General features: G+C 66.9%; 52 protein-coding genes. 23 read left to right on the top strand and 29 right to left on the bottom strand.

All coding sequences use genetic code 11. The features are described 5' to 3' along the window. Positions 1–161: 161 nt before the first annotated feature. On the bottom strand, positions 162–686 hold the full coding sequence (locus tag RUU78_RS10380) for a hemerythrin domain-containing protein (RefSeq protein ID WP_313916294.1): 525 nt from the start codon (positions 684–686) through the stop codon (positions 162–164). A 311-nt stretch (positions 687–997) separates the two neighbouring features. Here RUU78_RS10380 and RUU78_RS10375 point away from each other — a divergent pair, with 311 nt between their 5' ends. Genes RUU78_RS10375 through RUU78_RS10355 form a run of 5 tightly spaced genes read left to right on the top strand, consistent with a single transcriptional unit; the run spans position 998 to position 4,797 of the window. After that, on the top strand, positions 998–1,363 hold the full coding sequence (locus RUU78_RS10375; RefSeq protein ID WP_313916292.1) for a hypothetical protein: 366 nt from the start codon (positions 998–1,000) through the stop codon (positions 1,361–1,363). Beyond that, complete coding sequence (locus RUU78_RS10370) at positions 1,363–1,932, top strand: helix-turn-helix domain-containing protein (protein WP_313916290.1); 570 nt, start codon at positions 1,363–1,365, stop codon at positions 1,930–1,932. Before RUU78_RS10375 ends, RUU78_RS10370 begins: the two co-directional genes overlap by 1 nt. Further along, the gene (locus RUU78_RS10365; protein ID WP_313916288.1) at positions 1,929–3,083 is read left to right on the top strand and encodes an ABC transporter permease; all 1,155 of its coding nucleotides are present in this window, start codon (positions 1,929–1,931) and stop codon (positions 3,081–3,083) included. Before RUU78_RS10370 ends, RUU78_RS10365 begins: the two co-directional genes overlap by 4 nt. Further along, entirely contained in the window at positions 3,080–3,784 is a 705-nt protein-coding gene (locus RUU78_RS10360; protein ID WP_313916286.1) for an ABC transporter ATP-binding protein, read from the top strand. Before RUU78_RS10365 ends, RUU78_RS10360 begins: the two co-directional genes overlap by 4 nt. After that, complete coding sequence (locus RUU78_RS10355; protein WP_313916284.1) at positions 3,781–4,797, top strand: efflux RND transporter periplasmic adaptor subunit; 1,017 nt, start codon at positions 3,781–3,783, stop codon at positions 4,795–4,797. The genes RUU78_RS10360 and RUU78_RS10355 overlap by 4 nt, the downstream gene beginning before the upstream one ends. A gap of 9 nt (positions 4,798–4,806) precedes the next feature. On the opposite strand, the gene RUU78_RS10350 is transcribed toward RUU78_RS10355, so the two are convergent. Next, positions 4,807–6,006, bottom strand: a complete 1,200-nt coding sequence (locus RUU78_RS10350) for a putative peptide maturation dehydrogenase (RefSeq protein ID WP_313916282.1) — start codon at positions 6,004–6,006, stop codon at positions 4,807–4,809. Positions 6,007–6,250: 244 nt separating this feature from the next. On the opposite strand from RUU78_RS10350, the gene RUU78_RS10345 reads away from it, so the two are divergent. Next, complete coding sequence (locus RUU78_RS10345; protein WP_313916280.1) at positions 6,251–6,505, top strand: NHLP-related RiPP peptide; 255 nt, start codon at positions 6,251–6,253, stop codon at positions 6,503–6,505. Here RUU78_RS10345 and RUU78_RS10340 read toward each other — a convergent pair. The 4 genes from RUU78_RS10340 to RUU78_RS10325 form a co-directional block, all read right to left on the bottom strand. Continuing rightward, positions 6,484–9,168 carry a putative peptide modification system cyclase gene (locus RUU78_RS10340; protein WP_313916278.1) on the bottom strand — a complete coding sequence of 895 codons (2,685 nt, stop codon included), beginning with the start codon at positions 9,166–9,168 and terminating at the stop codon, positions 6,484–6,486. The genes RUU78_RS10345 and RUU78_RS10340 overlap by 22 nt on opposite strands. A 225-nt stretch (positions 9,169–9,393) precedes the next feature. After that, positions 9,394–10,425, bottom strand: coding sequence for a GGDEF domain-containing protein (locus RUU78_RS10335; protein WP_313916276.1), 1,032 nt, complete (start codon positions 10,423–10,425; stop codon positions 9,394–9,396). Between the two features lie 93 nt (positions 10,426–10,518). Then, complete coding sequence (locus RUU78_RS10330) at positions 10,519–11,295, bottom strand: ABC transporter permease (protein WP_313916274.1); 777 nt, start codon at positions 11,293–11,295, stop codon at positions 10,519–10,521. Positions 11,296–11,384: 89 nt separating this feature from the next. Continuing rightward, entirely contained in the window at positions 11,385–12,320 is a 936-nt protein-coding gene (locus RUU78_RS10325; RefSeq protein ID WP_313916273.1) for an ABC transporter ATP-binding protein, read from the bottom strand. A 65-nt stretch (positions 12,321–12,385) separates the two neighbouring features. Between RUU78_RS10325 and RUU78_RS10320 the strand changes: the two genes are divergently transcribed. Beyond that, positions 12,386–13,135, top strand: coding sequence for an FAD-binding oxidoreductase (locus RUU78_RS10320; protein WP_313916271.1), 750 nt, complete (start codon positions 12,386–12,388; stop codon positions 13,133–13,135). 55 nt (positions 13,136–13,190) lie between these two features. Here the strand turns inward: RUU78_RS10320 and RUU78_RS10315 are convergent, their stop codons facing one another. Genes RUU78_RS10315 through RUU78_RS10305 form a run of 3 tightly spaced genes read right to left on the bottom strand, consistent with a single transcriptional unit; the run spans position 13,191 to position 14,730 of the window. Next, complete coding sequence (locus RUU78_RS10315) at positions 13,191–13,730, bottom strand: cytochrome b (RefSeq protein WP_313916269.1); 540 nt, start codon at positions 13,728–13,730, stop codon at positions 13,191–13,193. Then, complete coding sequence (locus RUU78_RS10310; RefSeq protein ID WP_313916267.1) at positions 13,727–14,305, bottom strand: DNA-3-methyladenine glycosylase I; 579 nt, start codon at positions 14,303–14,305, stop codon at positions 13,727–13,729. Before RUU78_RS10310 ends, RUU78_RS10315 begins: the two co-directional genes overlap by 4 nt. Then, positions 14,302–14,730 carry a ketosteroid isomerase-related protein gene (locus RUU78_RS10305; RefSeq protein WP_313916265.1) on the bottom strand — a complete coding sequence of 143 codons (429 nt, stop codon included), beginning with the start codon at positions 14,728–14,730 and terminating at the stop codon, positions 14,302–14,304. The genes RUU78_RS10310 and RUU78_RS10305 overlap by 4 nt, the downstream gene beginning before the upstream one ends. A gap of 113 nt (positions 14,731–14,843) precedes the next feature. Between RUU78_RS10305 and RUU78_RS10300 the strand changes: the two genes are divergently transcribed. Then, on the top strand, positions 14,844–15,725 hold the full coding sequence (locus tag RUU78_RS10300; protein ID WP_313916263.1) for an EamA family transporter: 882 nt from the start codon (positions 14,844–14,846) through the stop codon (positions 15,723–15,725). On the opposite strand, the gene RUU78_RS10295 is transcribed toward RUU78_RS10300, so the two are convergent. After that, positions 15,722–16,684, bottom strand: coding sequence for a pyridoxal-phosphate dependent enzyme (locus RUU78_RS10295; protein ID WP_313916261.1), 963 nt, complete (start codon positions 16,682–16,684; stop codon positions 15,722–15,724). The genes RUU78_RS10300 and RUU78_RS10295 overlap by 4 nt on opposite strands. A gap of 71 nt (positions 16,685–16,755) precedes the next feature. On the opposite strand from RUU78_RS10295, the gene pepN reads away from it, so the two are divergent. Together pepN and RUU78_RS10285 are read left to right on the top strand one after the other, a co-directional pair. Beyond that, entirely contained in the window at positions 16,756–19,386 is a 2,631-nt protein-coding gene (pepN, locus tag RUU78_RS10290; RefSeq protein ID WP_313916259.1) for an aminopeptidase N, read from the top strand. Positions 19,387–19,655: 269 nt separating this feature from the next. Beyond that, positions 19,656–20,555, top strand: coding sequence for a hypothetical protein (locus tag RUU78_RS10285; RefSeq protein WP_313916256.1), 900 nt, complete (start codon positions 19,656–19,658; stop codon positions 20,553–20,555). Positions 20,556–20,620: 65 nt separating this feature from the next. Here RUU78_RS10285 and RUU78_RS10280 read toward each other — a convergent pair whose 3' ends face one another. After that, positions 20,621–20,821, bottom strand: coding sequence for a hypothetical protein (locus tag RUU78_RS10280; protein WP_313916254.1), 201 nt, complete (start codon positions 20,819–20,821; stop codon positions 20,621–20,623). Positions 20,822–21,406: 585 nt separating this feature from the next. Between RUU78_RS10280 and mnmG the strand changes: the two genes are divergently transcribed. Then, a complete protein-coding gene (mnmG, locus tag RUU78_RS10275) occupies positions 21,407–23,281 on the top strand; it encodes a tRNA uridine-5-carboxymethylaminomethyl(34) synthesis enzyme MnmG (RefSeq protein WP_313916252.1) in 1,875 nt (624 codons plus the stop codon). A gap of 71 nt (positions 23,282–23,352) precedes the next feature. On the opposite strand, the gene RUU78_RS10270 is transcribed toward mnmG, so the two are convergent. Then, positions 23,353–23,967, bottom strand: a complete 615-nt coding sequence (locus RUU78_RS10270; RefSeq protein ID WP_313916250.1) for an OmpW family outer membrane protein — start codon at positions 23,965–23,967, stop codon at positions 23,353–23,355. Positions 23,968–24,146: 179 nt separating this feature from the next. Here RUU78_RS10270 and RUU78_RS10265 point away from each other — a divergent pair, with 179 nt between their 5' ends. Both RUU78_RS10265 and RUU78_RS10260 read left to right on the top strand, forming a co-directional pair. Beyond that, positions 24,147–26,486, top strand: a complete 2,340-nt coding sequence (locus RUU78_RS10265; protein ID WP_313916248.1) for a Tex family protein — start codon at positions 24,147–24,149, stop codon at positions 26,484–26,486. A 157-nt stretch (positions 26,487–26,643) separates the two neighbouring features. Then, positions 26,644–27,486 carry a MoxR family ATPase gene (locus RUU78_RS10260; RefSeq protein ID WP_313916246.1) on the top strand — a complete coding sequence of 281 codons (843 nt, stop codon included), beginning with the start codon at positions 26,644–26,646 and terminating at the stop codon, positions 27,484–27,486. Between the two features lie 208 nt (positions 27,487–27,694). Here RUU78_RS10260 and RUU78_RS10255 read toward each other — a convergent pair whose 3' ends face one another. Beyond that, positions 27,695–28,537: a YbaY family lipoprotein gene (locus tag RUU78_RS10255; protein ID WP_313916245.1), complete on the bottom strand. Its 843-nt coding sequence runs from the start codon at positions 28,535–28,537 to the stop codon at positions 27,695–27,697. 233 nt (positions 28,538–28,770) lie between these two features. On the opposite strand from RUU78_RS10255, the gene RUU78_RS10250 reads away from it, so the two are divergent. Next, a complete protein-coding gene (locus RUU78_RS10250) occupies positions 28,771–29,949 on the top strand; it encodes a VWA domain-containing protein (RefSeq protein WP_313916242.1) in 1,179 nt (392 codons plus the stop codon). A gap of 112 nt (positions 29,950–30,061) precedes the next feature. Here the strand turns inward: RUU78_RS10250 and bioC are convergent, their stop codons facing one another. The 5 genes from bioC to bioB are packed head-to-tail and all read right to left on the bottom strand — an operon-like array spanning position 30,062 to position 34,379. Continuing rightward, positions 30,062–30,943 (bottom strand): malonyl-ACP O-methyltransferase BioC, encoded by an 882-nt coding sequence (gene bioC / locus RUU78_RS10245; protein WP_313916240.1) that lies wholly within the window; start codon positions 30,941–30,943, stop codon positions 30,062–30,064. Beyond that, positions 30,940–31,704 carry a pimeloyl-ACP methyl ester esterase BioH gene (gene bioH / locus RUU78_RS10240; protein WP_313916238.1) on the bottom strand — a complete coding sequence of 255 codons (765 nt, stop codon included), beginning with the start codon at positions 31,702–31,704 and terminating at the stop codon, positions 30,940–30,942. The genes bioC and bioH overlap by 4 nt, the downstream gene beginning before the upstream one ends. 3 nt (positions 31,705–31,707) lie before the next feature. Beyond that, entirely contained in the window at positions 31,708–32,109 is a 402-nt protein-coding gene (locus tag RUU78_RS10235; RefSeq protein ID WP_313916236.1) for a hypothetical protein, read from the bottom strand. Beyond that, entirely contained in the window at positions 32,106–33,275 is a 1,170-nt protein-coding gene (bioF, locus tag RUU78_RS10230; RefSeq protein WP_313916233.1) for an 8-amino-7-oxononanoate synthase, read from the bottom strand. Before bioF ends, RUU78_RS10235 begins: the two co-directional genes overlap by 4 nt. Positions 33,276–33,305: 30 nt before the next feature. Beyond that, entirely contained in the window at positions 33,306–34,379 is a 1,074-nt protein-coding gene (gene bioB / locus RUU78_RS10225) for a biotin synthase BioB (RefSeq protein ID WP_313916231.1), read from the bottom strand. A gap of 61 nt (positions 34,380–34,440) precedes the next feature. Between bioB and RUU78_RS10220 the strand changes: the two genes are divergently transcribed. Next, on the top strand, positions 34,441–35,166 hold the full coding sequence (locus RUU78_RS10220) for a ComF family protein (protein ID WP_313916229.1): 726 nt from the start codon (positions 34,441–34,443) through the stop codon (positions 35,164–35,166). An 82-nt stretch (positions 35,167–35,248) separates the two neighbouring features. On the opposite strand, the gene RUU78_RS10215 is transcribed toward RUU78_RS10220, so the two are convergent. Then, positions 35,249–36,847: a hypothetical protein gene (locus RUU78_RS10215; RefSeq protein WP_313916228.1), complete on the bottom strand. Its 1,599-nt coding sequence runs from the start codon at positions 36,845–36,847 to the stop codon at positions 35,249–35,251. Between the two features lie 245 nt (positions 36,848–37,092). Next, on the bottom strand, positions 37,093–38,106 hold the full coding sequence (gene ubiA / locus RUU78_RS10210; RefSeq protein WP_313916226.1) for a 4-hydroxybenzoate octaprenyltransferase: 1,014 nt from the start codon (positions 38,104–38,106) through the stop codon (positions 37,093–37,095). Between ubiA and RUU78_RS10205 the strand changes: the two genes are divergently transcribed. Further along, positions 38,084–38,389, top strand: a complete 306-nt coding sequence (locus RUU78_RS10205; protein WP_313916224.1) for a hypothetical protein — start codon at positions 38,084–38,086, stop codon at positions 38,387–38,389. The genes ubiA and RUU78_RS10205 overlap by 23 nt on opposite strands. Before the next feature lie 450 nt (positions 38,390–38,839). Next, entirely contained in the window at positions 38,840–39,400 is a 561-nt protein-coding gene (locus tag RUU78_RS10200; RefSeq protein WP_313916222.1) for a hypothetical protein, read from the top strand. A 610-nt stretch (positions 39,401–40,010) separates the two neighbouring features. On the opposite strand, the gene RUU78_RS10195 is transcribed toward RUU78_RS10200, so the two are convergent. Then, positions 40,011–42,002: a bifunctional 2',3'-cyclic-nucleotide 2'-phosphodiesterase/3'-nucleotidase gene (locus RUU78_RS10195; protein ID WP_313916220.1), complete on the bottom strand. Its 1,992-nt coding sequence runs from the start codon at positions 42,000–42,002 to the stop codon at positions 40,011–40,013. Between the two features lie 149 nt (positions 42,003–42,151). On the opposite strand from RUU78_RS10195, the gene RUU78_RS10190 reads away from it, so the two are divergent. Next, positions 42,152–43,873, top strand: a complete 1,722-nt coding sequence (locus RUU78_RS10190; RefSeq protein ID WP_313916218.1) for an alkaline phosphatase — start codon at positions 42,152–42,154, stop codon at positions 43,871–43,873. Between the two features lie 46 nt (positions 43,874–43,919). On the opposite strand, the gene RUU78_RS10185 is transcribed toward RUU78_RS10190, so the two are convergent. From RUU78_RS10185 to RUU78_RS10175, 3 genes are all read right to left on the bottom strand, one after another. Continuing rightward, complete coding sequence (locus RUU78_RS10185) at positions 43,920–44,063, bottom strand: hypothetical protein (protein ID WP_313916215.1); 144 nt, start codon at positions 44,061–44,063, stop codon at positions 43,920–43,922. A gap of 98 nt (positions 44,064–44,161) precedes the next feature. Next, positions 44,162–44,770, bottom strand: coding sequence for a DUF1287 domain-containing protein (locus tag RUU78_RS10180; protein ID WP_313916213.1), 609 nt, complete (start codon positions 44,768–44,770; stop codon positions 44,162–44,164). Beyond that, a complete protein-coding gene (locus RUU78_RS10175; RefSeq protein WP_313916211.1) occupies positions 44,767–45,642 on the bottom strand; it encodes an alpha/beta fold hydrolase in 876 nt (291 codons plus the stop codon). Before RUU78_RS10175 ends, RUU78_RS10180 begins: the two co-directional genes overlap by 4 nt. A gap of 21 nt (positions 45,643–45,663) precedes the next feature. Between RUU78_RS10175 and RUU78_RS10170 the strand changes: the two genes are divergently transcribed. Continuing rightward, the gene (locus RUU78_RS10170) at positions 45,664–46,311 is read left to right on the top strand and encodes a YiiX family permuted papain-like enzyme (RefSeq protein ID WP_313916210.1); all 648 of its coding nucleotides are present in this window, start codon (positions 45,664–45,666) and stop codon (positions 46,309–46,311) included. 198 nt (positions 46,312–46,509) lie between these two features. On the opposite strand, the gene RUU78_RS10165 is transcribed toward RUU78_RS10170, so the two are convergent. Beyond that, complete coding sequence (locus RUU78_RS10165) at positions 46,510–48,396, bottom strand: VWA domain-containing protein (RefSeq protein WP_313916208.1); 1,887 nt, start codon at positions 48,394–48,396, stop codon at positions 46,510–46,512. A 141-nt stretch (positions 48,397–48,537) separates the two neighbouring features. Between RUU78_RS10165 and RUU78_RS10160 the strand changes: the two genes are divergently transcribed. Beyond that, positions 48,538–49,143: a DUF1579 domain-containing protein gene (locus RUU78_RS10160; RefSeq protein WP_313916206.1), complete on the top strand. Its 606-nt coding sequence runs from the start codon at positions 48,538–48,540 to the stop codon at positions 49,141–49,143. A 173-nt stretch (positions 49,144–49,316) separates the two neighbouring features. Here RUU78_RS10160 and RUU78_RS10155 read toward each other — a convergent pair whose 3' ends face one another. Further along, positions 49,317–50,006 (bottom strand): outer membrane beta-barrel protein, encoded by a 690-nt coding sequence (locus tag RUU78_RS10155; protein WP_313916203.1) that lies wholly within the window; start codon positions 50,004–50,006, stop codon positions 49,317–49,319. A gap of 503 nt (positions 50,007–50,509) precedes the next feature. Here RUU78_RS10155 and ygiD point away from each other — a divergent pair. Continuing rightward, on the top strand, positions 50,510–51,307 hold the full coding sequence (ygiD, locus tag RUU78_RS10150; protein ID WP_313916201.1) for a 4,5-DOPA dioxygenase extradiol: 798 nt from the start codon (positions 50,510–50,512) through the stop codon (positions 51,305–51,307). Between the two features lie 30 nt (positions 51,308–51,337). Further along, positions 51,338–52,549 carry a GNAT family N-acetyltransferase gene (locus RUU78_RS10145; RefSeq protein ID WP_313916200.1) on the top strand — a complete coding sequence of 404 codons (1,212 nt, stop codon included), beginning with the start codon at positions 51,338–51,340 and terminating at the stop codon, positions 52,547–52,549. Between the two features lie 67 nt (positions 52,550–52,616). Here RUU78_RS10145 and RUU78_RS10140 read toward each other — a convergent pair whose 3' ends face one another. Continuing rightward, positions 52,617–53,189, bottom strand: a complete 573-nt coding sequence (locus tag RUU78_RS10140; protein ID WP_313916198.1) for a YdeI/OmpD-associated family protein — start codon at positions 53,187–53,189, stop codon at positions 52,617–52,619. 199 nt (positions 53,190–53,388) lie between these two features. On the opposite strand from RUU78_RS10140, the gene RUU78_RS10135 reads away from it, so the two are divergent. Next, positions 53,389–54,267, top strand: a complete 879-nt coding sequence (locus RUU78_RS10135) for a ferritin-like domain-containing protein (RefSeq protein ID WP_313916196.1) — start codon at positions 53,389–53,391, stop codon at positions 54,265–54,267. A 14-nt stretch (positions 54,268–54,281) separates the two neighbouring features. Here the strand turns inward: RUU78_RS10135 and RUU78_RS10130 are convergent, their stop codons facing one another. After that, positions 54,282–54,845, bottom strand: coding sequence for an ankyrin repeat domain-containing protein (locus RUU78_RS10130; protein WP_313916194.1), 564 nt, complete (start codon positions 54,843–54,845; stop codon positions 54,282–54,284). A gap of 137 nt (positions 54,846–54,982) precedes the next feature. Next, a partial coding sequence (locus RUU78_RS10125; protein ID WP_313916192.1) for a catalase occupies positions 54,983–56,061 on the bottom strand: 1,079 nt, incomplete at its 5' end.

Genomic DNA, 56,061 nt, shown 5'->3' with positions numbered 1-56,061 from the left:
CACTGCGAACGACCAACGGGCCGGGTGAAGAGTGATCGTTCAGAACCACAGGTTCTGATCACTGCGAACGCCCAACGGGCCGGACCAACGCGCAGCGTTGGCCCGGTTTGTAGGATCGGGTGCAGGGCACAGAAGCGGCCCCGGTGCCCCGCGGAACCCGTTCAGGTCGGCATGTACAGCGGATACAGGTTTCCTTCCTCACGCTGGATGCGCTGGACCAGAAGGCCGCCGACCGTGCGGTAGTCGGAGAGGAATCCGTGCAGCAGCACGTCCGGGTCGTGGTTGGCCTGATACTTCTTGACGAAGTCGATGACGCCGCGCGCGATGGTGTTCATCTCGCGACGGAAGTCGCGGATCAGGCTGAGGTTTTCCGCGTCGTCGCGCAGCGTCGACTCGACATAGTTGTAGAAGCGCACGTTTTCGGTCAGCAGGTGCGCTTCCAGGCGGGTCTTGAACGCGGTCAGCAGCGCGGGGATTTCGTGATAGCGGCGCGCCTCGTACGTGCGGCCGATCTGTTCGAACAGGGCGACGAGTTCCTGATGGTCGTTCTTCAGCGACGGCACCAGGCCGGAGTCGTAGCTCGGCGCGCGCGGTGGTGGAGCTATCCCCTGGCGCAACGTGCTGGTCGCCGGTGCGGGGGCGGGTTTGGCCGGCTGGCCGATCAGTCTGCGCAGCATGTCAAGCATGGGTTACTCCTGGGCCGCGGGTGCGGCGACCGGCAATGGCGACGACGCGGGCGCGCGGATGCGGCCCGTGGTTAGGGTGCAATCGGTGCCCGCGAACGGCTCCCTGCAGCGCGTTCGGGACGGAAAGTGGCTGAGTCAACAAGTGCGCACAGCGTACGCAATCGTATGCCAGAAAAATATGATCAAGACAACATATGACAGATGTGCACTTATGTCTTTGCGGCAGCGACCGCGACTGCGGCGCAAGGTCGCAGCGGCTTGAACATTCCATCATGCATGGTATGTTTTGCTGGCACACGGTGGAGCACGGCATGAACTCCTGGCTAGTTGCGGCGGCGCTCGCCGCGTTCGCGACCTTCGTGATCCACGCCGTCGTCGGGGGGCGCCTGATTGCGGGACCGCTGCTCGCTGCGCGCGACCTCGCGCGGATTCCGCGCCTGACGGCCTACTACTGCTGGCATATGGTCACGATCCTTCTGCTCGCCATGGCGCTTGCGTTGGCCTGGGCCGCGCGCCACGAGAATCCGCCTCTGGTTGCGCTCGTGCTGCTGCTTGCGGTCGCGTTCTCGGCGCTGAGCCTTGGCCTGGTCGCGGCCTACCGGGTAAGTCCATGGCAACTGCCGCAATGGTCGCTGTTCCTGCTCGTCGCTGTGCTCAGCGGCCTCGGCCTCGCCTGATGGCGCGCCGGACCGAAGCCGACTGGATCGCGGTCGGGCTGGACCTGCTCGCCGAGCACGGACATACCCGCCTCACGGTCGCGGACCTGTGCGCACGATGCGGCCTGACCAAAGGCTCGCTCTACCACCATTACCCGGACATGGGCGCGTTCCGCACTGCGCTGCTCGGCGCGTGGCGCGAACGCAATACCGAACGGCTGATCGCTCAGGCCGAGCGCGAGACCAGCACCGAGGAAAAGACGCGCGTGCTCGACCGTCTGGCGCAAGCGCTGGATCTGCGCCTGGAGCGCGCCGTACGCAACTGGGCCGCGCACGACACCGCCGCACGCGCGGTCGTGCAGGCTGTGGATTGCCAGCGCATCGACTACCTCGTGCGCCTGTGCCGCGAGGAAGGCGGCAGCGCCGCCGACGCGCGTGACCTCGCGGCGCTGACCTATGCCATGTACCTGGGCCTGCAGCAGCTGTTCGGCGCCGACGAACAGGCTGCGCTGCGCCGGCTCATGCCCAAGGTCGAATTCGTGCTGCCCGGCGGTCTGCGCGCGACCGCCACCACGGCGGAACGCGAATGAGGCCACTCGACGCGTCGCGCATCGCCGGCACGAGCCTGCTCGCCTGGCGCAATCTGAGCCATGACCGCGCGCGCTTCGTCGTGACCCTGGTCGGCGTGCTGTTCGCCGTGTTGCTCATGGGCGTTGAGCTCGGCCTGCTGCTGGGCTTCGCGCGCACGACCTCTGGTCTGGTCGATCACACTCACGCCGACCTGTGGGTCACGCCGGCCGGTACGACCAATGTCGATATCGCCGGACGCCTGGACGAGCGCCGCCGCTTCGAGGCGCTGGCCGTGCCCGGTGTGGAAAGCGTCGAGATGCTGATGATGCAGTTCGCGTTCTGGCGCAAGCCCGACGGTGGCACCGAGAGCGTCAGTGTGGTCGGTTTCAGCCTCGCCGGCGGTCAGGCCCGGCCGTGGAATCTTGTCGAAGGAAGCATCGAGGATCTCAGGCAGGACGATGCCGTCATCATCGACCGGCTCTATGCCGGCAAGCTCGGTGTGACGGCGCTGGGGCAGACGGTCGAGATCAACAATCGGCGCGCGCGCGTGGTCGGCTATACGGCCGGCATCCGCACCTTCACGCAAAGTCCCTACGTCTTCACCACGCATCGCAACGCGCAGCATTTCACGTTCTTCCGGCCGGACCAGACGACCTACCTGCTTGTCAGCCTTCAGCCGGGCGCCGACCGTGCCGCCGTGCGCGACGCGCTGCAGGCGCGCCTGGGCCGCGTCGACGTCTGGTTCGCGCACGACTTCGCGCGTGCGGCACAGCGCTACTGGCTGATCACGACCGGCGCCGGCTCGGCGCTGCTGCTCGCTGCCCTGCTCGGCCTCGTCGTCGGCATCGTCATCGTCGGCCAGACCCTGTATGCGACCACGGTGGACCGTCTGCCGGAATACGCGACCCTGCGCGCGATGGGCGCGCCGAACGGCTACCTGCACCGCGTAATCCTCAAGCAGGCCGCAATCAGCGCCGTATTCGGCTTTGCCGGCGGCATGGTGCTGGTCGGGCTCGTCGTGCTGGCCAGCGCCGGCAGTACCGTGGCCGTGGCGATGCCCGCGGGCCTCATCGGTGTCCTGGCGGTGCTGACCTTGTGCATGTGTGCGCTTGGCGCGCTGGTGTCGATCCGACGCGTCACGCGCATCGATCCGACCTCGGTGTTCCAGTGACGGCCGTGCTGCAGCTCAGCGACGTCGGCGTCACTTATGGACGCGGCGCGACGGCGTTCGCGGCGCTGCAGGACATCACCCTCGCGATCGAGCCCGGCGAGATGACCTTGCTGCTCGGGCCCAGCGGGTCGGGCAAGACCAGTCTGCTGCAGGTCATGGGCTGCCTGCTGCGGCCGAGCCACGGTCACGTGCGGCTGTTCGGCGAGGTGTTGGCCGCTGATCTCGGCGTCGAGGCGATGGCCGCCCTGCGGCTCGCGCATATCGGTTTCGTGTTCCAGCACTACAACCTGTTTCCGACGCTGAAGGCCTGGGAGAACGTCGCGATTGCGCTCGACATCAAGGCGCGGCCGCGCGCGACGCAGCGTGGCCAGGCGATGCAGCTGCTCGACCGCCTCGGCCTGGCCGACCGCGCCGAGCACTATCCGAGCGAGCTGTCCGGTGGTCAGAAGCAGCGCGTCGCCATCGCGCGCGCGCTGGCCGGAGGTCCGCGCATCCTGCTCGCCGACGAACCGACCGCGGCGCTCGACGGCAAGACTGGCCAGGGCGTCACCGCGGCCTTGCACGCGCTGGCGCACGACGAAGGTGTTGCCGTCGTCGTGGTCAGCCATGACCCGCGCGTGGAGCCGTTTGGCGACCGCGTACTGCATCTCGAAGACGGTCGGCTCGTCGACGATTGGCGACCGTCCCGGAGTTCCACATGAATCCTCTGCTTCCCCTGTCCTTGCCACGTCTGCTGCTCTGCCTGTCCTTCGCCGTCGGGCTCGTTGCCTGCGGCACGGATGCACCGCCGGTCGTGGGCGTGAAGCTGTCGGTCATCGCCGCCGGCGGCCTCGTCGAGCCCGATGGCCAGGAGCGCGTGATCATTCCGCAGATCTCCGGCCGTCTGGCCCGGGTGCTGATCGCCGAAGGCGACGCCGTGCGCGCCGGGCAGCTCATCGCCGAGATCGAGAACAGCGAATACCGCGCGGCATTGGCTGGTGCGAAGGCTGAACTGCAGCGGCGCGAAGCCGAACTCGCGCGTCTGCGCAGTGGCGCGCGACGCGAGGAAATCGACGCAGCCGTTGCGGCGCGCAACGAAGCCCTCGCGCTCGAGCGTCAGGCCGTCGCCGAGCGCGATCGACGCGAAGGTCTGGTCCGCAACAAGCTCATCGCCGCGGAAACGGCGCAGCAGGCGCGCGCCCAGGCCGACGCCGCGAGCGCACGCCGCGCCCGCGTCGATGCGGACCTCGCCCTGCTGCGCGCAGGCGCGCGCGCCGAAGACATCGCCGCGGCCGTGGCTGCCGTCGCAGTGGCCACGGCGGATCGCGACCGCGCCGAAGCGCTGATCGAGAAATCGCGGATCTACTCGCCGATCGACGGGCATGTGCTCAAGCGCGACCTCAGCGAAGGCGAGACCGTCGTCGCGCTGTCGCCGCTGCCGCTCGCGCGCATAGGCAACCTGTCGAAGCGCTTCGTGCGCGCTGACATAGACGAGCTCGACATCGGCCGGATCCGCGAGGGCCAGATCGCGACCATCGTCAGCGACGCCTTCCCGCAGCAGCAGTTCGCCGGCAAGGTCGTAACCGTGAGCCAGCGCATGGGACGCCGCAACTCGATTTCTGGCGATCCGGCCGAGAAACAGGACGCGAAGATCCTCGAGGCGCTGATCGAACTCGAGGGACAGCCGCCGCTGCCCGTCGGGTTGCGCGTGGATGTGCGCATCGCCGCGCAGTGACGTGGCGTCTCAGCTCCCGATCAGCGTGCCGTCCGCGTGCCACACGACATGGCCCGGATCGAACTCCGGTGTCTCGCAGACCTGGCCCCGTACACCGAAGCCGCAGACCGCCATGGCGCTTTCCACGAGCGGATCGAGCGCGAACGCGTGCTCGATCTCGCCTTCGTTGATCGCGGCGGTTATGAATGCGCCGAGGCCCAGGTCGGTCGCCGACAGGTAGAGCGTCTGCGACAGATGGCCCACGTCCAGCGTGACGACGCGGTAGGCCTTGGCGTGGTTGCGGTATTTCCAGAAGCTGCGCGCGAAGCGGGAGACAAGCACGACGAGCACGGGCGCGTTCGCGAACCAGGCCTGCGCGGCGACGCTGCGCAGGGCGAGGTCGGCAGCGGCGGCCGCGTCGAGCGCCTGCAGCGGCTCGAGGGCATGCTCCAGCGGACGGTAGTGATACAGCCCGCTCGCCAGTCCTTCCACGCGCTGCACCAGCAGATAGGCCTCGGTCGGGTGCAGGCCGCCGCCGGAGGGACTGCCGCGCTTGATCACTGCATGCGCCTCGTCGCCGTCGACGGCGAGCGTGCCGTGGGCGCCGAATACACGTTGCAGCATATGCGCGAAGTGAACGTGTGAAAGAGGCGCGGCCGAATCGAAATTGCGGCAGGTCGCGCGCCGGCGCAGCAGCGCATCGAATTCGCCGGGCTCGGGCCGTGGCAGGGCGATCTGCGCTTCCGGCGCGCTTCGCTGCTGGGTCGGGGGCGGCGGATCGCCGAGTTTGCCGATCAACTCGCGCAGGGTCAGGTAGCCGGTGCGCTGCGAGTCCTCGCCCGAACGCACCCCGTGCCAGCGGCTGAAATAGTGTTGGGCGGCCGACAGCGAACGCCAGTTCGCTGCGCGTAGCTGGTCGTCGCGCTCACGCACGGCCACGCCACTGGCCGCGTCGGAAATGAGCAGGCCCTTGTCGATAAGACCGCGCAGCAGCGACGCGCCGTGTTCCGGTTCGAGCAGGGCCAGCGTCGACCAGGCCGTACACGGAATCGCCGCAAGTGCGGCCAGTTCGCCCGGCGACACCTCGATTTCCTGCTGCAGATGCGGGGCCAGGGCGAGCAGCGACAGCCGCGTCCTCAGGCCGTCGCCACCCGCGGCCAGCGAATCCAAATCGAAGGCGAGGTCCTCGCGCGGCTCGATGATCAGGTTGGCGCAGCGGCGAACTTGCATGACGGGCTCCTGGGTGGACCCGTAACGCTAGCAGAGCCGGTGCACTCGCAGGGTGGCAATGCGCTCGCGCCGATGTCCGCTGATGGAAATGGCCCTGTCCGCTGCCGCGCTTCGCGGATCGCCGAGGCCAACTGTTTCAACACGTAATAACCGTGTTTTTCAGGGTTTTTGCCTGATTGTTGGCCCATCTCTTGCTGGCTACACTTGCCGGGCCACGGGTAGTGGCCTTCAGGGGGAAACCGCAATGGCAAGTCTTACGTCCGCACAAGCGGATGCGCTGCTCGACAAGTTGAGTTCGGACGACGATTTTCGCGCGCTGCTGCTAAGCGACCCGGCCAAGGCGCTGCAGCAGATTGGTGCCCCCGAGGAACTGGCTGCATGCTTTGCCAAGTGCAAACAGCTGGCCGAACCGGAGACCTTGAAGAATTCACGCGCGGTGATCCAACAACAGCTGGGCAGTACGCTAAGCGCGAATATTCATGATCTCAGAGCCGGCTGAGGCCGGTCGCTGTTCGTCAGCAAAGCCTCCACGCGCCGCTGCAGCGGCGCGGGAAGTTCTGCTTCCGGCCAGAGACGCAGGAATGCTGCCAGCTTTAGCGCGGCGACATCCGCTTTGCCAAGACGGTGAGCAAACTCCGCTTCGCTGAGCACGGCCAGGTTCGACTCGGCAATGTTCAGTGGCTTGAGCATTTCGTGGCCGTTGTATTCTGCGTAAGCACGGCCGCGATGTTGCGCGAGCCACTGCGCTTGGGCAGTCGCCAGCTCGAAGGCGCCGGCGGCGGCATGCGCGTCACGCAGTCCGACATGCAGCAAATACAACTCGGAACCATCGATTCGCGCGGTCAGAAGCATCAGGGCCGTGGCATTGTCGTTACTGGCGAGCGCAATCTGCGCCTTCGCTAGTGCTGCCATATCCGCCACATAGTGATAGTTCGCCACGTCTGCGTCATCTGCTACGCCGGCCAGCAGCTTGCGCGCGAGAACAGGATCACCGTTGCGCGCGGCGAGATATGACGCGAAGAACGTACCGAACAACGCCTGTTCGCGATCGTAGTTTTGCGGGTCGCCGAGCGCCTCGGCTTCGGAGCGGGCGTACGCTTCGAGCTGGCGGATAAACTCGGTGCCGGGCATTGCGATAGCCTGCAGCGACAGTTTGGAGCCACGATAGGTGCGTGCCGTGAGGGCGCTAATCGGCTTAGCTGCCGCTTCCGCTTCGTCGGCGCGCTTGAGCGCCTCGCGCCAAAAGCCCTGGTCAATCGCCAGCGCGATGCGCTCGCGATGCACCTGTATGTCGTTGCTCGGGATGCCGCTGGTACGCATCCCGGCGAGCTCTTTTTCGGCGTCCGCAAAGCGTCGCGGGATTGCTGCCGCATCGATATAGCGTATTCCGCCGAGTCCCGCCGCATTCATTTCCTTGGCTCGCTGTAAATGGATCTGTGCCTGCGCAGGGTTGTCGTTGGCGAGATGCAATGCACCCAGAAGGTAATGCGTATTTCCGCTACGCGGATAGTGCGGTGCTACCGCTTTCTCGGCGATACGGATCGCCTCGGCGAAACGCCCGTCATAGACGTAGATGAAATGCGCGAGGTTGGCGAATGCAGCGTAGTGGTCCGGATACATCTCCCCGAGCAAAACCCATTTCTTCTGCATATCGGCCGGCTTCGCAAAGGTCGCCGCAAGAGCGTCCATATAGAGCTGCTCTCGCACTGGCAGGCGATCGCGCAATGTCCCGGCGCGTTCGATGTCCGCTTTTGCCCGAGCGCGATCGTCAGAGCCCAGGCGCAGCGCCGCGCGCCCCGTATAGGCGAGGGCGAAATTCGGATCGAGTTGAATCGCCTGGTCGTACAGACTCAGCGCAGCATCGCCACCGCCACTTTCGGTCGCTGCTTTGCGCGCCAGCGAATACGCGCGCAGCGCATCCAGGTTGTCGGTGGTGACTTTGGCCAGCGGCGCGCTGGCTGCGGCGACCGAGGCCACGGATTCGCCGAAACGGCTGCGCAGGCGCTGATTGATCGTGTCGATTGAAACCAATACCGAATCGATACCCACGCCTTCGGCCGAATCGGTGTACACGGTGGCCTGGCTCTTCGGATCGATGATCTCGGCACTGACGCGCAGCCTGCCGCCGACTTCGGAGACGCTGGGCAGGACGAACGCGCGCGCACCTTCGCGCAGCGCGATCTCGGCGCCGACTTCGCGGTCGATTCGCGTCTGCGCGGGGTCGCGGCGCATGCGCCGCACCGCGTCGCGCACTTGCAGATCGGAGACGATATTCACGTAGCGCGACTGTTCCACGCTGAGGCGCAGGGCTGTGCGCAAGGTGTCGTCGAAGGCGGCCTGTCCGGTCAGGTTCTGCAGATCGCCGAGTACGACCCAGTCGCGTTCGGCAAACGCGATCGCCGCTGGCGGCCGCAACAGCAGCCACAGGCCGAGCACGATCACCGCCGCGGCGACGCCGGCTTCGATGAACATGGTGCCTGGACGGCGCCACCAGGGCACTTCGCGCCAGGCCTTGCCCGAATACGGCGGCACGCGTAGCGGCGCGATGCCGGCTTCGCCGACTTCGTAGACGACCAGCGGCTCGGGCACGCCCTTGAAACGATAGCGGCCGTGGTTGATCCAGCGCGTGCGGTCGGCATTGGCGCCGAGTTCGCCGTGGGCGCGCTGGGCCAGGCTCGCGGCGACGCCGGAAACCAGGATCTGGCCGGGCAGGGCCAGCGACGCGAGCCGTGCGGTGACCGGCTTGACCAGGCCTTCGACCTCCAGCGGCTTGGCGCCGTGGACCACGTCGGCGGGTTCGTTCTGCCACACCAGCACGTCGCCGACATGTACGCCAACGCGAGCGCGCACGGGGACTTTCTCGTCTTCGCTGAGGCGGATGAGCTCGCGCTGGTAGGCCAGGGCGAAGGTGATCGCATGGATCGGACGCTCGAACAGAATCAGGAAACCGTCGGTCTTGTCGATCTCCTGCCCCTGGTGCAGCAGCATGAGATCGCGCGTCAGCCGGTCGTGCCGGCGCAGCAGCGCCGCGGCATGCTGGTCGCCGAGCCGCTCCACCAGTCCCGTGGAATCGACGAGGTCGCAGAGGGCCAGCGTGCGCAGCAGCGGCGCGCCCTGACGGTGGGTCGATTGCGGTTCCGCGGGCGACACCAAGGCATTCATGCCCAGACTCCAGGACCGTACAGCAGCGTTTCCCCCGTGTCCCGGTGAGCCGGCAGTGAGCTGGCTACCACGAGACACGCCTTACAATGCTGAGGCTAGCGCAAAAGTGTACGCTGCTGGCTCACCAATGCGCACGCCATCGTCCGACAGGCTCGAATTTTCATGTTGCGGTGCAGCAATTTTCGGATGTGAGAATAGCCAGCTCCGGGCACCCGGGTGCGCTGGTCAGGCAATCACGCGATAGTTGTCGCCGCCTTCGCCCTTGACCAGATAGAGCGCGCAGTCCGAGTCGCTGTACCAGGCCGACCAGTCGGCGGTTTCATGGCACAGGCTGCCGCCGACGCTCGCGCTCACGAGCAGACCTTCGGCCGGCGCGTGAAAACGCAGTGCGCGCACGCCGTTGGTGATCTGGGCGGCGCGGTCGCGCAGTTCGTCCGCGTCGCGGACCTGCACGAGCAGCGCGAACTCGTCGCCGCCGAGGCGGCAGGGCAGATCGATTGCCGCCGCGGCCAGCTGCACTTCGCGCGCGACGGCGCGCAGCGCGATATCGCCGGTCAGGTGGCCGTAGTGGTCGTTGATCTGCTTGAAGTGATCGATGTCGACGAGCAGCAGGCCCAGACGCAGCGCAGTGTCGCGGCTGCGGCGCAGCTCATCGAGGTAGTGATACAGGCCGCGGCGATTGCACAGGCCGGTCAGCTCGTCGGTGCGCACGAGGCGTTCGGCCGTGGACAGCTGGGTCTGGGTCTGGCGCAGCGAGTCCAGCGTGACGAGCAGGTCCTCGTTGCGCCGCTTGAGGTTCTGGATCAGCTGCTGCTCGCTGGCCACGAGATAGGAGAACGAGCGGCGCATGAACTGGGCGAGCAGCGGTGCCTGGGTCTGCAGCAGGGATTCGAAGGCGGCATGTTCGATCACGCGCAGCACGCTGGCCTCGGCGGCGACCGCATTGGCGACGCGCGCGTGGTTGCCGATGAACAGAGCGAGTTCACCGAAGAACTCCCGCGCGCCGATCAGCTTGTCCGGCATGCCGTCGCCGAACTCGAGCTGGATGGTGCCGGACTCGATCACGAACATTGCGCGACCCAGTTCGCCCTTGCGGAAAATCAACTCGCGCGGCACGACTTCGCGGCATTCGCCCGTGCTGACGAACAGGGCGAGTTCTTCGTCCGAGAGTTGTCGCGGCAGGAAGGCGGGGCGGGTGCGCGCGAACGCGTTTCCGGTCGCGGCGGACTCCGCCAGCGAAGCTCCAGGACTGACCATGACCACGAAATCCCCCCCGGGACCGCTAGCTTGACAATCACGCATCTTACATCAGGCGCCCGCGTCGATCAGACGAGGGCGGGCCAGTCCGGCTCAGGCGCGCAGGCCGACCCCGCGCCGGAGCAGATACAGGCCGAACGCCCCTAAAACCGCGGCGGCCAGCAGCATGACGCCGTAAGCCACGCCAAGGCTGACGTCGCTGACCCCGAGCAGGCCATAGCGGAACGCATTCACCATGTAGACGATGGGATTGGCGAGCGACACCGTATGCCAGGGCTCGCCGAGGCTGCTGACCGGATAGAACACGCCGCCGAGATAGGTCAACGGCGTCAGGATGAAGGTCGGCACGATGGCGATGTCGTCGAATTTCTTCGCATAGACCGCGTTGACGAAGCCGGCCAGCGCGAACACCACCGCGGTCAGCAGGAATGTGCTCAGCGTGACCAGCGGATGGTGGATGCGGATATCGGTGAAGCACATCGCCACGCCGAGCACGATCGCGCCGACGATGAGGCCGCGTACCACGGCGCCGCTGACGTAGCCGGTCAGGATCACCCAGCTCGGCATCGGCGATACCAGCATTTCCTCGACATAGCGGCCGAACTTGGCGCCGAAGAACGAGCTGGAGATATTGCCGTAGGCGTTCTGGATCACGCTCATCATGATCAGGCCCGGCACGATGAAGTCGATGTAGCTTATGCCCGGCTGCATCTCGCCGATGCGGCTGCCGATCATGTTGCCGAAGATAAAGAAGTACAGCGTCATGGTGATCGCGGGCGGCAGCAGCGTCTGGCCCCAGATGCGCAGGATGCGCGCGATCTCGCGGCGAACGATGGTACCGAGGGCGACCAGATTGGCTTGGGTTTGCATGAGGGGCGCAGTGGAAAGGGAGGGAGTGAAGCGGCGTCGCGCCCGCGCGCCTGACCGCGGCGCGGCGGGAGAAACGCAATGTTGCGAACTTAAGCGGCCTTGCCGTGGTTGCCTTCGACCAGACGTACGAACAGTTCTTCGAGTCGGTTCGCCTTGTTGCGCATCGAGGTAACCGTGACGCCGCGCGCGCTGAGTGCGGCGAACAGCGAATTGAGGTCATGCGTGCGCGACATTTCGGCTTCCAGCGTATGTGCATCGACCGGCGTCAGGCGCACGCCGTCGACCTGCGGCAGCTCCGCCGGCATGTTCGCCACATCGAGCACGAACGCCTCCACGTCGAGTTTCGCGAGCAGGAGCTTCATCGAGGTATTCTCGATGATGCTGCCCTTGTCGATGATCGCGATGTTGCGGCAGAGCTGCTCGGCTTCCTCGAGATAGTGCGTGGTCAGGATCACCGTCGTGCCGGCGCGGTTGATCTCGCTGACGAACTTCCACATGGAGCGTCGGATCTCGATGTCGACGCCGGCGGTGGGCTCGTCGAGGATCAGCACCCGCGGCTCGTTCATCATCGCGCGCGCAATCATCAGGCGCCGCTTCATGCCGCCGGACAGGGTGCGCGCGGACACGTCTTTCTTTTCCCACAGGCTGAGCTGGCGCAGGTACTGCTCCGCGCGCTGGCACGCCACGCGACGAGGAATGCCGTAGAAACCCGCCTGATTCACACAGATGTCGAACGGCGCCTCGAACTGGTTGAAGTTCAGCTCCTGCGGCACCAGGCCGATCAGTTGCATCGCACCGCCGCGGTCGTGATGGATGGAGCGGCCGAACACTTCCGCCTCGCCGCTCGTGGCGTTGACGAGTGACGAAAGAATGCCGATCAGGGTCGACTTGCCAGCGCCGTTGGGGCCGAGCAGGGCAAAGAAATCGCCGGGTTCCACCCGCAGGGATACGCCTCGGAGCGCCTTTACGCCGGTTGCATAAGTCTTGGTGAGATCACGCACTTCCAGCGCGGGGGCCGAGCTCATGGGCTGCAGGTTCCGGGAGGGGCGGGTAGTATACGGCCCCCTTGGATTCCGATTGGTTCCGTCCCGTGGCCGAACAGTTTCCGTTGCGCCTGGTCTCCAGCTACATGCTGGCCGCGGCCGTACGCCATCTCGTGTTCGAACGTGTCGACGGCCAGGCTTTCGCCTTCGCGCCAGGCCAGTTCATCCAGATCCACTTCCACTACGCCGACGGCAAGCCGACCAAGCGCAGCTATTCCGTTGCCACCGTTGGTGTCGGCGACGCCACGCCGGTGGCTCAGATCGAGATCGCCGTGTCCTACGTCGATGGCGGCGCGGCGACCGCGCTGCTGGCCAATCTGCAGCCTGGCGAAACCGTCAACGCAAGCGGTCCCTACGGCCGCTTCTGCCTGTTCGACAATGATGCGAACCAGCGCTATCTGCTGGTGGGCACCGGCACGGGCATCACGCCGTACCGCGCCATGCTGCCGCAGCTGCGCCGGGTGATCGCGGCGCGCGGCTGCGAGGTCAACCTGATCTTCGGCGCGCGCAACGAGCACGAGCTGCTCTACGACGCCGACTTCACCGCGTTCGAGCGTGAAGTGGCCGGGTTCCGCTACTACAGCTGCCTGTCGCGCGTGCCTCGCGCCCTTCCGCGCACGCAGGACCGCAGCGGACATGTCCAGGGCCTGCTCAACGAATTGCAGCCGAGCGCGGAAGGCGATATCGCCTATCTCTGCGGCAATCCGAACATGGTCGACGAAGCCTTCGCTCTGCTCAAGGACGCGGGTCTGCCGGTGCCGCACATCCGTCGCGAAAAGTACATTTCGTCGAAGTAGCGCGGCAGGTGGGTCGCGGTCCGCTGCCCGGCCGGGCACGATCGGTCGAGCGTGCTCAGCCGAGCATGCGCCGCAGCGTGTTGTCGCGGAAGTAGAAGTGATGCGCGAGCGCCGCCGCCGCATGCAGTCCGATCACGGCGTAGAAGACCTTGCCCAGCGCGACGTGTACCTCTTCGGTCCACTCGTGCAGATCGGCGTTGTTGGCGATGAGATCGGGCAGGGTGAAACCGGTCAGCGGAATCACCACCGCACGCTCGCCGCTCTGCGCAGAGATCAGGCCGAGCAGCGGCTGAACGATCAGGAACGCATACAGCAGCAGGTGCGTCGCCTGGGCTGCGAGCAGCACGAGCCTGCCCGGCGTTGGAAGTATGAGCGGCGTCGGACGGCTCAGGCGCGCGCCGATGCGTGGCAGCACGAGCAGGAAGATCAGCAGCCCGATGGCCATGTGCCACTGCATCACGACGGCGCGTGCCGGACGATCCGGCGCGAAGCCGCGCAGTTCCGCCGTCGCATAGACCGCAATCAGCAGCAGCAGCGTGCCCCAGTGCAGCATGCGCAGGAGAAGCGAATAGCGTGAAGCGGTAACGTCGTTCATGGCGCGATCCGTTGGCGGCAGAAGCAGTCGGCCAGATGGTCGTTGACCATGCCCGTAGCCTGAAGGAAGGCATAGCAGATCGTCGTGCCGACGAAGGTGAAGTCGTACTTGCGCAGCGCCTTGCTGAGTCGGTCCGACAGCGGGGTGCTCGCCGGTACATCGCCGCGGCCGAGTGGCCGGTTGTCGATCGGCTTGCCATCGACGAACGACCATAGGTATGCGTCCAGGCTGCCGTGCTGCTGCTGTACGGCTTGTGCGGCCAGCGCGTTGCGCCGTACGCCGTAGACCTTGAGCCGGTTGCGCACGATGCCCGGATCGGTCAGGGCGCGCTCGAGTTCCTTGTCGCCGAGTCGCGCGCAGCGTTCGATGTCGAAATCGTGGAAGACGCGACGATAGTTGTCGCGCTTCTCGAGAATCGTGCGCCACGACAGGCCGGCTTGCGCGCCCTCGAGGCAAAGGAACTCGAACAGTGCGCGGTCGCCGTGCAGCGGGCGGCCCCATTCCGTGTCGTGATAGTCGCGTTCGCTGTCGCTGCTGTCGGCCCAGAAGCAGCGCTTGACCGGCGCCGGACTCACGTGCGGACCTGTTCCAGCCAGTTGTCGAGGTTGTAGTAGTTCGTCACCCGGCAGATCTGGCCGTCGGCAATCTCGAAGAACGCGCCGCCCGGCAGTACGTAGCGCTGGCCCTGGGCCGGCGGCAGGCCGTCGTCGGCGACGAGATATTCGCCGTGCACCACATACTCCGCGGCGGCGCGCGAACCGTCGGCATTGGCCATCACGACGATGTCGCGCAGCTGTTCGCGATAGCAGTGCTGCATGCGCGAGAGGAAGTCACGGAAGGCTTCGCGGCCGTTCTCGCGCCGGCCCTGGTTCACGTCGTGACGCACGTCGTCGCTGAGACAGGACAGCATGCCTTCCCAGTCGGCGCGGTTGAACGCCATGTAATAGCGCAGCAGCAATTCGGTCGCGCGATCCATTGCGCGCACACCGTCGATGATCATGAAGCAGCTCCGGCCGGCACGGCTGCCGGGACGATACACGGGAAGCCAAGCATAGCTGCCGCGCGCTACGGTTGCAGCCTTTAAGATCGGCGGTTTACGCGAGGCGCCGCGTCATGTCCGAATCTGCTTCCCGCCGCGGCGCGTTGCTCGCGCTGGCGGTGCTGACCCTGGTCTGGAGCTACAACTGGGTCGTCATGAAGCAGGTGCTGCAGTATTCGGGACCGTTCGAGTTCGCCGCGATCCGCGCCGTGCTCGCGACGCTGGTGCTGTTCGCGGTGCTGGCGCTGCGGGGAGAATCGCTGCGGCCGCCGCCTTTGCGGCCGGCGATCCTGCTCGGGCTTGCGCAGACCACCGCCTTCCAGGGACTGGTGCAATGGGCGCTCGTCGACGGTGGCGCGGGCAAGACCGCGCTGCTCGCCTATACCATGCCGTTCTGGCTGTTGCTGCTGGCCTGGCCGCTGCTACGCGAACCACCGGACCGGCGCCGCCTCGCGTTTGCCGCGCTCGCCGGGCTGGGCCTGGTGTTCGTGCTGCAACCCTGGAGCCGTCTCGACGCGCGCCTCAGCGCGCTGCTCGCGCTCGCCAGCGGACTGGCCTGGGCCTTGGCCGTGGTGATCTCGAAACGCGCGTTTGCCGACGGTAGCGTGACCGCGCTGCGCCTGACCGCTTGGCAGATGGGTTTTGGTGCGATCGGTCTGTGTGTCGTGGCGCTGCTCGTGCCGGAGCGTGCGATCGAGTGGAGCGCGCCCTTTCTCTGGGGACTGGCCTACAACGCCGTGCTCGCGTCGGGCCTGGCCTGGGTGCTCTGGGCCCTGATCGTGCAGCGGCTGCCGGCGACCGTGGCTGGCATCGTCAGCCTTGCCGTGCCGCTGTGCGGCGTGCTGCTGGCCTGGCTGCTGCTGGGCGAGCAGCCCGACGCCTGGGAAGGCGTCGGCATGGTGCTGATCGGCGCGGCGTTGATCGGCATCAGCCGCGCGCCGCCTCGGTCGGCTTAAGTATTCATCCAGGGCAGCGCGTCGAGATCGACGTTGCCGCCGGACAGCACGACGCCGACGCGCTTGCCGGCAAAATGCTGCGGATGGCGCAGTATCGCCGCGAGCACCGTTGCGCTGGACGGCTCGACGATCTGTTTGAGGCGCTCCCAGATAAGGCGCATGGCAGCGACGATCTGCGCTTCGCTGACCGGCAGCACGGCGTTCACGTTGTCGCGCATCAATGCGAAGTTGATCTCGCCCAGCGTGCCGCGCAGGCCGTCGGCAATGGTCTGCGGCACGATGTCGGTGAAGCGCTCGCCGCGCCGGAAGGACTCGAACGCATCCGGCGCACCTTCGGGCTCGGCTGCATAGATCGCGATGCCGGGGTTCACGCCGCGCGCAGCGATCGCGCAGCCGCTGCTCAGGCCGCCGCCCCCGACCGGCGTAATCAGCACGTCGACGCCGCCGCTCTGCTGCAGCAGTTCGAGTGCCGCCGTACCCTGTCCGGCGATAACGCGAGGGTCCGCATACGGATGCACCAGCGTCGCGCCGGTCTGCTGCTGGACCCGCGCCGCGGTCTGTTCGCGCGCGGCGATGGTCGCGGCGCAGTGATGCAGGTGCGCGCCGTAGCGTTCGATCGCGGCCAGCTTGGACTTCACCGCCCCTTCCGGCACGACGACGTGGCAGAGAATGCCGCGGGTAGACGCGGCCAGCGCGAGCGCGGCACCGTGGTTGCCGGAGGAGTGTGTCACGACACCGCGCTGCGCTACGTCGTCGGGCAGTGACCAGACCGCATTGCAGGCCCCGCGGAATTTGAACGCGCCCATGCGCTGCAGGTGCTCGCACTTGAAATGCAGTTCCGCTCCGGCGAGATCGTCCAGGCTGCGCGAGCGCAGCAGCGGCGTGACCTGGGCATGCGGCGCGATGCGCGCGGCGGCGTCGCGGATGTCGGCGAGGGTGAGGCGATGCGGGGTTTCCATGGGGCGGCGACGATACAGACCGCGGCTGCGGCATGCTAGCCTGCGCCGCCAGCACTGCCGCCAGCCCCTTCATGTCCGCTTCCGACCCCGGCACCGTCCGACTCGCCGACTACGTGGCGCCTGCCTGGCGCGTCGTCGCGGCGGCGCTCGAATTCGACCTCGATATCCACGCCACGACCGTGCGGACGCGACTGCGTCTGGAGCGCACGACGGCTGCTGCGTCGCCGCTGCGACTGGACGGAACAGGGCTGCAACTGCGCGCGATACGCGTCGACGGCCGCGAGCTCCCGGCTGACGAATACCGTGTGGACGCCGACGCGCTGAGCGTGTTCGGCCTGCTGCGCGAGGCGGTGCTGGAGACCGAAGTGATCCTGGGTCCCAGCGCGAACAGCGCGCTGTCGGGCCTGTATCTTTCCGGCGACGCCGAGCGCGGCTTCCTGCTGACGCAGTGCGAGGCCGAAGGCTTTCGCCGGATTACCTACTATCCCGACCGGCCCGACGTGCTGGCACCGTTCCACGTCGTGCTGCGCGCCGATCGCGCGCGCTTCCCGGTGCTGCTGGCCAACGGCAATCCGGCCGGCAGCGGCGAACTTGCCGACGGTCGCCACTGGGCCGCGTGGGACGACCCGCATCCCAAGCCCAGCTATCTGTTCGCGCTGGTCGCGGGCCGGCTGGAACGGATCGAGCAGGCCTACGTCACCGCGGACGGCCGCGACGTCATGCTGCGCATCTTTGCCGAAGCCGATGCGATCGACCGATGCGCCTATGCGATGGACGCACTGGTTCGCGCCATGCGCTGGGACGAGCGCGAATACGGCCGCAACTATGACCTGGACGTGTTCCACATCGTCGCCACCCACGATTTCAACATGGGCGCGATGGAGAACAAGGGGCTCAACATCTTCAACGCGAAATACCTGCTGACCGATCCGCAGCGTTCGAGCGATGACGACTATGCCCACGTCGAGGCCATCGTCGCGCACGAGTATTTCCACAACTGGACCGGCAACCGCGTCACCTGCCGCGACTGGTTCCAGCTTTCGCTCAAGGAAGGCCTCACGGTATACCGCGAGCAGCAGTTCAGCGCGGACATGAATTCGGCCACGCTCAAGCGCATCGAGGACGTGCAGGTGCTGCGGCGTGCGCAGTTCGTTGAGGACGCCGGCCCGCTGGCCCATCCGGTGCGGCCCGTTGAATACAGCGCGATCGACAATTTCTACACGGCCACGGTCTACGACAAGGGGGCCGAACTCGTGCGCCTCGTGGCCGGCCGGCTCGGTGCCCCCGCGTGGCGTCGCGGCATGGACGAATACTTCCGCCGCCATGACGGCCAGGCTGCGACGGTCGAACAGTTTCTCGCCGCGCTCGGCGAAGCCAATGGCATCGACCTGATGCCGTACCTGGCCTGGTATGCCCAGGCCGGTACACCGCAGCTGTACGCCTGCGGCGAATACGACGTCGCGGAGCGGAGCTACCGCCTGACGCTGCGCCAGCACACTCCGCCAACGCCGGGTCAACCGCTCAAGCAGGCCCTGCCCATTCCGGTGCGCGTCGCGTTGCTCGGTGCCGACGGCCTCGCGCTGCCGTTGCCAGGCTGCAGCGGCGAAGCGGCGCGTACCGAGTGCGTGCTCGAACTCGCGACGCCGGAACAGACGTTTGTCTTCGACGACATCGCCGCTCCGCGCGTGGTGTCCCTGCTGCGCGGGTTCTCCGCGCCGGTGCGGCTGCACGCCGATCAGGGGGCCGAAGATCTGGCCTTCCTGCTGCGCCACGAGAGCGATGGCTTCAGTCGCTGGGAAGCCGCGCAGCAGCTAGCGCGATCGGCGTTGAGCGGTGTGCTAGCCGGTGACGCCGAGGTGCCGCAACTGCGCATCTGGTGCGACACCTTGGCTGAGCTGTTCACGGCAGACGTCGATCCGGCGCTGCTGGCCGAACTGCTGACGCCGCCGGACTACAACGAACTGGCGCAAACCTGTGATCCGTTCGATCCCGCCGCACTGCACAGCGCACGCGAAACGCTGGAGCAGACGTTGGCGCAGCGGCTCGGCGATGCGCTCGGTGCGCGCCATACCTTGTTGCTGCGTAGCGAGTCCGGCGGACTCGACGGCGCTTCGCGCGGCCGCCGGCGCCTGCTCAATCGCTGCCTGCGCCTGTGGCTGCGCATTGATGTCGAGCTTGCGCCCGAGGTTGCTGCGACGCGCTACGTTCTTGCCCCCAGCATGACCGAACGCCTGGCCGCGCTCGGCGGGCTGCTGGCGGAGGACGCGCCGCAGGCGCAGAAGGCGTTGCAGGATTTTGCGCGCCGCTACGATGCCGATGCCGTCACGCTCGACAAATGGTTTGCACTGCAGGCGACGGTGCCGCGTGCCGATACCGTGGAACGCGTGGCTGCGTTGCAGCAGCACCCGCGCTTCAGTCTGCGCAATCCGAACCGGGTATCGGCCTTGTTGCAGGGCTTCGCAGCGCGCAATCCCATCGCATTCCACCGCAGCGACGGTGCGGGCTATCGCCTGGTCGAGCAGGCGTTGCGCGACATCGACGCACTCAATCCGACCACGGCGGCGCGTCTGGCCACCACGTTGAAGGACTGGCGCCGTCTGGAGCCGCAGCGTCGTGCGCTCCTGCGCGCGAGCTTGCAACGCCTCGCTGCTGCGGAGACGTCGCATGATCTGGGCGACATCCTGCGCCGCAGCCTGGGCTGACGTCAGACCGCCTTAACGGTGGCAAGGCTACACTGCGGTGGTCGTCCGGTGCCGTTTCAGGAAACGAGTGAAGAGAAGTGAGAATCGAGTGGAGGCTTGACGAGCCATCCGCAGCCTCACTGGTGTTCACTGTTCTCCAGTCTCCGCTGCCCGGTTCAGGAAGCGAGTAAAGCAACAGTGAGAAACGAGTGGAGGCTTGACGAGCCATCCGTAGCCCCCACTAGTTATCTCACTCCGCTCCACTCTCCGCTGCATCTGGAGTGACTGCCATGCGTCGAATTCTCTGTTCCGTCCTTGCTTCCCTGGCCCTCGTCGGCTGCGCAAGTACTGGCTATTACCGTGAGGAAGGCGCCGCCGACTACTACTACGAGCGCGACTACAACCACGGTGGCGGTTACTACGCCGGTTACGGCGTCGGGCCGGGTTATTACGGTTTCTACGATCCCTTCTGGGGGCCGAGCTACTACGGCGCCAGCTATGGCGGTTTCGGCTACGGTTTCGGCGGCGGCTATTACGCGGGGGCATGGCCGTACTACAACTACTCGCCCTGGTACGACAGCTGGTGGGGTGTGGGCTACAACGACTGGTCCTGGCATCGCCATCAGCAGGCGCTGGCGCACCAGCGCGCGAATCAGGTGCGCAGCGAAAACGCCGCTGTCGCCGGATTGCGTGGCGGTGCGCCGGATCGCGATGGTGCTGTCGGCGTGAACCGGGGCCCCTCCCGGCTGGCAACTCCGCGCGGTGGCGCGGCCGGGCCGGACCGGTGGAACAACGCTGACGCGGCGCGGCAGCTTAGGACCGACACGGTCGATCCGTACTACGGCACACCGCGCGCACGTCGCGGCGAAGCCATACCACAACGCCAGCAGCCCCAGCTGGGTGTCAGGGAAGGCCCGCAGCGCATCCAGCCGGAAGGCAATGCCCCGGGTTTCCCCAGGCGTGAAAACAGGCCCGTCCGCACGGGTCCGGCATTCGACGAAGGTCGCCTGACCAGCCCGTCGATGCAGCGCGCACCGACGCCGATGCGGAGTTCCTCGCCGAACCTGGCACCGGCACCTGCCCGCCGCTTCGCGCCGGCCCCGTCAATGGATCGTACGCCGAGCTTCACGCCGGCCCCCAGCGCGCCGTCGCGCAGCGGTGGAGACAGCAACCGAACCGACCGACGTTAAAAAAATGGCCCCGGAGTGCGGGGCCATGCAAATCCGCGCGGGTCGGCGCGGAGGAGAGAGGTGGTTCAGGCGCTCAGGCGGCCCAGCGCTTCACTGAGGCGGGCAATGCGCGACGCCAGCGGAGCAACCAGCGGTTCCGCTTCGTTGGATGCCTTCTGGCAGCGGATGCTGGCGATCGCGAGTTCAAGCTTGCTCATCTCGATCAGCAGATCCACGCGCATGAACAGCGGGTTGACCTGAATCATCGGATCGATGGCGGCGTTCATGGCGGCGTTCCCCTGAATGTGTTCGGCGCGGGTTTTGTGATGCAGTTCGCGTGCCAGTCGCGGCAATATGCGCTCCTCGTCACGGTTGACGCATTTTTTCCGCCAGGTGACGGAGTGGGTCGCATCCTGACGTGGCCGAACACGTTCGTTCGCACACGCATAGTTCGATCGGCTTCACGGTTTGCTAATGCGGCACACGGATACTCTGCGGCGGCCCAAAACAAAAACGCCGCAGCTGCTTGCGCAACCTGCGGCGTTTACCGGTTACTGGCGCCCGGCACACGGTCCTCTTGGATTCCCCCTGTTCCTAAGACCGCCGGGCGCCAGCCTCTAGCCCCTGAGCTAGATACCTCACCGCAGCTGTCTTTGGTGCGTCCTCCCACCGACGCAGAGCCGGCCCCTGAATTCCGACTATCGACGTGCTCGCAAACGCCGCGCGTCGGTGGGAGTGCGAAAACGATAATGCAGGGGGCGTGCCAACTGCGCCTCGAATGACCTTACCGTCGCCGCGAAAGTCACCGATCGGCGTCGTACGGCTCGAGGCGCTAGAATTCGCGCCGTTTCCGCGTCCAGTGCTGGTCTGCCATGGATTACCCTCGTACGTTCGATGTCATCGTGATTGGCGGTGGCCATGCCGGCACCGAAGCCGCACTCGCATCCGCGCGCTGCGGCGCGCAGACCCTGCTGCTGAGCCACAACATCGAAACCGTCGGTCAGATGAGCTGCAACCCGGCGATCGGCGGCATCGGCAAGGGGCACCTGGTGCGCGAAGTCGATGCGTTGGGCGGAGCAATGGCCCGGGCGGCTGACCAGGCCGGCATCCACTGGCGCGTGCTCAATGCCTCCAAGGGTGCAGCCGTGCGCGCGACCCGCTGTCAGGCCGATCGCGCGCTGTACAAGGCGGCCATTCGCCGCATGATCGAGAGCCAGCCCAACCTGAGCCTGTTCCAGCAGGCCGTCGACGACCTGATCCTCGACGGTGACCGCATCGGCGGTGTCGTCACCCAGATGGGTCTGCGCTTTCGTGCCGCTGCGGTGGTGCTCACCGCCGGCACCTTTCTCGCCGGCAAGATCCATATCGGTTTCGCCAACTATGCCGGCGGCCGCGCCGGCGATCCGCCCGCCGCGACGCTGGCCTCCCGCCTGCGTGAACTCACGCTCGGCGCGGACCGGCTCAAGACCGGCACGCCGCCGCGCATCGACGGACGCAGCATCGACTACCGCGAACTCCAGTCGCAGCCCGGCGACGATCCGATGCCGGTGATGTCCTTCCTGGGCAGCATCGCCGAGCATCCGCGCCAGCTGCCGTGCTGGATCACCCACACCAGCGAACGCACGCACGACATCATCCGCGGGGCGCTGGACCGCTCGCCGCTGTACACCGGCAAGATCGAAGGCGTCGGCCCGCGCTACTGTCCGTCGATCGAAGACAAGGTCGTGCGCTTCGCCGACAAGAATTCGCACCAGATCTTCGTCGAGCCGGAAGGCCTCGATACGGTGGAAATCTATCCGAATGGAATTTCCACCTCGCTGCCGTTCGATGTGCAGCTGGAGCTGGTGCGCTCGATCAAGGGATTCGAGCAGGCGCACATAACGCGTCCCGGCTACGCGATCGAATACGACTATTTCGATCCGCGCGGGCTCAATGCGTCGCTGGAAACCAAGTCCATCGCCGGCCTGTTCTTCGCCGGTCAGATCAACGGCACTACCGGGTACGAGGAAGCCGCCGCGCAGGGTCTGCTGGCCGGGCTCAACGCCGCGCGCGCAACGCAGGGCAAGCCAGCCTGGACGCCGCGCCGCGACGAGGCGTATCTCGGCGTTCTCGTCGACGATCTCATCACCAACGGTACGACCGAGCCCTACCGCATGTTCACCTCACGCGCGGAGTACCGCCTGCAGCTGCGCGAGGACAATGCCGATCTGCGCCTGACCGAACAGGGTTTCGCGCTCGGCTGCGTCGACCAGGCGCGCTACGACACGTTCCGCACCAAGCGCGAGGCGATCGCGGCGGAAACCGCGCGTCTCGGCGCAATCTGGGCCGCACCCGGAAACGCACTCGGGCGCGCATTGGAAAGCACCTTGGGCGTGAGCCTCACGCGTGAAGCCAGCGCGCTGGATCTGCTGCGCCGGCCGGAACTGGACTACGCCAGCATCGTCCGTGTCGACGGCATCGGTCCGGCAGCCGCGGACGCGCGGGTCGCCGAACAGGTCGAGATCGGCATCAAGTACGCCGGCTATCTCGATCGCCAGCGCGACGAGATCGAACGCCAGCGCCGTCATGAAGACTCCGCCATTCCGGCCGCGTTCGACTACGCCGCGGTATCCGGACTGTCGGCGGAAGTCGCGCAGAAACTCATCCGCGCGAAGCCGCAGACCGTCGGCCAGGCGGGCCGCATCGCCGGCGTGACACCAGCGGCGATTTCCCTGCTGCTCGTGCACCTGAAGCGACGCGCGGCGTAGCGCGTCGGCCTCGTGTGCTCAGGCGGCGCTATCCGTGCGGCGTTTCCGCCGCACGGCGCGATGCGCAGCCGCTAGAAGCGGTAACCCAGTGAGACGCCGTAGGCCAGAGGGTCGATATTCACGGTGCCCACGCTGACGCCGTTGACGCGCGCGTCGGTATCGATGTCCATCCAGCGCAGGTCGACCGAGACCAGCCAGCGCTCGTCGATCGCGAAATCCAGTCCCGCGTGCGCAGCAGCGCCCCATGACTTGTCGAGCGTCAGCTGCGTACCGGCAAGCGGTCCGCGCTCGTTGACATCGAAGAATGCCGTGTAGTTGAGGCCGACGCCGATGAACGGCGAGACGCGGCCGGTCGGGTTGAAGTGATACAGCAGCGACAGCGTCGGGGGCAGATGCGACACCTCGGCCGCACTGACGCCGTTGAGGTGCACCTCGTGCTTGAACGGTGTCGCGGCGAGCAGTTCGATGCCCCAGTTCGGCGTGAGGAGACGCTCGATCTGGAAGGTCGGGCGCCAGTCGCCCGACACGTCGGCGCGCAGCGTGCCGCCGGCGAGCACGCCGTTGTTCGATCGCGGCTCGACTTGATGCAGGCCGACCTTGAAGGTCCAGTCTTCGGCGCTTGCGTTCGTGCCGCCCAGCAGCGAAACGGCGAGCAGTGCGAGTGTTGCGGCAGTTCGGGTATTCATCGCGATTACACCTTGCAGTTGACGAATGTAGGTATGTTCGCAGCGACGCACGATGCAACCCTTGATCCTGATCAAGCTGCGGCCACGCAGGCGCAAATGCGCGCGTCAGGCACTAGAATGCCCGCCCCAGCTCCCGTGACCGACGTGACGCTGCTGTTCAGCCAGGAAGATCAGGTTTCATGCTCACCATCGAACAGAAAATTGCCGAAGAAATCGTCGCGAAGCCGTCCCAGGTGCGTGCCGCCATCGAGCTGCTCGACGGCGGCGCGACCGTTCCATTCATCGCGCGCTACCGAAAGGAAGTTACCGAGGGACTCGACGACACACAGCTACGCAATCTCGAAGAGCGGCTGCGCTACCTGCGTGAACTCGAAGAGCGCCGCGCCGCGATCCTCGCCAGCATTTCCGAGCAGGGAAAGCTCAGTGAAGAATTGAAAAAAGAAATACTGTTGGCAGATACAAAAGCAAGATTAGAAGATTTATACCTGCCGTACAAGCCCAAGCGCCGCACCAAGGCGCAGATCGCGCGCGAGGCCGGGCTGCAGCCGCTGGCCGACGGCCTGCGCGAGGATCCGACGCAGAAACCCGAAGAACTGGCGCTGCGCTTCATCGACGCGGAAAAAGGCGTGGCCGACATCAAGGCTGCACTGGATGGCGCGCGCGCCATCGTGCTGGAAGAGTTCTCCGAGGACGCGGCGCTGGTCGGCGAGCTGCGCAGCTGGCTCAACGAGCGTGGCCAGGTACGCGCCAAAGTCGTCGCCGGCAAGGAAAACGAAGGCGCGAAATTCCGCGATTACTTCGATCATGCCGAACCGATCAAGGCGATTCCCTCGCATCGCATGCTCGCGCTGTTCCGCGCGCGCAACGAAGGCGTGCTCGACCTCGAACTGGAACCGACCACCGAACCCGACAACGGGCATGCGGAGGCCGAAGGCCGCGTCGCCGCGCATTTCGGCATCGCCCAGCGTGGCCGTCCGGCGGACGCATGGCTGCTGGAAACCTGCCGCCAGACCTGGCGCATCAAGCTGCATCTGCACCTGGCGCTGGACCTGTTCGGCAAGACGCGCGAGGGCGCCGAAGACGAGGCGATCCGCGTATTCGGCGACAACCTCAAGGACCTCATGCTCGCCGCGCCGGCCGGACCGAAGGTCGTCCTGGGCCTCGACCCGGGCATACGCACGGGCTGCAAGGCCGCCATCGTCGACGGTACCGGCAAGGTGCTCGCGACCGGCGTGATCTACCCGCACGAACCGAAGAACCAGTGGGACCAGTCCATTGCCCAGCTCGCGGCCTGGAGCCGCCAGTACGGCATCAATCTCGTGGCGATCGGCAACGGCACGGCCTCGCGCGAAACCGACAAGCTCGTCGGTGAGCTCATGAAAAAGGCGCCCGAACTCAAACTGGCCAAGGTCGTCGTCAGCGAAGCCGGCGCCTCGGTCTATTCCGCGTCGGAAATCGCGGCGCGTGAATTTCCCGAGATGGACGTGAGCCTGCGCGGCGCGGTGTCGATCGCGCGGCGCCTGCAGGATCCGCTCGCCGAACTCGTCAAGATCGAGCCCAAGGCCATCGGCGTCGGCCAGTACCAGCACGACGTGAATCAGGTGAAGCTGGCGCGTGCGCTCGACGCGCGGGTGGAGGACTGCGTCAACGCGGTCGGCGTGGACGTCAATACCGCCTCGGCGCCGCTGCTGGCGCGCGTCGCCGGGTTGTCCGCCTCGGTGGCCGAGAACGTCGTCAAGTTCCGTGACGCCAATGGCGCGTTCCGCACTCGTGAACAATTGAAGAAAGTGCCGCGGCTCGGCGACAAGGCTTACGAGCAGTGCGCCGGCTTCCTGCGCATCCCGGCCGGCGACAATCCGCTGGACGCCTCGGCCGTGCATCCAGAGGCCTATCCCGTGATCGAGCGCATCATCAAGGCCTGCGGGCGCGAAGTGAAAAGCCTCATCGGCGATGCGGGATTCCTCAAGACGCTGCGCGCCGAGCAGTTTACCGACGAGACCTTCGGCCTGCCGACGGTCAAGGACATCCTCAAGGAACTCGAGAAGCCCGGCCGCGATCCGCGTCCCGGCTTCGTCACCGCGACGTTTGCCGACGGTGTGGAAGACCTCAAGGACCTCAAACCCGGCATGGTGCTGGAAGGCCGCGTCTCCAACGTCGCCGCGTTCGGTGCCTTCGTCGACATTGGCGTGCACCAGGACGGCCTCGTGCATGTCTCGGCGCTGTCGACCAAATTCGTCAAGGATCCGCGGGAAGTGGTCAAGGCCGGCGACGTGGTCAAGGTGAAGGTCGTCGAAGTGGACATCCCGCGCAAGCGCATCGCGCTGACGATGCGCCTGGATGATCCGATTGGCGATGCGGCCAGTCCCGCCGGCGCCGGCGCGCCTCCGGGACAGCGTCGCGACGAGCGCGGGCCGCGTCGCGACAACGCGCCGCGCAGCTTCGGCCCCAAGCCCGGCAGCGCGCCGGCGCCGTCGAACAACGCCTTCGCCGATGCGTTCGCGAAGGCCAAGCGCAGCTGATAAGGTGCCCCGGACGCGGCGAATCCTTCGTCGATTCGGTGCGATACGTGGCACCGCTTTTCGCGCTTTCGCGCGTGAACGCTGCGCGCGATTTTGCCAAGACCAGCCGTCCGGCCCGCAGTACGCTGCCGGCCGGACGCCACGATGAGTGAAGCCCATGCGTTTTGAAGGCACCGATCGTTACGTCGCGACGGACGAACTCAAGCTCGCCGTCAACGCCGCCATCACCCTGCAGCGCCCGCTGCTGATCAAGGGTGAGCCTGGCACCGGCAAGACCCTGCTCGCCGAGGAAGTCGCCCGCGCGCTCGGTGCGCCGCTGATCGAGTGGCACATCAAGTCCACGACCAAGGCGCAGCACGGCCTGTACGAATACGATGCGGTCGCGCGCCTGCGCGACTCCCAGCTCGGCGAGGCGCGTGCCACCGACATTGGCAACTACATCGTGCCGGGCAAGCTGTGGCAGGCCTTCGCGAGCGAGACGCGCGCGGTCATGCTCATCGACGAGATCGACAAGGCCGACATCGAGTTTCCGAACGACCTGCTGCGCGAACTCGATCGCATGGATTTCCATGTCTATGAGACCGGCGCGACGGTGCGCGCGCTGCACCGCCCGATCGTGATGATCACGTCCAACAACGAGAAGGAACTGCCCGACGCGTTTCTGCGCCGCTGCTTCTTCCACTACATCCGCTTTCCCGACGCGGAGACGCTGGGCGCCATCGTCGACGTGCATTTCCCGGGACTCAAGCGCGACCTCGTGCACGAAGCGCTGACCGCATTCCTCTCGCTGCGCGATATGCCGGGCCTGAAGAAGAAACCGACCACGTCTGAGCTGCTGGACTGGCTCAAGCTGTTGCTGGCCGAGGATCTGGCCGTGGAAACCCTGCGCGAGCGCAATGCGAAGAAATCGATTCCGCCGCTCTACGGCGCGCTGCTGAAAAACGAAGCCGACGTACAGCTGTTCGAGCGCATCGCGTTCATGGCGCGCCGCGGCAGCTGAATATGCCTCGCCCCCTCTCCGGCCGCGTCGGAAGCCCGCCGGCGTGAAGGGAAACCGCAAGCGGTGTGACCACGCGATGCTCGCCCCGTCAGGCGACGCACTGGCTGAATCGCCATATTCGTATACAAGGCAGCAGGCATTGCGCCGCTGACTTCAGCCGCTCCTTCGGGTGAATCCGAAGGAGCGGCCTTCGAGGCCTACCGTGCGATCACTTCGGTGTGCGCTTGGAAATCACGTCGTACTTGGCAACAGCGCGGTCGTACAGAGACTTGGCTTCCGCATCGGCCAGCACGCTGATGCTGCCGCCTTCCTTCTTGGTCTTCACCACCAGGGTGCCCGCTTCGTCCCAGCCAGCGCGCGTCACCGCGTTCGGACGTTCGGCCATGGCCGGCACGCGTTCCTGCACGACGGCCATCGGCTTGCCATCGCGGTAGGCGTAAAAGAGATTCGTGCGGCCCTTGTCGCCGTAGTCGGTGATTTCGCGGATATAGCGCAGTCCGTTCTTGCCATCGAAGAAACCGTCCCACGCGGTGGTGCTGGCTTCATCCTCGCTGGCGCCCTGCGAGCGCTTCATGCCGCCGATCGCGCGTTCGAGACCGGCATATTCGGCATCGAGCTTTTCCGACGCGGTGGGCTCCGGCGTCATGACCACGTCGACCTTGGCCAGCGAGCCGCGCGTGATGACGGGATACTGGCGCGGCGCGACGTAGCGGCGCTCGCCGTCGAGGAGTTCGACGTTGAGCACGTACAGCGCGTTCTGGTCGATCTTGCCCGGCTCGAACGGCAGATTGAACTGAGCCGGCAGCTGGCCTGGGCTGGTCGTGCTCTGCGCAATGGTAATTTCCGGCTTCAGGCTGACGTTGGTCAGCGACAGCTTGAGCTGGGCGGTCGGACCGACTGGTGCCGGGACCTTGAGCGAAATCGTGCCGGTGACCGACGTCGGAGCAGGTGCCTGCGCTGCGGCCTTGGTCTGGTTGGCAGCGTTGTTGGACTGGCCGCAGGCGGCGAGGGCCAGACTGGCGATCAGCAGGGGGAGGACGAGCTTCTGCACGAGGGATCTCCGCAAACGTAGAATCGTGGCCGGCGCCGATGCGGCGGCATAAAGGCCGCGCAGACTAGCGATTTTAGCCGCCGCTGTCGCGAACCCGAAGGCCGAATCATGCCACCAACCGTGTTGCATAAGCGTTTAGCCGGACCTGCCCGTCAACCTGTGTCGTTGCCACCGCCGCGGTGTCGACGGCCCGGTGACGCGGGGGTGCTGGGACGGCGCCGGGCGGCGGTACCATGCTGATCCGCTTTTTCCTCTGGCTGCGCGGCCAGGGACTCAAGCCGGGCATCCACGAACTGCTGGCACTGCTCGATGCGCTACGTGCCGGGTTTTCGCGCCTGTCGCTCGACGAATTCCATGTGCTGGCACGGATTTGCCTGATCAAGGACGAAACCCAGTTCGATCGGTACGACCGGGCGTTCGGCAGTTTTTTCGCCGGTGTCGACGCCGCCGCGCAGCAGCTGTACGGGGATGTGCCGGCCGACTGGCTGCGGCGCGAGTTCGAGCGCGAGTTCACGTCCGAGGAGAAAGCCGCAGTCGAGGCGATGGGCGGGTTGCAGAAATTGCTCGATGAGCTGCGCCAGCGTCTGGGCGAGCAGCACGAGCGGCATCAGGGCGGTTCGCGCTGGATCGGCACGGGTGGCACCTCGCCGTTCGGCCATTCGGGCTACAACCCCGAAGGCGTGCGCATCGGCGGCCAATCGGGCCAGCGTCGCGCGGTCAAGGTCTGGGAGCAGCGTCAGTTCCGCAATCTCGACGACACGCGAGAACTGGGCACGCGCGACATCAAGCTCGCCCTGCGTGCGCTGCGTCGCCTGGCCCGCACCGGCGCGGACCAGGAACTCGACCTCGACGGCACGATCCGCGCGACCGCGCGCAACGCCGGCTGGCTGGACCTGAAGCTGCGCCCGGAACGGCACAACGCAGTCAAGGTGCTGTTGCTGCTCGACATCGGCGGGTCGATGGACGACCACGTACGCATTTGCGAGGAGGTCTTCTCGGCCGCGCGCGGCGAGTTCAAGCACCTGCAGCATTTTTATTTCCACAATTTCATTTACGAGCGACTGTGGCGCGACAACTCGCGGCGCTGGGACGTGCACCAGCCGACGCTGGACCTGATGCACAAATACGCCGCGGACTACAAGCTCGTCATCGTCGGCGACGCGAGCATGAGCCCGTACGAGATCACCGAACCCGGCGGCAGCATCGAACACCACAATCCGGAAGCCGGCGCCGTGTGGCTGGGACGGCTGACCGAACTGTATCGGCGCGCCGTCTGGCTAAACCCTGTCGAGCCGTCGCGCTGGGAGTGGACGCCGTCGATCGGCATCACGCGCGAACTCATGCAGGGGCGCATGTATCCGCTGACCCTGTCCGGCCTCAACGACGCGGTCGATTCGTTGCGCGGACGCTGATCCTGGCAGGCGGTTGAAAAACAGCCCGCTCGTGCGATCCAGAATGGGTCGCCCGAGAGTCGATCGCGTACGCAATCGAGAAAAGGGCACAAGCCCTCTTCGGGACACCCCGCTAACCTTCGGGCTTGCGCCGGATGCGCAGCTGATCGAGCGGGAACGTCGCGATGTCCATGCCGCCGCTGCGTCGCGGCTGGCCGGGCTTCGGTCCCCAGGCATGCGCGTAGATGACCTCGTAGGTCGCCGGCAGGCGGCCGTCCTCGCGCCGGAACGGCTCGTAGGCGCGTGCCACGGCCTGGGGACGCGACTTGCCTGTCAGACCACGCCGGCGCTGCACGTCGGCATTGGTCGCGCCGATCGCCTTGAGGTCGCGCATCAGCGCCGGGGCATCGGCATAGGTCAGGGTGAAATCGTCGCCGTCGAGCACCGGATCGCGAAACCCGGCCGCGAGCAGCGCGTCGCCGACGCGCTGGATGTCGGGGAATTGGCTGACGTGCGGCGCGCGGTCGACCTCTGCCCAGGCACTGCGCAGCTCATGCAGGGTCAGCGGGCCAAACGTGGACAAGGCAACAAATCCATCCGGCCGCAACACGCGGCGGAATTCGTCGAGCAGACCCGGCAGGTCGACGATCCACTGCATGCACAGGCTGGAAAACAGCACGTCGATGCTGGCATCGGCCAGCGGCAGCTGTCGCGCGTCGGCGCACACCCGCGCGAGCGGTCGCAGCCAGCTGCCTTCGCGGCGCGCCTGCTGCAGCATCGGCAGGGCCAGGTCCATGGCGATCACCTCGGCCTTGCGCCAGCGCTTGCGCAGCCGGCCGCTGGCGCGGCCCGGGCCGCAGCCGAGATCCAGCACGCGCTGTGGCGGCGTGGTCACGTAGTCGAGGCGTTCGAGCAGACGGTCTTCCACTTCGTGCTGCAGCACGGCGTGCTCGGCATAGCCGGCGGCGGCGCGGCCGAAGGCGCGGCGCACCTGATCGCGGTCGAACGGACTCATGCGGCGACCTCGGCGTGGAAGATGCGGATCGCCTCGGCGACAGCGGCCGCATGGCCGATGAACGGGGCGTGGCCGGCGGAAAATTCGAGATAGCGGCCTGCGGGACTGCGTTGCGCAGCCCACTGCATCGCCGCGGGCGGGATCAGCTTGTCACGTCGTCCGGCGATCCAGAGGCTGGGCGCACGCAACGCGGCCAGATCGGCGCGCAGGTCGGCGTGGTCGAGGATCTCGAGCCCGTCGCACAGTGCCTGCAGCGCCGGTTCGCCGCGATCGAACACATGCGTGCGTAGCTCGCGCAGTTCGCTCTGCGCGTGTTCGGAGCCGTGCGCTTCCAGCGCGAGGAAGCGTTCGATGGTGCGGGCGTAGTTTTCGCGCAGGCCGCTGCCGAATTGGTTGAAGATGTCGGACGACACGCCGTGCGGCCAGTCCTCGCCAACCACGAAGCGCGGGCTCGAGGCGATCAGTACCAGCGCCTGCACCTGCGTCGGGCGCAGTCGTGCCGCTTCGAGGCAGACCTGTCCACCCAGCGACCAGCCCAGCCACAGTGCGTGCGGCACCCGCTCGGCGATGGCGTGAGCGCAGTCCGCGAGCACGAGCCGTTCGTCGCGCTGCGGGCTCAGGCCATGGCCCGGCAGATCGACGAGATGCAGGCGGAACCACGTCGCGAGCGCGCGCGTCAGCGGCGCGAAAATGCCGCTGTGCATCGCCCAACCGTGAATCATGACGAGATCGGGTCCGTTGCCCTGGGTTTCGATGTGCATGGACTAAATAGAGTCGTCCGTGAGTGCGGAAACGGTGGAGCGCTCCACGCTTTCGCGCAGCGCGCCGACCAGCGGCACGATCGCGCACCAGTCGTCGCGGAGCACCGGCTGTGGCAGCAGACGACGGCGCCAGCGCGAACGCGTCTGCTGGCGCAGGATTTCGTCACGCAATCCGTCCTGGTCGAAGCCTTGCCAGATACCGGCCACGCAGTACAGGTTGCTCCAGAGCACCGGGTTGATCTCCTCGACGAGGATGTCGCGCAGTTCTTCCACGCTGTAGGGCGAGTCCGCCAGCACCTGCGCCACCGTGGCGTGCAACCGCGTGGTGTCGGTATCCAGGAACAGCTCGGACATCGCTTCCCAGACCGGCGCGCGCGCGTCGAGGTCGTCGGCCGGCGGCTTCATGCGCGCGCCTGCACGACGGCATCCAGGAGCTGCTCGACCATGCTTTCGGTGTGCAGCGCGGACAAGGTCACGCGCAGCCGCGCCTTGCCCGCGGCGACGGTCGGCGGCCGGATCGCCGGCACGTGGTAGCCGCGTGTTTCCAGTTCCTGCGACAGCCGCAGCGCCGCAGCGCTGTCGCCGACCAGCAGCGGCTGTATCGGCGTGCGCGAGGGCAGTACGTCCAGGCCCTGCGAGCGCGCCCCGTTGCGCCAGTGGTCGATCAGCGCACGCAGGCGCTCGCGACGCCAGGTCTCGAAACGCGCGATGTCGACCGCGGTGGACGTCGCCGCCGCCAGCGCCGGCGGCAGCGCCGTCGTATACATGTGCGTGCGTGCGAACTGGACCAGCCCGTCGATCAGCGCGGTGCTGCCGGCGACGAACGCGCCGCAGACGCCGAGCGCCTTGCCCAGCGTGGCCATGAGCACGGGCACGTCGTTCTGATCCAGCCCCGCTTCGGCGACGCTGCCGGCGCCGTCCGTGCCGAGCACACCGATCCCGTGCGCGTCGTCGACATGCAGCAGCGCGCCCTGTTCGCGGCACAGCGTGGCCAGCTCGCGCAGCGGCGCGATGTCGCCGTCCATGCTGAAGACGCCATCGCTCGCGAGCAGCGCAGGCAGGCCAGGCGCGGTCTCGAACTGGCGCCGCGCGCTGGCGGTATCGTTGTGCACATAGCGCTTCATCGTCGCGCCGGACAGGCGTGCGCCGTCGATGAGGCAGGCGTGATTGAGCCTGTCCTGCAGGCACAGGTCGCCCTCGTGCAGCAACGCGCCGAGCACGCCGAGGTTGGCCATGTAGCCGCTCGAGAACAGCAGGGCACGCTCGCGCCCGGTCCAGCGCGCGAGCTGGCGTTCGAGCGCCTCGTGTTCGGCGCGATGGCCGCCGAGCAGGTGCGCGGCGGTCGCGCCGACGCCCCAGCGCCGTGCGGCCGCGGTCAGCGCCTCGCGCAGACGCGGATGCTGCGCGAGGCCCAGATAGTCATTGCTCGCGAAACTCAGCAGACGGCGCCCGCCGATGACGACGTACGGACCGTCGGCCGCCTCCACGCAGCGCAGGCGCCGCAGCAGATCGGCCTCGGCACGTTTGGTCTGGGCATGGCTCAGACGGGCTAGCAGATCGGGACGGGACATGGGAATCGCGCGGCACGCGCCGCGGCACGCTCAGGCCGCGATGCTGTCGTCGACCAGGCTGCTGTCGGCACAGGTGCCGCCGCAGCCACCGTTGCCGCAGGCGGGACCGGCGTCGCTCTCGACGATGTCGGCGTGCACGGTCGAGGACTGTTCGACCACGGTCATCGGGTGCACGCCGAGTCGGCGGAACAGCGCCTGGTCGTGCTCCACGTCGGGATTACCCGTGGTCAACAGCTTTTCGCCGTAGAAGATCGAATTTGCGCCGGCAAGGAAGCACAGCGCCTGCAGTTCGTCGCTCATCTCCGCGCGGCCGGCGGACAGGCGCACCATCGACTGCGGCATCAGCAGGCGCGCGACCGCGATCGTGCGCACGAACTCGAACGGATCGAGCAGGGCCGTTCCGGCCAGCGGCGTGCCCGCGACCTGCACCAGCCGGTTGATCGGTACCGAAGTCGGCTGCTGCGGCAGGTTCGCGAGGGTCTGCAGCAGGCCGGCGCGCTGCGCGCGCGTCTCGCCCATGCCGACGATGCCACCGCAGCAGGTCTTCATGCCGGCGTCGCGCACGTGTTCCAGCGTATCGAGGCGATCCTGGTACTCGCGTGTCCGGATGACGTCGCCGTAGAACTCGGGCGCGGTATCGAGATTGTGGTTGTAGTAGTCGAGCCCCGCGGTCTTCAGCGCCCGGGCCTGGTCGCCGCTGAGCATGCCGAGCGTGGCGCAGGTTTCGAGCCCCAGCGCCTTCACCGCGCCGACCATCTCGGCGACTTTCTGCACGTCCTTGTCCTTGGGCGAGCGCCACGCGGCGCCCATGCAGAAGCGCGTCGCGCCAGCGGCCTTGGCCTGCCGCGCCTTGTCCAGCACCATGTCGAGGCCCATGAGCTTCTCGGCCTTGAGCCCGGTCGCGTAGCGCGCGCTCTGCGGACAATATGCACAGTCCTCGGGGCAGCCACCGGTCTTGATCGACAGCAGGGTCGACACCTGTACGGCGTTCGCGTCGAAATGCTGCCGGTGCACCAACTGGGCGCGGTGCAGCAGGTCGGCGAAGGGCAGGTCGAACAGCGCGAGCACTTCCTCGCGCGTCCAGTCGTGGCGTAGGGCTGTCATGGGCGATCGCTTGCGGGCTAAATTCGGCGCGAGTGTCCCGACGCGGGCGGAGGCTGTCAACTTGGAATCGCGTACGACGGTTGACGGCTGGTGGCAACGCCTGGGCTTCGCCCTGCTGCCGTCGCGCTGCCTGCTCTGCCGCGGCGCGGGCAAGCGGCGTCGCGACCTCTGCGCCGCCTGTGAAACCGACCTGCGGCCCAATGCGACCGCCTGCGCCTGCTGCGGCGAGCCCCTGGCGCTGGCCCAGGACTGGTGCGGGCGCTGCCTGAAGCGCCGGCCGGCCTTCCAGTCGACCTGGGCGCCGTTGCTGTACGCCCCGCCATTGAGCGGACTGCTGACGCGCTTCAAGTTTGCCGGCGACCTGGCCGCCGGCCGGGTGCTCGCCGAACTCGCGCTCGACCATTGGCATCGCCAGGCGCCGGCTCGCCCCGAAGCCTTGCTGCCCGTGCCGCTGCATGTCGATCGCCTGTGCGAGCGCGGCTACAACCAGGCGCTGGAGCTGGCCCGGCCGCTCGCGCGCGGCAGCGGCATCACGCTGCTACCGGACGCGCTACGGCGCGAGCGCGCCACGCCCGCGCAGAGCGGACTCAGTGCGCTGGCGCGGCGCCGCAATCTGAAAGGCGCATTCCGTGTGCGCGACGGTATCGTGCTGCCAGCGCACGTCGCCCTCGTCGACGATGTCATGACGACCGGCGCGACCGCGCAGGAATGCGCGCTGGCCTTGCGCCGCGCCGGCGTCGGACGCGTCGACATCTGGGCGATCGCGCGTGCGCCGAGCAGGAACTAGTGGGGAGAAGCGAGAAACGAGTCGAAGCGCTGAGCCCGGCTGGCGCCACTCGTTTCTCGCTCCTGTCCCCTCGTTCCTGCCTTCAAGTATCCAGCCGGCAGCGCCAGTGGAAGGTCACGGCCTTGACGTTGTCGGTCGATGAACTGCCCGATTTCGCCTCGCCCGAGATGCCGGTCAGCCAGGTGGCCGAGCTGCCGGGCAGCGGCGGATTGTCGAACAGCGCGTTGGGATTGGTGCCGCCGGTGCCGCCGCTCAGCGTGCGGCCGTCGTTGGTGGTGAAGGTGAGCTGGTTGACGAGGCCAGTCTCGTAGCCGTTGACGGCCTGTACGACGGCGCTTGCGCTCAGCGACAGGCTCTGCGGCGCACCGTTGTTGCCGCCGGCCTTGGCCTGCGCGACACCATCGAAGCTGACCTGCAATGCATCGATCAGGCTGCCGCTCCACATCGACAGTTGCGTCAGCGTGCGGCCGCCGGCGCGATGGTCGAACCCGGTGGTGCCCTGGTATTCGCCATACGGACCGGTGGCATAGTCGATCTCCGGCGCCGTGACGGGCATGGCCTGGTCGGGATCGAACCAGGCCCATAGCTGGCTGACCGCATTGCTCAGATCGAGCTTCATCGCGACGACATTGCGTACCCAGTCCTTGTACTGGGCCAGGTGCCAGTCGGCCTTGGTGCGGTTGCTGGTCACGCCGCGCCAGCCGTTGAACAGGTCGACGACCAGATAGACGTCGCGGCTGTCTTCCTGCACCACGATCAATTCCAGGCGCCGCGTGATGATGCGGTCGCGCGCGGTCACCAGCAGTTGCTGGTACTCGGCAATCAGGTTGCGGATTTCGATGGTGAGCGCGACGCGGTATTCCTCGGTCAGCGGTTCATCGTGGTAGTAGGTGTAGTGCTGCAGGTTCTCGCGCAGGGTGGCCAGCCGCAGCGTGGCATACGGCAGGAAGAAACCGAGCTTGCTTTCGGGGTTCTGCTTGTCGACGAAGTACGCGGCGTCGTTGTTCACCGTGTCGAACAGGTTGGTGAAGTTATCCACCTTGGAATCTTTCTGGGTTTCCGGCGTATCGGCGAAGCGCTTGGCCGCGTCGTACAGGGATTCCAGCCGCTCGTCGAGTTTTTCATAGGTCAGCTGCCAGTAGACGCCGGCAACTACCTGGTTGATGTAGTTCTGCTCGCTCGCCCAGAGCTGTTCGGTGTTGTCGACGTCGGGCCACAGGCCGCTGACGAGTGAGCTGATGGTGCCGCCTATGACGGGAATCAGCCCCAGTGCCGTGGACACCGCGGTGCGCAACAGGTTGTTGACCGTGTCGGCATTGACGGTCGGGTCGTTCACTTCAGTCGCGAACGGGCCGCCGGTCTTGCTTTCGGTGAACGAGGCGGGACGCGAGTCGAACAGCTTGAAGCTGCTGATGTTGCCGCCCAAGCCGTAGTCGTCGAGGTTCGACACCTCGGTGTTAGGCCCGAAACTGGCCTGCTTGCCGCCGTAGTCGCGGTCCTTGTAGACGATGAGCCAGGTCCGCGAACCGGTCTTCAGCGAATCCGGCTCGTCGCCTTCCTTGTCGCCGTCGGACTGCGTGTAGTCATCGAGGTTGTTCACGCTCTTGGGGCCGTCGAAACGTAGCGTGGCGCTCTGGAACGCGTCGTCGTCCCAGAACTGGACCCAGCAGCCGTCGGTCATTGCATGTCTCCTGAGGGATTGAAGGCGTGCGCCGAAAGGAACTAGTCCAGTTGCGCACAGAGTTACGAGCGTAAAGGTAGCGAAAGGGCTATCAGCAGGCGGAGGGACGCAGGTGTTCGGCGACCATTGCGGCAGCTGACGGTCCTTGCCAGAGGTTCCGCTGAAGTGGCGGTCCGGACGATTGGCGCTCTGGCGTCACGCGGAACTGCAAGCGGTGTGCAGATAGAGCGGGCGTCCGTATCGCTCTAGCTATGCTGCAACGCCAGCGCGAGGCAGATCGACGCCCATACGGCCATGCCTAGCCAGAGGTTGTTGCGGAACGCAGCAAAGCACGCCGCGCGTTCACGCTCCCGGATCAGGTACTGCTGCCATATGCAGCATCCGGTGGCCGCGCCGACGCCAAGGTAGTAGGTCCAGTGCAGCCCCGCGCGCGTGCCGACCATCAGCAGGGCCAGCACGAAGGTGCCCATGAGCACGCCGATGATGATGCGGTCGTCGTCGCCGAACAGGATCGCGGTGGACTTCGAGCCGGCGGCGATGTCCTCGTCGCGGTCGACCATGGCGTATTCGGTGTCGTAGACCGTGGCCCATACGACGTTGGCCAGGAACAGCAGCCAGCACAGCGGCGGCAGCGCCTGGAACCAGGTCGTCATCGGCGCACCGCCGTTGACTGCCGCGAACGCCATCGGAATCGACCAGCCGAACGCTGCGCCCAGCACGACCTGCGGCAGATGCGTATAGCGCTTGGCGAACGGATACAGGGTGGCCAGCGCCGCGCCGGCCAGCGACAGCTTCACTGTCATCGCATTGGTCAGCAGCACCAGCCCGAAGGCCAGCACCATCAGCACGCCGAACAGCACCAGCGCGGCGCGAGGCGTGATCCGCCCGGCTGCGATCGGCCGGCCGCGCGTGCGCTCGACCTGGGGATCCAGCCAGCGGTCGGCATAGTCGTTGATGACGCAACCTGCGGCGCGCATGAGGAATACGCCGAGCGTGAAGATCACGAGCAGGTGCGGCGGTGGAAAGTCGTCGGCGGCCAGCCACAGCGCCCACCAGGTCGGCCACAGCAACAGCAGCGCGCCGATCGGACGGTCCATGCGCATGAGGACGAGGTAGTCGCGTGTCGCGGGGCGCCAGTGTTTTGGCAGCAGGCGCAGTAGCGCCTCGAGCACGCCGCGGGACCGCGCCGACGCGTCGGCCGGATGTGCCGGCGGGGCAGCCGCTGCCCTGTGCGCCTTGTCGCGTGTCGCGGTCTTCATCGCGGCTTTTCCGGGCGCCGGTCTCGCCGCCGGCAATGATTTCGCTGCCGGCGCCGACGGCGCCGTGCCGCGCACACGGGGCTGCAGGAACGCCGGCGGCGCGGACGCGGTTTCGTCGTCGACGGATGCAGTGGCCGAGGCCGGCAAGGGCTGGGCGGGACGGGACGGCGCGGCCGTCGGCGCCGGCGGAGTGCGCGGCGCCGTCGTGCTCGTCGTCATGCCGGCTGACCCCGTGGTGGCAGGCGTCGCGCCGAACGTGTCGGGGCGCGGCGGTGCGTGTTGAGCCCGGTCGGCGGCGGTTCGTGCCGTCATCGATGCACCGGACGTGGATGCCAGTGGCGTAGCGGTCGCGCGCGGCGCAGCTGCGGTAGGCGGCACCGCTGGTCCTGCGGGTGCTGGCGTTGATGTCGCTGGTGTTACCGGCGCCGGCGCCGGCGCCGCGCGTGCCGGCGTCGCGGCGGATGCTGGCGCCATGGGTGGCGGCGCCGGTGAGGTCGCCACGTGTGCAGGTCGGGTCGTGGTGGGCGGAACAGGCGCCGCCGGCGGCGCCTGTTCCGCGGGTGCCAGATCGGGGCGCATCGCGGTGGCAGAAACGGGTTGAACGCGTTCCGCCGAGGGGAAATCCGTCGGGCGCTCGGTGGCTGCGCTCGCGGCCACCGGTAATGGTGGTCGTGCGGGACTGGGCGCCGTCGTCGGCCCCCCGGCTGCAGCGGCACGCATGGATGGCGATGCTGTGGAAGCCGTCGCCGCGACCGCGGTGGACGCGTCCGTCGCCCTGGGTGCCGGTGTCGCCGGACGTGGCGCGGCCGGTACGGACGCAGACAGCGATGCAGGCGTTGGCGCGTCCGTACGTGTCACGGGCAGAGTCGATGGAGGATTGGTCGGTGTCGCAGGACCGGCCGATGCTTCGGCCGCCGCCGCGCGCAGGGATGGGGCCGAAGCGGGCGTTGTCGCGGCTGGCGGAACCAGGGTCGCGGAAGCGCCGGCGTGGCTTGGCGCAGCCGACGCTCAGGCGGAATCCCCCGGCACGGGCGCGGCCGCGCGCGGTGCACGGCTGCGCGGCTTCGGCGCCGCCGCCCCCGGCGACTGCACCGTTGCATCTGTCGCGGTCGTCTGGTCGCTTGCTGCCGCCGCGGCCGGCTTGCGCGGCATACGCGGTTTCGGCGGCGGTCTCGGCAACGTGGCGTCAGCCTCGGCGGGCTTGCTGCGGCTGCGCGGCTTTGCAGCCAGTTGCGGCATTCCGTCGCCGTCGCTGCCCGGCGCTTCGGTCTTCTTGCTCATTGCGCGAGTGTAGCCGGCCACGCTCGCGCTGCAGCGTGCGCGCGGCGCATCCACGCTGGTGAACGGCATGCCTGAACGCGGTGGCATGGTCTTCGGATCCCAGAATTCGCGAACGCACCGAATGATTTCCTGGGGCACACATTCATTAAATCTCTGGACACCCACGGCGGTATTTCCTGGACACCCGACTATTTCCCGGATGACTTCCTGGACATCGGGTGACTTCCTGGGGTGACTTCCTGGACACCCATTGCCGAGTTCCTGAATGCCGGGTTCCTCGACATCCGATCCATTTTCTGGACACCCACTATTCCCCGCACGACTTCCTGGACGGACGACTTCCTTGGACCCCTGCCGCTTTCCTGTGCCGAGTTCCTGGATGCCAATTTCCCGGGTGCAATTTCCTGGACACCGGTGCAATTTCCTGGACACCCAATTTCCTGGGCACCCACTATTCCCGGTATTTCCGGACACCTATTTCCGGATGGTTCCTGGACACCCATCAGCGGTTAACAGCGGTTACCTGGACACCCACGGATTCCAGGAATCCCGAGCGCGCCGATTTCCCAGGCACACCATCGCCGATCGACTGCGCTCATCACGCAATCAGCCGGCCTCGGCATTCACGGCGAAAAGCCGTACGTCGCCGTGCCGTCGCCGTTGTCGCTGAGCTCGCGGATGCCCTTGAGTTCGCTGGCTTTGGCAATCGCCGCCTGGCCCGCACGCGAGCGGAAGGTGAGCGGGGCCTTGAGCTTCAGCGGCAGGAAATGCACCGGACTGGCTTCGATGTCGCCGCGCGCGAGTTTCGGGTGTGCCTTGAGCCACGCGATGACCACGTCGCGGTTGGTCGTCTCGGATGACATGACGATGTTCTTGCCGTCCAGTCCCGGGATGCTGCCGCTGCCGCTGGCGCGGTAGTTGTTCGTCGTGACGATGAAAGGCTGGTCCGGCTTCACCGGCTTGCCGGCATGGGTGAGCTTGACGATGCGTTCGCCGGCTGCGCGCGTCAGATCGATGGTGTAGCTCAGCTGGCCCTGGATCACGTCGAAGTTGTAGGTCGGCACGCGCGTGTTGATCAGCGCCTGTGCTTCGGCCGACTGCGGGTCGATGCGATTGAAGCGCTCGGCGGATTTCTCCAGCCAGCCCTTGAGGATTGCGCCGTCGATCTGTACTGCGGCGATGGTATTCGGATACAGGTACAGGTCGGCCGCACTCTTGATCGTGACCTTGCCGGGCTTCACGTCGCTGTAGTCTTCCGGCCCGGCGAAGCCGGCCTTGAACGCCGCGGCGGCGGACAGCACCGGGATGCCGGCGAGGTCGGGCCGTTCGTTCCTGATCCACTCCTCGGTGAAGGCGCGCTGTGCGGCATTGACCACGCCAAGCCCGCTGACGTCGCCCTGATCGGCGAAATAGGTGCTCATGCGGAAGCTCGTCTCGCCGATCGGCGTATCGACCCACGCGATGGTCGCGCGGTGCTCCGCGTCGACGAGCCTGGCGATCTCCGGATCCGGCGCGACACAGTCCTGGTCCTTGGTGCAGATGCTGCGGACTTCGCTGTAGGTCTTGTCCTTGACCACCTGCCAGCGTCCGCCCTTGCGTTCCAGGGCGAGCTTGATCAGGCCCAGGCCCTTGCCCCAGAAACTGCCCATGACCGCAGGCACGCCGCGCACGAAGCCGCGCTGATTGTCCACTTCTGCCATCGTGTTGAAGCGCGACTTGGGGTTGCTCGCGTTCGGGAAGGTGTCGTGTGAATGGCCGAGCATGATCGCGTCGATGCCGTCGACGCCGGCCAGGTGCCAGTTCGCGTTCTCCATGTCGCTGACATAGGGCGACGGGTTGAGGCCGCCGTGCGACACCGCCACGACGAGATCGACCTTCTGTGCGCGCAGCTCCGGCAGGTATTTCTGCGCCGCCTCGACCACGCCGAGTGTCGTCACCTTGCCTTCGAGGTTGCGCTTGTCCCACTTGAGGATCGGCGGCGGCGCGAAACCGAGCACGCCAACGCGCAGCGGCACGCTGATCGCACTGCCGTCGGGCGTATATGCGGTGATGGTCTTTTCCAGCACCAGCCACGGCGCGTACAGCGGTTTGCCGTCGCGCGCGGAGAACACGTTGGACAGCACGAAAGGGAACGCCGGTCCCTGGCACTTCTGCGGGTTGACGCCATCGGCATCGAGCGGTGTGCCGGTGACCTGGGCCAGAAAGTCCAGGCCATAGTTGAACTCATGGTTGCCGATGGTGCCGGCGTCGTAGCCCAGTGCATCCATCGCCTTGTAGGTCGCGAGCTTCTGCGAGCACGGCAGGCGCTCGGCCAGGGCCTGGTGGTCCGACAGGGCCGTGCCCTGGATCGTGTCGCCGTCGTCGAACAGGAAATTGTTCGGATTCTCCTCGCGTGCGGTGCGGATCAGCGTCGCGACGCGTTCGAAGCCGAGGGTCGGGTCGACCGCGCCCTTGAAGTAATCGAAGCTCAGCACGTTGGCGTGCAGGTCGGTGGTTTCGAGCAGCGCGACATCGGCGCGCGCGCCGTCTTCGAGGCGCGGATTCTTGCCGCCTCCGCCGCTGGCGCAGGCGGTCAGGGCAGCGGCAAGACTGAAGGCAAGCAGGGCACGGGACATGGCAGGGAGGTGGCTGAAGGTCGGGCGCGAACCTTAGCATCGGCCTGCGTCCGTCGCATGTCCGGGGTGCCTGGGACCTGATAGCCGGCGCGACGCAGCGCTGTCACACTGCCTGCTTACCGTCGTGCGTATATGACCCGGAGAGCCTCGTGAAAGCCTTGTGCCTGTTGTCCGCCGCCGTCGCCGTGACCCTCAGTGCCTGCGCCAGCCAGCCAGGGCCCTCAGCGGCGCGCGCGCCGACACCGATCGCGGTGCCGGTGATCCAGCGCCCGCAGCAGGAAACCGCGGCCTGGTGGTTCACGGCCGGTGCGGCCGCGGCCCACGCCAACGTCGGCCACACGCCGCCGCGCGCGAAGAACGTCATCGTGTTCCTCGGCGACGGCATGAGCATCCCGACGATCGCCGCGGCACATATCCTCATGGGCCAGCGCCAGGGCAAGGACGGTGAGAGCGCGCGGCTCGCGTTCGAGACGCTGCCGTACACGGCGTTGAGCCGCACCTACGAAACCGATGCGCAGACGCCGGATTCCGCGGGCACCATGAGCGCGATCATGACTGGCGTTAAGACCAGGGCCGGATTCATCAGCGTCACCCAGGCCGCCGAACGCGCCGACTGCGCGTCCAGCCGCGGCCAGGAAGTGCTGACGGCGCTGGAACTGGCCGAACTCGCCGGCCTGTCCACGGGTGCGGTGACGACGACCAAGATCACGCACGCGACGCCGGCCGCGACCTATGGCCACCTGCCCGAACGCAACTGGGAATCCGACGTCGACGTGGCGCAGTCGCCCAAGGGTGGCGACTGCGTCGACTTCGCGCGGCAGCTCGTCGAGCAGCCGTTCGGCGACGGCCTCGAAGTGGCGCTCGGCGGCGGCCGCGAGAATTTCATGCTGCCGACCCAGCGCGATCCGGAAGAGACCGGACGGCCTGGCAAGCGCCTGGACCAGCGCGACCTGATCGCCCAGTGGGCCGCGCGTCCCGGCGCGAGCTACGTATGGAACAAGGAACAATTCGACAAAGTCGATATTTCATCGACGCGGCACCTGCTCGGCCTGTTCGAGCGCTCGCACATGCGTTTCGACCACGACCGCCTGAATCCGCCGGCCGGCGAAACCGGCCGTGTCGCCGCCGACGAGCCCAGCCTCGCGGACATGACGCGCACGGCCCTGAAGCTGCTCAAGAAGAATCCCAAGGGCTATTTCCTCATGGTCGAGGGTGGCCGCATCGACCACGGCCACCACGCCGGCAACGCGTTCCGCGCGCTGACCGACACGATCGCGTTCTCCGACGCCGTACAGGTGGCGATGGACGATACCGATGTCGCGGACACGCTGATCGTCGTCACGTCGGATCATTCGCATACGCTGACCTTTGCCGGCTACCCGCAGCGCGGCAACCCGATCCTCGGCCTGGTCCACGGCGGTTCGGATTTCGAGGACGCCGGCGCGACGCTCGCGCTGGACCAGCACAAGTTGCCGTACACGACGCTGGGCTACGCCAACGGCCCCGGCTATGCCGGTGCCAGCGACAGCCAGCCCGAAGGCCCCAAGACCTATCCGCACTACTACCGTAGCCTCGGCAAGCCGGCGAGCCGCCGGCCGGATCTCACCAAGGTCGACACCGAGGCGCCGGACTACATGCAGGAATCGACCGTCCCGTTCATGAGCGAAAGCCACGGTGGCGAAGATGTCGCGATCTTCGCGCGCGGTCCCGGCGCGCAGGCCTTCCACGGCGAACTCGAGCAGAATGTCATTTTCCACATCATCGCGCAGAGCGCGCCGGCGCTGCGCAAGCAGCTGTGCGCGATCGGTAGCTGCAATGCCGACCAGGTGCCGGTGACATTGCCGGATCGCGCGAAGGTGCTCGCGAAGTAGCCGCAGCACTCGGGAACGCTCGCCGCCGCGTCGCGGCGGCGGCGCTTCACGCCAGATAGAGCGGTTCCGACACGACGCGGCGGCGCCAGCCGCCTTTCGGTTCTGCGAACACGACCATTTCGGCCGCGAGGTCATGGTCGGACGCGACGAGCCCGAGCCCCTCGGCCATGATGAGCGTGATCGCGTGCATCGGCCTGAGTCTGCGCGAAGTGCAGCCGCAGACAGCCTTCCGGGTCGAAACTGTTGAAATCGGCATAGTCGGTTGGCCGTGACATGTTCGGCCGCGGGCTAAGGCTCATAGCGGTAGTGCCCCGTTATGACGTAGTCGAACAGCATGTCCTCGCGCTGCGTGCCCGCACCGATGTTGTGCACGATCAGCGGCCGGCCGTTGCTCCGCTGCGCCGACACCAGGCCGATGTGCGGCACGCCGCTGGCCAGGCGCCAGGTCACGATGTCGCCGGGCGCGTAGATCGACGCGTCGGTCTGACTCACGGCCAGCGCGCGGCCGTGACGCGCGAAGAAGGTCGCGAGGTTCGGCACGCGGCGATGGTCGATGTTGCGGTCGGTGCTGCGCAGGCCCCAGAGCTTCGGATACGCCGTCCATACCGCGCGCATGTCCTCGTGGACCCGCTGCTGCAGGTCCACCCCGATGCCACGGTACGCGCGGATCACCACGTCGGTGCAGACGCCGCGCTCGGGCGGCACATCGCCTCCCGGATAGGGGATGCGTGCATACGCCGGGTCGTAGTACAGCGTCACGCCGATCTGGGCAGCGGCGGCGTCGAGCAGAGTCTCGGGAAACGCGGCGGGCTGCGCGCTCGCCGTCGTCGCGGTGCCTGCCAGCAGCAGTGCGAGCAGCGCGCCGGTGCAGCGATGGCGCACCGAAGACGTCTTCATGGCGAGGATGCCGTCGCTGCTGCGGACAACGGCGGCAGCACCTGTTGCGCACGCAGGAAATCGCCGACGAGGCGGGCGAGGTCGCGATCGAAATAGGCGCAGTCGTTATGGCCGCAGACCTCGCGATGCAGTTGCGTGCGTGGCGATGCCGCCGCGATCGTGCGCGCGTGCGCGAGCGGTATCAGTCCGTCGTTGTCGCCATGCATCAGCAACACCGCGCGCGGGAACGCGGCAACACGTGCCGCGGTATCGAACGGATCGCGTACGAGCCAGCGCGGCAGGTAGTGGTCGTGCGCCAGATCGGCGGTGGAGGCGAACGTCGACAGCAGCACGAGTGCCGCCAAAGGCCGGTGCCGGGACAACTCCGCGGCCGGCGCACCGCCGACGGAGCGACCGAGTGCGACGATGCGTGCGCGATCTACCCGCGGATGCTGTGCGAGCCAGTCGTAGGCCGCGGTGGACGCTTCGACCAGGCTGTCGAAACCGGGTTTGCCGTCCGCGCCCGCATAGCCGGGCAATTCGAGCAGGAAGACGTGGAGGCCCAGCGCGCGCAACGCATCGGAGCTGCGCAGGTGCTGGTCGATGGTTTCGCCGTTGCCGTGAAAGAACAGCACCGCAGGAGCGGGCGCCCAGGATGTTGGCTCCGCTCCCCGTGCTGGCAGGAACACGCCCCGCGCGCGACCGAACGACACGGGTGGCTCGACGAGCTGGGCGGGCGCGGCCAGGGTTGCGCGAAACGGATAGCGCTGGCCGTCGGCGAGCGGGAACAACAACTGGCGCTGTGCGGTATAGAACAACGCGGCATAGGCCGCGTAGGCAAGCACCACGACCCACGCAACGCCGCCGAGCACCCGTCGCAACCCTGCGCTCATCGATCTCTCCGGATTCCGACCATGCCTGTCATGTTTCGCCATCGCCGTTTCCCCGCGTCGGTACTGCAAGCCCTGCTGCTGGCCGCATCGCTGGCCTTCGGGCTGAGCGCCTGCGCCGCCGACACACCGCTGCGTGACGGCGACATCATCTTCCACACCTCGCGATCCTCGCAAAGCGCCGCAATCCAGCGCGCCACGCATTCGCGCTACAGCCACATGGGCCTGATTCTCCACCGTGGCGGCCAGCCGTTCGTGTTCGAAGCCGTGTCGACCGTGAAGTTCACGCCGCTCGCGCAGTGGATCGCGCGCGGCGAACGCAGCCACTACGTCGTCAAGCGCTGGCGCGATGCCGACGCGCGCCTCGATGCGGCCGGGGTGGCGCGCCTGCGCGACGCGGCGACGGCGATGGCGGGAAAGTCCTATGACCTCACGTTCGAATGGTCCGACCAGCGCATCTACTGTTCCGAGCTGGTGTGGAAGGCCTACGAGCGCGCGTTCGGTGTGCGTCTCGGCGAAACCCAGCGCCTCCGTGATTTCGATCTCTCCGATGCGGCCGTGAAAGCCAAACTCCGCGAGCGGTACGGCACGAAGCTGCCGCTGCAGGAAACGGTGATCTCGCCGCAGGCGATGTTCGACAGTGCGTTGTTGATGACGGTGGTGGAGCAATAATCGTTTGGCCGTGTCACGAAAACGGTCGTGCATTTTCGGCTGAATCGTCTTTATAGCTCCGTCGGAGCATTCCTCAATATGGGTCGACGGTAGCCGTTTGAGTTCCATGTAAACACCATCCCTATCCGAACCTCTGGCCCAGCGGGTCGGAGGGTCGGATAGGGATGGTGTGGCGCTGTGCAGATATGAGCAGCAAGCTCAGTCGGCAATCACCGCCACTTCGGGAGTCTCCTGCCCGCCCTTGAGTCGGCGCGCCGTGGCGACGAGTTTGAGGAATTCCTCGCGATAGCCGTCGCTGTCCGTGCCGCGTGCACCGCGCGCCAGCGTGGCGATGCGCTCGAGATCGAACGCGCCAAGGTGCGCGCCGCCGCGCAGCGTGTCGGCGAACGCGGCGACCGCCGCAGCGAAGCGCAGACGCTCGCTCGCGCTGTCCTGCAGTTCGCTCTTGCGCAGCGGACGCTCGATCAGTCGGCTGGTGTCTTCGTTGGGCTTCTTGTAGCGCAGCTTGACGAAGGCGATCTCCTGCGCGTCGACACTGTTGGCCGGCTTGTTGCCGCCGCCGTAGCGCAGCGGATCGACCTGGCTGCCGCCGTCGCCGACGAGGGTCAGCTCGTACAGCGCGGTGACGTCGTGGCCCGCCCCGATCTCGCCTGCGTCAATCTTGTCGTTATTGAAATCCTCGCGCCGCAGCTGACGGTTCTCGTAGCCGATCAGGCGGTATTCGGACACCGCGGCCGGATTGAATTCGACCTGGATCTTGACGTCCTTGGCGATCGTGAACAGCGTCGCGCCGGCTTCGGCCACGAGCACCTTGCGCGCTTCGGCGAGCGTATCGATGTAGGCGTGGTTGCCGTTGCCGATGTCGGCCAGTTGCTCGGCCAGTTGTTCGTTGTAGTTGCCGGCGCCGAAGCCCAGCGTGGTCAGTGCCACGCCATGCTCGCGTTCGCGCGCGACCAGGGTCTTGAGCGCCTCGTCGTCGGTCGTGCCGACGTTGAAATCGCCATCGGTGGCGAGCACGACGCGATTGATGCCGCCCTTGATCAGGTTCTGCCTGGCGGTCGTGTAGGCGAGCTGGATGCCGGCACCGCCGTTGGTAGAGCCACCCGCGGAAAGGCTGTCGAGCGCATCGAGGATGCGCTGGCGCTGGTCGCCCGGGGTCGGCGCGAGCACGAGACCGGCGCTGCCGGCATAGACGACGATCGACACGCGATCCTGCTCGCGCAGGTTCGGCACCATCTGCTTGAAGGCATCGCGCAACAGCGGCAGCTTGTCCGGCGAGTTCATCGATCCGGACGTGTCGATCAGGAACACGAGGTTGGACGGCGGGATCTCGCTCTGCGGCAGCTCATACCCCTTGATGCCGACCAGGAGCAGTTTGCGTTGCGCGTTCCACGGTGCCGCGGCCAGTTCCGTCGTCACGCTGAACGGCATATCGCGCGTCGTCGGCGGCGTATAGCCATAGTCGAAATAGTTGAGGAATTCCTCGGCGCGGACCGCGTCGCCCGGCGGCAACTGGTTGGCCGTGAGCATGCGCCGCACATTGGTGTAGCTGCCGGTATCGACGTCGATGGAAAAGGTGGAAACCGGATTGTCCGCGGTGATCTGCAGCGGATTGTCGGCGTGGTCCTGATAGCGCTCGGTATTGGCCGGCTGCGTATGGGTGGGCTGTCCCGCGACGGCCGGGGAGGCTCGGTAGTGGAGCGTGCCGGACGCGTTGCGCTGTGCCACCGGCGCGGGCGCCACCATTGAGGCCGGCTTGGGAGCGGATATGGATACCGGCGGTTCGGCCGGTGGAGCGATGCTCACGGGTTTTACGGCATCCGCAACGTTGTCCTTTTCTGCATCGGCCGATGCAGCCGTGGCAGCACCCGCGGCGGCCTGTACGTCGGCGCGGATCCCCTTGTGCTCCTCGCGCTTGTCGTCACGGCCGAGTCTTGCGACTTCGGGTGTGGTTGCTGGCTGCTGTCGCTGTGTCTCGTCGCGCTTGGCCGTGCTTTCGGGCAGCGTGGATTGCTTCTGGGTGCAGGCGGCCAAGCCCAGGGTCAGGGCGAAGCTGATCGCGATCGTGAGGCGGGTGCTGCGCATGGTCGTGCTCCGTCGTCGGGTGAGTGGGGCCATACAACGGCGCCTTCCCGAAGCCGGGGTTAGGGTCTTCTGCGGCGATGTTTCCACGCTGTCGTCGGGGATTACCATCGGCAAGCCCCTTCCGGGCAATGGGAGGCTCAGATGAACCGATTCACCGCAATCGCAGTGAGTGCGTTGATGACGGCGGCGGGGGCTGCTGCCGCCGAAGACAAGAAGGCCGAAGCGCCGCCGATGACGGCCGAACAGCAGGCGCAGATGGCCGCGTTCGAAAAGGCGAGTACGCCGCGTGCCGAGCACCAGCAGCTGGCCTATTTCGTCGGCAACTGGACCACGAAGACCCAGGTCTGGATGGACCCGAAGGAGCCGGCCATGGAAAGCCCGGGGACGTCCAAGGGTGAAATCGTCTACGGCGGCCGCTATGTCTCGATGACCTATGTCGGCACGTTCTGGGGGCAGCCGTTCAACGGCTACGGGCTGCTCGGCTTCGACAACCTGCGCGGCAAGTTCTTCAACACCTGGGTGGATTCGATGACGACAGGCTTCTGGCTGGCCTGGGGCGAATACGACAAGTCCAGCAACGCCTGGACCTTCCTCGGCGAGATGCCGGACATGATGAAGCCGTCGACGATGATCAAGGTTCGCCAGGTCATCCGCATCTTCGACCAGAACCACTACGGCTTCGACTGGTACGAATTCCGCGACGGCAAGGAGACGCGCACGATGAATATCGACTACCGGCGCCAGTAGCGCGGGAGCGTGATGCGAGCAGTGCAGGGATCGCGTACCGCGGTCGGCAGGGCGGCAACAGCGGGATTGCGTACCGCGATCGTCAGGCAGGAAACCCGGATCGCGTACCGGGATCGGTCAGCCAGAAAACCGGGATCGCGTGATCGCGTACCGCGATCCCGGGATCTCACGCCTTACTGGCCGAAGCGGTAGGCGACATTCATCGATACGAAGTCGATGTGGTCGAAGCGGCCATTGCCGTCGGTGCCGAGGTCGAAGCGGCGGCCGACGTTGGTATAGCGGTCCCAGTCCAGGCGCACGTCCCAGTTCGGCGTGACGCGCACATTGAGGCCCAGGCCGTAGGTCAGCTTGGTGTCGCTGTTGCTGTTGCTGAAGCGGTGCGGCTGGCCGTCGGCGGCGGTGCCGGTTTCGTCGTAGTCCATCTGCGCGTTGAACAGGCCCACGCGCAGGATGCCCGAGGTGCGGTCGTTGAAATCCAGCTCGCCGAACACGGTGCCGCTGGCGCCGGCGATGTTGTACAGGCCGACGATGTTCGCATCGGCGTTGGTGAGCGGGATCTGCGAGTGCAGCACATAGTTGCTGCCGACCTCGCCGAGATCGACCCAGCCGAATTCCACACCGAGCCAGGGCAGGAAGCGGTAGCCGCCGAAGAGCTTCCAGGCCTGGTCGCTGTCGTCGGTCAGCCGGCCGGAAACGAAGGAATAGTCGGGATAGTTGGCGTAGGCCGAGCGGATCTGGCCGGTGAGGTTGTCGTCGTAGCGCGCCTGGCCGATGCCACCGCCGACGTAGAAGCCCGGGTCGCCGGCCTGTGCGGTGCCGATGCCGGCGCAGATCAGGCTTGCGCAAAGTAGTTTTTTGAACATTTCGTAGTCTCCAGAATGGTGAAGCCTGTGTACGGGTGGCACCCCAGCTCATCCACCTGCAGCGACAGGCCGCAACCGCCTCCCTGGCGCGGTCGGTGGGACGCTAGCACACGGCAATGCGGCGCCGCATGTGGGAGGCGGAATGCCCGACGCTGCGCTGGGTCACGTTGAGTAATTGATTGATAGCGTATTCGCAGCACCAAATGTCACGAGCGGTCACAGCAGTTTCGCTGCACGAGGGCGCACAATTGCAGCTGGTGCAAATGACGGCCGGCCGATGCCCACTCACGGGAGCATCCTCGGTCGTCATTTGCATCGCTGCGTCCGGTGCCTTCCGTGGTTTGGGCCCGTTGCGGCGGTGGCGACGACCACGGTTTTCAAGCCATTGCCTCCGTTATGACGCGTGGCTCGCGCTATTCCCCCAACGAATGGCTTGAGCGCCGCGGCCGCGACCTCATCTGAGCGTGTTCCGGCGTTCGCGCGCCTGCCTATCCAGGAACGTCATGCCTGCCCCCCGTCAGCCCGTCCTGTTCATCGGCCATGGCTCGCCAATGAACGCGATCGAACGCAACCGCTGGAGCGAAGCGCTGCGCCAACTCGGCAGCACCCTGGCGCGGCCGGAGGCCATTCTCGTCGTCTCCGCGCACTGGTTCGTACCGGGCAGCTGGGTCACGGCGCAGCCGCAGCCGGCGACGATCCACGACTTCGGCGGATTCCCGCCCGCGCTGTACGAAATGCGGTATCCCGCGCCGGGTGCGCCGCAACTCGCCACGGCGATCGCGGACGCCAGCGAAGGCCGCATCCGTACGACGACCGGGTGGGGCCTGGACCATGGCAGCTGGAGCGTGCTGTGCCACCTGTTCCCGTCGGCCGACGTGCCGGTGCTGCAGCTGAGCATCGACCAGCACGCGACGCTGGAGACGCATGCAGCGATTGGCGCGCAACTCGCGCCGCTGCGCGATCAGGGCGTACTGGTGCTCGGCAGCGGCAACGTGGTGCACAACCTCGGCCATGCGTTCCGCGCCTGGCGCGCCGGCGACCGCGCGACGCCGGACTGGGCGGCGCGCTTCGACCGCGCGGTCGAAACCGCGGTGCTCGGGGTTGATCGGGCCGGCGGTGTCATCGCCGCGGCGCAGAACGCCGATGCGGCGATGGCGCATCCGACGCCGGAACATTTCCTGCCGCTGCTGTACGCCGCCGCGGCGAGCGCTCCGGACGATCGCGTCGATTTTCCGGTGACCGGCTTCGACATGGGTTCCCTGTCGATGCGCAGCGTGCGCTTCCAGCGCGGCGCGGACTAGACTCCTCCCGATCAATGGGGAGCGATCAGCATGGGCAAAGGCATCAGCGGCGCCGTCGACGGAATCAGGGCTGCCCTGCAGCGGCACGACAAGCGCGCACGGCCCGGCGGACTGGATTGCGCGCTGGCCGACCGCATCGATTTCCTCAATCCCGAACACTGGGACGCGCTGACCCACGGCGCATCGTTCTTCATGTCGCGAGGCTACCGGCGCCTGCTCGAAACCCACGCGCCCAGCGGCATGAGCCCGCGCTATGCCCTGGTCTACCGCGACGGCAGGCCGCTCGTCGCGGTCGCCGCGCAGGTGCTGGAGGTGCGCGGCAACCAACTGGCGAACCTGCCCGAGTCGCGCGTGCGCAAGAAGGCGCTGGAACAGGTGCGCACGCGGCTGCTGGTTTGCGGCAGCCTCGTATCAAGCGGTTTCCACGGCCTCGCGTTTGCCGACGGCGAGGACCCGGCGCTGCTCTGGCACGGTGTGGCCGAGGCGCTGTACCGCATCCGTCGCGCCGACCGGCTACATGGCCAGATCGACTACGTGATGATCAAGGACCTCGACGACGCGCGCCATGCGAGCGCGTCGCCGCTGCGCGATTTCAGCTATCGGCCGCTGGCGACCGAACCGGAGATGGCGATGCCGGTGCGGCCGCACTGGAAGGATTTCGCGGGCTATCTGGCCGACCTGAACTCGAACTACCGCAGCAAGGCGAAGAAGGTCGCCAAGCAGGTCGAGGAGGCCGGCTATCGGATCGAGCGCAACGCCGACGCGGCGGCACACGACGCGCGCCTGCATGTGCTCTACAGCGCGGTCGAGCAGCGGGCGAGCACGCGACTGTCGGCGCTGCCGCCGGGCTATTTCGGCGCGCTCGCGGCGCTGGCCGGTCCGGATCGCATGCGCTGCACGCTGATCCGCAACGACGAGCAAATCGCCGGCTTCATCACCACGATCAAGGACGGCACGCGCGCGCTCGGCTATTACGTCGGCCTGGACTATGAAGTCAACGCGACCGTGCCGTTGTATCTGCGCCTGCTGCAAAGCCTGATCGAGGACGCGATAGAACTGGGCTGCGACGAGTTGAGTTTCGGCCGCACCGCGGCCGAGCCCAAGGCCTCGCTCGGCGCCAGCGCGCATTCCAGCCATGTCTGGATGCGTCATCGCCTGCCCGCCGTGAATGCGCTGATCCGCGAAGTGTTCACGCGCGTGACGCCGGATGCGGCGCCGCAGCGGCGGCCCTTCAAGGAATGAACGCCGCACAGCGTCGCGTCGTGAATTGAAAGGTGCACTGCTTTTTCACCGCGGCGATCCGGGCGTGCTATCGGCGTGTGAACTGCGCCAGGGTCTCGCCGCGGGCGCAGTGGTCGATGAGGTTCTGCAGGCGCCGGGTCTGCGTGGCCTCCTGCTTCGCACCGCTCACCCAGTTGATGCAGGCACGCCGGTACGACGCATTCTGCGCGTCGAAAAATGCCGCCGCGGCCGGATTGGCATCGAGCCGGTTGCGCTGCGTCGGTTCCAGCGCCTCGGGCCGGCGTTCATAGCTGTAGACGGCCGAGCGGTCGTCGCGGCGCGCGGAGTAGGCGGTCCTGCCGGCCGGCTGGATGCGGCCTTCCTGATCGAGTTCGGCGTAGCGGCGCAGGTTCACCGCGCTCCATATGCTGGTCGCCTTGCGCGGCGTGAAGCGGATGCGGTAGCGCTGCTCGTCGACGCGCTGGCGCACCCCGTCGATCCAGCCGTAGCACAGCGCCTCGTCGACCGATTGCGGCCAGGTCATGCTGGGTTCGCCGCTGCCGACCTTGTGGTAGCCGACCCACAGCTCGGTGTCCGTGGCGTGATGTGCCTTGAGCCAGCGGCCGAACTCGGCCGGCGTGCGGAAATAGCGGGCGTCCATGGCAGTCGCTCGTCGAGGCAGGCGGCGATGGTAGCGCGCAGGCCGGCGGAGTTAGAAAGTCTGGTGGTGCGTCGTGGCGTCGTTGTGCGATGGCGACTGCATTCGGCCGGCCAGGGATTGCCCGAACTCGCCCGAACCCGGTCGCCGTCGCGCCCGGCCGCGCGGCCACGGTAGCGCTTCGTGCCTCCCGGAGCCTGCCATGTCGTTTCTCAAACCCGCCGCGCGTCCCTGGCGGGCGACCGATTTCAACTACTCATGGGTCATGCCGCACCAGTTCGACGCCGACCTGGTCTACATCCTGCGCACGACCGCGCTGGTCGAATCGCGCGCCGACCAGTACGGCGATTACCTGCGCGCCGTGTTCGCGACGCGCGGCGCCCCCTGGCGCGAGGCGATCGACCGCTGGAACCACGAGGAAGCCGAGCACGGCCGTGCACTGCGGCGCCTCTGCGAAACGGCTGACGCGCCGTTCGCGTTCGATCGCCACATGGGCGCGTATCTCGACGGCGTCGCCTACCACGCCTGCGACGGCCATTCGGTGCGCGGCTCGATCGCGGGCGAACTCGTCGCGCGCTGCATCGTCGAGGCCCTGGCCAGCACCTTCTACCGCGTGCTGCGCGACAGCTGCCGCGACGAAACCGGCCGCGCCGTGCTGCATACGCTTGCGCTGGACGAAGCGCGCCACTACGGCATGTTCCACGCGATGCTGCAGGCGGAAACGGCGCGGTCGCCGCTATCCCGTTGGCGTCGGATCCGCGTCGGACTCGGACGCATGCTCGAACTCAGCGATGACCAGATCATGTTCGCCGCGTGGCTCGTCGATGCCGATGCGTCGCCGCGGTATCGGCGCGCGCAGACCGCGCGGCGTTACCAGGCCGCGCTGTACCGCCGCTATCGTTTTGAACACCTGTACTTTGCCGCGCGGCTGATCTGTCCAGTGCTGTTCGGCAGCCGCAACGACGTGCTAGGCCGCGCGTTCGCCGCCGGCTTGTGGCTGGGCTTGCGCCTGCGCGGCAGCCTGAGCCGCCTGGGTTCGCGTGCCTCGCGGCAAGAGCTGCCGCGGGCGCGGCATTGCTGAGCTGTTGCGGAGCGTCAGCGCACCGCCAGTTCGCCGATGTGCTGCGCGAGCGCGGCGTTGCCCTGCTGCAGCGCCAGCGTCTGCGCGGTCTGTCCGGCCGCATCGGCCGCCTTCAGGTCGGCACCGCGCGCGGCGAGTCTGTCGATCACGCCCTGCTTGCCGAACAGCGCGGCGAACATCGCTGCGGTCTGGCCGGCGTCGTTGCGCGTGTCGACGGCCGTGCGGCTGTCCTCGAGCAGGCGCAGCACGATGGTTTCCTCGCCCTTGAAGATGGCGCCCATCAGTGCGGTATTGCCGCGCTTGTCGCCGAGGTTGGGATTCGCACCCGCGCGCAGCAGTGCATCGACCGTATCGAGTTTGCCGTTGTAGGCCGCGAGGATCAGCGCGCTGTGGCCGGCCGCATTGACCGCGTCGATGTTCGCGCCGGCCTCGAGCAGATCGGCGACGAGGTCGTTGCGTCCCGCGCGCGCGGCGTCGAACAGATAGTCCTGCGTCTTCTGTGGCGACAGTGCGGGCTCGGACGCGGACACGAACCCGGCGGCGAGCGCCAGCAGCAGGGCGATGACAACAATGCGCATGGGCAGGCTCCGTTGATGCGAGGGTGAGCAAGAGCATGTCCGAACGTTGGGGACATGGGTTTGAGCTACGCAAAACGCCCGGCGATGCCGCACCGTCTTGGGAGAGCGGCAAGACGGCATCGCCAGGCTACGCCGGCCTATTCGGCCAGCGATTCCGCAGCGCGGCGCACCTGCGCCAGATCATCCTTGAGGGCTTGGGTGAGGCGCGTGCCGTAGTCGGCATCGGCCTTGTAGAAATGCGACAGCATCGTCAGGCGCGTGTCGGGGTGGGTGACCTGGCCCAGATCACCGGCGAGATTGGCGACGAGATTCTTCTTCGCGGTCGCGTCGAGCGTCCGGTAGAACTCGCCGGCCTGGCGGAAATTCAGCGTGCGCGCGATGCGCTGCTGCTGGCTGCTGCCACTCAGCGGCAACGCGCTGTATTTCGCATCGGCCGTCTCGGTCATCGCAAAACGGCGGCTGGGCTGGTAGTTCACGTCGGTCGTCGTCGCGCGGATATTCGCCGCACCGTCCTGGTTGCCGTTGAGCACCGCCGCGACGGGCCGGTTGATCGGCAACTGCAAGCCGTTGGCGCCGACGCGATAGAGCTGCGTATCCGCGTACGAGAAGATGCGTCCCTGCAGCAGGCGGTCTTCCGAGGGCTCGATGCCCGGTACGAGATTGGCCGGTGCGAACGCGCTCTGCTCGGTCTCCTGGAATACGTTGGACGGGTTGCGGTTCAAGGTCATCGTGCCGATCCTGGTTTCCGGCACGTCGGGCCAGATCTTCGTCGCATCCAGCGGGTCGAAGTCGAAGCCCGCGAGCTGGCCCGCCTCAAGCACCTGGATGAACAGGTCCCACTGCGGATACTCCTTGCGCGCGATCGCGTCGACGAGATCGCGCGTCAGGTGATTGAAATCGCGCGCCTGCACCTCGGCGACCTGCTTGGCGTCCAGCGTCCTGACGCCTTGCTTGCTGGCCCAGCGGAACTTCACGTAGCGATAGTCGCCGGCCGCATTGACGAACTTGTAGGCATGGACCGAACTGCCGTCCATGAAGCGATAGCCTGTTGGCGTACCGAGGTCGGAATACACGCGGGTCAGCATGTGCGTGGATTCGGGCACATGCGAGAAGAAATCGAAGAAGCGGTTCGGGTCCTGGATGTTGGTGGTCGGCGACGGCTTCAGCGAGTGGACCATGTCCGGAAACTTGATCGCGTCGCGGATGAAGAAGACCG

The sequence above is a fragment of the Tahibacter sp. genome (genome assembly GCF_032229445.1).
Classification (GTDB): domain Bacteria; phylum Pseudomonadota; class Gammaproteobacteria; order Xanthomonadales; family Rhodanobacteraceae; genus Tahibacter.
Note: the sequence above shows the minus strand (reverse complement) of the source record. Positions and strands in the feature narration are given on the sequence as shown.

Bases quoted from the DNA above. Each gene is read 5' to 3' on its own strand.
- mnmG (WP_313916252.1), top strand. From the start codon at position 21,407: ATGGATTACCCTCGTACGTTCGATGTCATCGTGATTGGCGGTGGCCAT.
- ubiA (WP_313916226.1), bottom strand. From the start codon at position 38,106: ATGAAGACCGCGACACGCGACAAGGCGCACAGGGCAGCGGCTGCCCCG.
- RUU78_RS10235 (WP_313916236.1), bottom strand. From the start codon at position 32,109: ATGAAGCCGCCGGCCGACGACCTCGACGCGCGCGCGCCGGTCTGGGAA.
- RUU78_RS10165 (WP_313916208.1), bottom strand. From the start codon at position 48,396: ATGCGCAGCACCCGCCTCACGATCGCGATCAGCTTCGCCCTGACCCTG.
- RUU78_RS10365 (WP_313916288.1), top strand. From the start codon at position 1,929: ATGAGGCCACTCGACGCGTCGCGCATCGCCGGCACGAGCCTGCTCGCC.
- bioC (WP_313916240.1), bottom strand. From the start codon at position 30,943: ATGAGTCCGTTCGACCGCGATCAGGTGCGCCGCGCCTTCGGCCGCGCC.
- RUU78_RS10370 (WP_313916290.1), top strand. From the start codon at position 1,363: ATGGCGCGCCGGACCGAAGCCGACTGGATCGCGGTCGGGCTGGACCTG.
- RUU78_RS10195 (WP_313916220.1), bottom strand. From the start codon at position 42,002: ATGTCCCGTGCCCTGCTTGCCTTCAGTCTTGCCGCTGCCCTGACCGCC.
- RUU78_RS10160 (WP_313916206.1), top strand. From the start codon at position 48,538: ATGAACCGATTCACCGCAATCGCAGTGAGTGCGTTGATGACGGCGGCG.
- RUU78_RS10130 (WP_313916194.1), bottom strand. From the start codon at position 54,845: ATGCGCATTGTTGTCATCGCCCTGCTGCTGGCGCTCGCCGCCGGGTTC.
- ygiD (WP_313916201.1), top strand. From the start codon at position 50,510: ATGCCTGCCCCCCGTCAGCCCGTCCTGTTCATCGGCCATGGCTCGCCA.
- RUU78_RS10215 (WP_313916228.1), bottom strand. From the start codon at position 36,847: ATGACCGACGGCTGCTGGGTCCAGTTCTGGGACGACGACGCGTTCCAG.
- RUU78_RS10285 (WP_313916256.1), top strand. From the start codon at position 19,656: ATGCGTCGAATTCTCTGTTCCGTCCTTGCTTCCCTGGCCCTCGTCGGC.
- RUU78_RS10250 (WP_313916242.1), top strand. From the start codon at position 28,771: ATGCTGATCCGCTTTTTCCTCTGGCTGCGCGGCCAGGGACTCAAGCCG.
- RUU78_RS10180 (WP_313916213.1), bottom strand. From the start codon at position 44,770: ATGAAGACGTCTTCGGTGCGCCATCGCTGCACCGGCGCGCTGCTCGCA.
- RUU78_RS10330 (WP_313916274.1), bottom strand. From the start codon at position 11,295: ATGCAAACCCAAGCCAATCTGGTCGCCCTCGGTACCATCGTTCGCCGC.
- pepN (WP_313916259.1), top strand. From the start codon at position 16,756: ATGTCCGCTTCCGACCCCGGCACCGTCCGACTCGCCGACTACGTGGCG.
- RUU78_RS10185 (WP_313916215.1), bottom strand. From the start codon at position 44,063: ATGCACGCGATCACGCTCATCATGGCCGAGGGGCTCGGGCTCGTCGCG.
- bioH (WP_313916238.1), bottom strand. From the start codon at position 31,704: ATGCACATCGAAACCCAGGGCAACGGACCCGATCTCGTCATGATTCAC.
- RUU78_RS10345 (WP_313916280.1), top strand. From the start codon at position 6,251: ATGGCAAGTCTTACGTCCGCACAAGCGGATGCGCTGCTCGACAAGTTG.
- RUU78_RS10375 (WP_313916292.1), top strand. From the start codon at position 998: ATGAACTCCTGGCTAGTTGCGGCGGCGCTCGCCGCGTTCGCGACCTTC.
- RUU78_RS10325 (WP_313916273.1), bottom strand. From the start codon at position 12,320: ATGAGCTCGGCCCCCGCGCTGGAAGTGCGTGATCTCACCAAGACTTAT.
- RUU78_RS10280 (WP_313916254.1), bottom strand. From the start codon at position 20,821: ATGAACGCCGCCATCGATCCGATGATTCAGGTCAACCCGCTGTTCATG.
- RUU78_RS10145 (WP_313916200.1), top strand. From the start codon at position 51,338: ATGGGCAAAGGCATCAGCGGCGCCGTCGACGGAATCAGGGCTGCCCTG.
- RUU78_RS10140 (WP_313916198.1), bottom strand. From the start codon at position 53,189: ATGGACGCCCGCTATTTCCGCACGCCGGCCGAGTTCGGCCGCTGGCTC.
- RUU78_RS10335 (WP_313916276.1), bottom strand. From the start codon at position 10,425: ATGGTCAGTCCTGGAGCTTCGCTGGCGGAGTCCGCCGCGACCGGAAAC.
- bioF (WP_313916233.1), bottom strand. From the start codon at position 33,275: ATGTCCCGTCCCGATCTGCTAGCCCGTCTGAGCCATGCCCAGACCAAA.
- RUU78_RS10170 (WP_313916210.1), top strand. From the start codon at position 45,664: ATGCCTGTCATGTTTCGCCATCGCCGTTTCCCCGCGTCGGTACTGCAA.
- RUU78_RS10155 (WP_313916203.1), bottom strand. From the start codon at position 50,006: ATGTTCAAAAAACTACTTTGCGCAAGCCTGATCTGCGCCGGCATCGGC.
- RUU78_RS10380 (WP_313916294.1), bottom strand. From the start codon at position 686: ATGCTTGACATGCTGCGCAGACTGATCGGCCAGCCGGCCAAACCCGCC.
- RUU78_RS10265 (WP_313916248.1), top strand. From the start codon at position 24,147: ATGCTCACCATCGAACAGAAAATTGCCGAAGAAATCGTCGCGAAGCCG.
- RUU78_RS10175 (WP_313916211.1), bottom strand. From the start codon at position 45,642: ATGAGCGCAGGGTTGCGACGGGTGCTCGGCGGCGTTGCGTGGGTCGTG.
- RUU78_RS10355 (WP_313916284.1), top strand. From the start codon at position 3,781: ATGAATCCTCTGCTTCCCCTGTCCTTGCCACGTCTGCTGCTCTGCCTG.
- RUU78_RS10305 (WP_313916265.1), bottom strand. From the start codon at position 14,730: ATGATCATCGACGGTGTGCGCGCAATGGATCGCGCGACCGAATTGCTG.
- RUU78_RS10300 (WP_313916263.1), top strand. From the start codon at position 14,844: ATGTCCGAATCTGCTTCCCGCCGCGGCGCGTTGCTCGCGCTGGCGGTG.
- bioB (WP_313916231.1), bottom strand. From the start codon at position 34,379: ATGACAGCCCTACGCCACGACTGGACGCGCGAGGAAGTGCTCGCGCTG.
- RUU78_RS10135 (WP_313916196.1), top strand. From the start codon at position 53,389: ATGTCGTTTCTCAAACCCGCCGCGCGTCCCTGGCGGGCGACCGATTTC.
- RUU78_RS10350 (WP_313916282.1), bottom strand. From the start codon at position 6,006: ATGCAAGTTCGCCGCTGCGCCAACCTGATCATCGAGCCGCGCGAGGAC.
- RUU78_RS10295 (WP_313916261.1), bottom strand. From the start codon at position 16,684: ATGGAAACCCCGCATCGCCTCACCCTCGCCGACATCCGCGACGCCGCC.
- RUU78_RS10270 (WP_313916250.1), bottom strand. From the start codon at position 23,967: ATGAATACCCGAACTGCCGCAACACTCGCACTGCTCGCCGTTTCGCTG.
- RUU78_RS10315 (WP_313916269.1), bottom strand. From the start codon at position 13,730: ATGAACGACGTTACCGCTTCACGCTATTCGCTTCTCCTGCGCATGCTG.
- RUU78_RS10340 (WP_313916278.1), bottom strand. From the start codon at position 9,168: ATGAATGCCTTGGTGTCGCCCGCGGAACCGCAATCGACCCACCGTCAG.
- RUU78_RS10260 (WP_313916246.1), top strand. From the start codon at position 26,644: ATGCGTTTTGAAGGCACCGATCGTTACGTCGCGACGGACGAACTCAAG.